Raw genomic sequence first — 57,671 nt, 5'->3', positions numbered from 1 at the left:
CAGTTCAGGTAGATAATGCCTGTAATGTCGATTTCGATCCCTCGTAAATCAATATTTTTAGAAGCCAGAATATCGAGTAGCTCACGAGTGAGCCCTAATCTGTCTTCACATGTCACTTCTAAACGCACTGATTATATCCCTAGTCTGAGGTGTCAGGAAAAGTTGACAGTAGTTTCCCCTATGCCTAGATCCTCGTCAAGCAAACCAACATCACTTGCTTCACATTCACACTATTTGATTGTTATGGCGGCGATTTTTTCAACGATCTGCTTTCTTATCGCCCCGAGCTTGACTCTCCTGTCTTGGTGCCACGGAGTTGGTCTCAGCAGCGCCATCGCTTTGATACCCAATCTTGCTGTCAGTATACCAACGCCCAGTCCCTGACCTGCTCTGGCCGATACTTTCCCAGCAAGATCCATCGACATCAAATCCATACTGGCGTCAACCGCAAGTTCACTGGCTCCTGCAGCCGCCATATTGATCAGGGTCGCTTTAAACAACTTTAGTCTCGACCAATAACCCAGCTCGACGCCATACACTCCAGCCACGTTATCTATCATTTTGAAGTTACGCCATGCCACCAGCAACATGTCTGCAATAGCCAGTGGGCTTATTGCCACTAAGGCGGCTGATTCCGTTGCATGCTGAGTGACGATTTTGGTTGCTTTCTTGTCTTGTTCACTCACCACCATCGCGTCATACATGTCGAGCACTTCGGCATCACTGTGGGAGTCATTGATACTATGTAGCCAACGGTCATAGCTCGGAGATTCAGCCCGGATACCACTTTGCTTAGCGATGTCTTCACAAAACGCTTTACCTTGCCCAACGCTGTTGGCTTCTATCAAGGCTTCACTCTGCTCTTGAATAGAAAAGTGATGACGTAACGTTTTAAGCTTCCACAGCTCCTTACCAATTGCCCCGATTCCTAACGCTGCCAAGGTCGACATAAAACCAGCCCAGCCAAGCGCTAGCCAATCAGAACTTTGAACAGACGTAATAATACTGTCAATTGCTTGCCAACCAACCAAGCCAGAAAACGCCGTAAGTAACCCGCTCGCTAACCATCGACGTCCTGATTTGGGTCGAATCACCAGTTCCAGCTTATCTTCAGCCTCGCTCTGTTTTTCTTCTGAGCTGATTGCCGTTGGTATAAAGGTTTCTTGTTCTTCAAACTGCATTTGGGAGGTCAAGTCTGGGTCGCTCCCCATAGGCTCTTGATCCAATGTTTGAGTGAAGACTTGCTTTTGCTTTAGCTTTGCATTTTGAGAATCGGTCATTTCAGCTTGTCTCCAATCAGGTATTCCAACGCTTTATCAATACGAATATGGGGCAGAGGATCATCTACCGAGCTAGGGAGTGGCCGGAAAGCAACAAATTCGAATCCTTCGTTTTGCCAGAAACTCTTCTGAGGCAGTTTTTTTGGAACTTCGCCAGGAAAGATTGTCAGTGGTTGTTCATCAAGATTTATGCCCTGAATTGCCGGAACCGATTCAGTACCACGATTGATGAAACCTGTTTTAGTTGCCTGAATAGACGCCATGGAGATACAACTCATTTCGATATTCTCATAAGACGCCGTTTGCCAAGCGGGATGTACCATCTGCTGCAATAAAGAAACTAGATTTGGATGCTGCTCTGGCGTCACATGATCGGCCTTAGTCGCCGCGAACAATATCTTATCGATTCTCGGGGCAAATAATCTCTTTAACATATTGCTTCTGCCATAGCGGAAGCTGTGCATGATCTGCTCAATTGCATGGCGCATATCATGGAAAGATTCGTAACCGGCGTTCAATGGTTGTAAGCAATCAACTAATACAATTTGACGGTCAAATGTCGAAAAGTGATGCTTGTAAAAGGCTTTCACAACCTTTTGCTGATACTCCTGATACCGCGCTTTTAGCATGGCTAAATTGGAGTCTTTGCTGGCTTTGGCCTCTTGTTCGAAACGACAAGGAAAAAACTGCAGCACGGGGGCTCCTTCAAGCTCACCTGGCAAAACAAATCTTCCTGGTTGCACCCAGTGCAATCCCGCATTTTTGCAATCATGCAAATACTGGGTATAGCTTTGAGCGATTTGTTCAAGCTGCTTCTCATCCAACTCGCCCGATAGATTGAGTTGGTCAAGTTGGTTTAACCAACCTTGCGCTAATTCTCCGCGTAGGCCTTTAAGCGCAGCAAATTGTGTTTGAGACCATTGATGGAAGTCCATGTCGAGTAATGGAAGATCGAGTAACCACTCACCTGGATAGTCAATAATATCAATGTGCAACGTTGAAGTACTGCCAAACAGTTTTTTCGTTTTACGAGTTGGTCGGTATTTGACCGCAAGACGAATCTCACTTACATCACGTGTCGGTTCAGGCCATTTTGGCCGTTCAGAAAATACGTGTTCCATAGCGTCATCATACGCAAATCGAGGTACCATCATGTTTGCTTGAGGCTCTCGTTTCGCGCCCACTAAGCGCTTATCACGAGCCGATGCCATTAACGGAAGGTTGTCATGAGTAGAAGTGTGCAGCAGCTGATTGACCAACGAGCTGATAAATGCAGTCTTACCCGCACGTGATAAGCCCGTTACGGCGACTCGCACATGGGAATCAACGCTTCGATTAATAAAATCATTCACTTCCTGAGTAATGCTCTTCATTGACAGTCTCTTTGTTTTGAACACATATCCATCCTAATCATTGTAATCTTAATGAAAGATGAATAAAAAACCTCTGATAATAATCAGAGGCTTAGTTATTTTCAGCGTAGATGGGAGGTACTTTTAGTCATCTTCTATCAACTTGTAGATCACGAATAAAGCTATTTCCAGTAAAACAAACAACGCGCAAGTAATGGTGACGTACTTCTGATCAAAGATGCTGATCCCATGCAGAATAAGATCGTAGCCGACAAATACACCGATCACTGCGGCAATAACCAGCTGTAGGATTTGAATAAATCGAGGCATGAATGCTCCTGAGGTTCTCCAACATAAAAAGCAGTATATAAAAAAAGGTGCATTATCTTCTGCACCTTTTATCAAATATCTGCTATGTAATTCAGCTATTTCTCATCAGCCTTAGGCTTGAGATTCCATTTCTTGGATTTTCACTTTCCAAGTATCCGGGCCGATTTGGTGTGCATTGGCACCATTCGAGTCAACCGCAACCGTGACAGGCATATCTTCGACTTCAAACTCGTAAATCGCTTCCATACCCAGGTCTTCAAATGCCACAACGCGTGCTTTTTTGATGGCTTTTGCAACAAGGTAAGCCGCACCACCAACTGCCATCAGATAAACCGCTTTGTGCTTTTTGATCGACTCAACCGTCGCTGGGCCACGCTCAGCTTTACCTATCATGCCCATAATGCCTGTTTCTTCCAGCATCATATCAGTGAACTTATCCATACGGGTGGACGTTGTTGGGCCAGCTGGCCCCACTGCCTCATCCCCCACGGCATCGACAGGACCGACGTAGTAGATAAACTTGCCTTTAAAATCGACGCCTTCTGGAAGGCCTTCACCATTTTGCAGCATAGTCTGAATACGCTTGTGCGCAGCATCACGGCCGGTCAGAATTTTTCCTGATAGTAGAACGGTTTCACCCGTTTTCCACTGCTCTACGTCTTGCTGAGTTACTTCGTCCAAGTTCACACGGCGTGTGTTTGCCCCCGCTTCCCAAGTGATATCCGGCCACTCTTCAAGTTTAGGTGGAGTGAGATCCGCAGGGCCTGAGCCATCGAGAGTAAAGTGTACGTGGCGTGTCGCCGCGCAGTTTGGAATCAAGCACACTGGCTTAGAAGCGGCGTGCGTTGGTGCTGTTTTGATCTTCACATCGACCACAGTTGTTAAACCGCCAAGGCCTTGTGCACCGATACCCAGTTTGTTGACACGATTGAAAATATCAAGACGTAACTCTTCTTCAGCATTTTCTGGACCACGTTCGATCAACTCTTGAATATCAATATGCTCCATCAGAGATTCTTTCGCCAATACCGCTGCTTTCTCGGCCGTCCCGCCAATACCTATACCCAACATTCCCGGTGGACACCAGCCTGCCCCCATGGTTGGCAGTGTTTTCTCAACCCATTCTGCAACGTCATCAGATGGGTTAAGCATCACCATCTTGGTTTTGTTCTCAGAGCCACCACCTTTTGCCGCAATCTGAATTTCAACTGTATTACCCGGAACCATATTGATATGAACAACCGCTGGCGTATTGTCCTTGGTATTGATTCGTTTACCTGCTGGGTCAAGCAGAACAGACGCACGTAGCGGGTTGTCTGGATTAGTGTATGCCTGACGGACGCCTTCATCGACCATCTGTTGCACCGTCATATCAGTAGAGTCCCACTGAACTGCCATACCGATATTCACAAAACAAGTGACGATTCCGGTGTCTTGACAGATAGGTCGATGACCTTCTGCCGACATTCGAGAGTTAATAAGAATCTGAGCAATAGCGTCTTTGGCCGCTTGGCTCTCTTCTTTGTGGTAGGCTTCTTCAAGGGCTTGAACAAAGTCTAGAGGGTGATAGTAAGAAATATACTGAAGTGCATCAGCGACACTGCTGATCACATCTTGCTTGCGAATTACCGTCATTGCATGCCTCGTTATAGTTATGCTTCCTTTAACACCGCCGTATAAACGCCAGTTTTATATTCTTGCTTGTCACCACAAGTTTAGAAGACTGACACTATCTTTTTATTATAAAACGTCACTGTAGCGGCGATAGTTGGCAATATGATACTCTTGGTTCTCCTCTCTTGCTATGCAGTGAACGATCTCTTTGTCACAAATTAAACAAATGAATAACAACACACCAAATTGCTTAGAAATCAAACCCATTAATTACCATGCTGAACTTTCAAAACAGCTTTTCAGCCATATTGAGGACAAGCCATGGGCGATGTTGTTACGTTCTGCATCCGAAAACCACATTGACAGCCGATTCGACATTTTGGTCGCTGATCCGCTGGTGACACTTACCACCTGTAGTGACATCACAAAGATAGTGAATCCTGAAGGACAATTTGAGTCTGACCAAGACCCTTTCATGCTTTTAGAGCAACAGCAGAGTCAATGGCTACCAAACCAAGAATACAAAGGTGAACTACCTTTCATTGGCGGTGCACTAGGGTACTTTGCCTACGATTTAGGCCGCAGAGTTGAAAAGCTACCACAAATGGCGGAGCACGACCTCTCGACCCCCGATATGGCCGTCGGCGTTTATGAATGGGCTGTAGTGATAGATCATAAAGATAAACAAGCATTCGTCGTTGGCGAAAATATCGAGCGCCATTACGATTGGCTTCTATCTCAATCATCTAAACAGTCGCCGCCATTTGCCCTCATCAGTCCTTGGCAGTCAAACATGACAAAACAAGGTTATCAAGAGCGCTTTGAACAAGTCCAAGAGTATTTACGCTCAGGAGACTGCTATCAAATTAACCTCGCCCAGCGTTTTAAGGCTGAGTATTCAGGGAGCGAGTGGCAAGCATATCAAAAACTGGAAGCGTATAACAAAGGACCATTTTCGGCTTTCGTTCGCACTGAACACAGTGCAATTCTTAGCGTCTCACCAGAGCGTTTTTTGCAAGTCCATGATCGCCTCATCGAAACAAAACCAATCAAAGGCACTCGGCCAAGGCATCAAGATGCTGAGTTGGATGCCGCTTCAGCGCAAGAACTCGCACTAGCAGAGAAAGATCAAGCAGAAAACCTTATGATTGTCGACTTGTTGAGAAACGATGTAGGACGTGTGGCGAAACCGGGGTCTGTTCATGTACCAAAACTGTTTGATATTGAAAGCTTTCCCGCAGTGCATCATCTTGTCAGTACAATACGAGCAGAATTAGATACTCAGTATTCACCTGCGGACTTGCTTCGTGCCAGCTTTCCCGGTGGTTCAATCACTGGGGCCCCTAAAGTTCGGGCCATGGAAATTATTGAAGAGTTGGAACCTCATCGGCGCAGTGCCTACTGTGGGAGCATTGGCTACATCAGCCGACATGGAGCCATGGATACTAGTATTACCATTCGTACGCTCATTGCAGAAAACCATCAAATATACGTTTGGGCTGGCGGCGGCTTAGTCGCGGATAGTGGTTGCGATGCGGAGTATCAGGAAACGTTAGACAAACTTTGCCGTATTCTTCCGATATTGGAGAGTTAAGCCCATTTTTCCAACATAAGCTTGAGATCTTTGGCGGTATACGGTTTGGTGAGAATATCATCCATACCACATTGGATGCATTTCTCGCGCTCTTCCAACGTTGTCCCAGCCGTTAAAGCAATAATTGGCAATTTAAATTCTTGCTCGCGCAAGTAGCTGGTCGCTTCAAAGCCGTCCATTTCTGGCATACGACAATCCATAAAGATAAGGTCATAACGGCTTCCTAATGCCGCTTGAATCGCTTCCACACCATTGTTGGCAATGTCAGGCGTGATCGACCATTTCTTCAACATTTGATTGATGATGACTTGATTCATTCTGATATCATCCACTACCAAAATAGATAGGCTTTCAAGTGGCTTAGCGTTGGTATGACTTTCGGCTTTGTTGGGTATTGACTCTTGCTCTGCAACTTTGAGGGGAATAGACACCTTAAACTCGGTACCCACCCCTTTTTGACTAGTAAAGCTAATCTCACCTTCCATTAAATCAATCAAGTTTTTGCAAATAGCTAACCCTAAACCTGTCCCTTCGAAGTGGCGTTTTGCGGTTCTGTCGGCTTGAACAAATGGATCAAAAAGAATCGGCTGCGCAGCCTCAGGGATACCTATTCCGGTATCTTTGACCGATACTTTTAAGCTATTTTCAGACCACAGAACTTCGACAGTTACAGAACCTACTGAGGTAAATTTGATGGCATTACCAATAAGGTTAATCAGAATTTGGCAAATACGGTCAAAGTCACCAATAAGTAGAGCAGGCACTTCTGAGGAGGAGTGAATGGAAAATTGCACCCCTTTTTCTTTCGCCTTATTAACGAACACTCCCTGAAGCATTTCATTGAGATCGACCCAAGCAAACGTCGACGGAATAAGATCCATCATACCCGCGCTCATTTTGCTGAAATCAAGAATGTCGTTAATGATGTGCCTTAAAAAATCACCGGTATGCGAAAGGTTAGTCAACAAAGTGCGTTGCTCGTCATCCAGAGAAGTGTCGGACAGTAATTCAGCACTACCCAGTAATCCATTGAGCGGTGTTCTCAACTCATGATTGATCATCGCAACAAATTCTTTCGTTGATCTCTCTGATTCCTCAGCCCTCGCTCTGGCTTCTTGGTTACTAGTTAACATGATTTGTCGGCTGATGGCACTGCAAAGTAAGTCCGCAACCAGGCGCATCTGACTCACAATGAACTCAGCGTCTATATCGTGGTCTTTTGTCAGAACAGACAGTTCCCCGACCACTTGATGATCGACTTCTAAGGGCAGTGACACTCTTTCGTCTTCCCAATAGGCATAGGGTTTGATCGCATCGATATGCTCTCGTTGCACACAACCAAAATGACTGTCGTGCACCGTTGATACGACATCTGGAACAATATACAAACCAGATTTGGTCAGCGCAGAGGAAGAGTCTAAGCGCTCGAGAAGACTCGAAAGCAAACCATCATCCAGTGTCCGGCTTAAAAAAGCACGACCAAAGTGAATTAATGTCTCGTTGATTTGCTCTTCAAAAGCCAGCTTGTGTAAGTCTTTATGCGTCTGCCTTTTTAACTGAGTAAGCACCAGTTTCAGGTGTTCATTGGCTTCATAAAGTTCAAGACTTTTCTGTTCCAATAACAGCTCTGCTTGCTTGCGCGCAGCAATCTCTCTGGCAAGTTTCCGCTCTAACGCAGACTGACTACTCATCTACATTTACCCTACGACCGTCACCTTGAACCTAACATCATTGCCACTTTTATTGTTGTTTTCCATGGCTATATGCAATGATTCATCAAAATGCTGGGCACATCCCTCAATTAAACCTAAGCAAACATGGGACATACATCGGGCGCTTTTGTAATCAAATACCATCTCAGTTTCCGTTTCCGAAATGAATTCAAAGCGTGGCGGGTTGGCGTCCTGATAAAGCTTTTTGACCTCAATATGAATATAATCTTCCACTAATCGGATAAATTGCAGTGAGTTTTTGCACCCCTGAAGACTACTTCGCTCGGGTAAAGATTGGTAAAGATTTTCAAAAACAGACTGACCAAATACGCGCTGTAATTCCTCCGCAGAAATACCAGTTTGCTTACTCAATTGAACAATCAATGCGACCAAAGCTTTATGGTCGTAACTGCCTACAGCCGTGTAAATTCCATCATCACCAACATCTGAAAGCAGTTGGTCAAGTGCATCAAGACCAAACTTCTCTTCGACTAAGTCCATAAATTCTGTGAAGATAATTCCTTTCATATATTGAGCTATCCTTGGTATATGATGGTCTTTCAAGCATGAATCATAAAGTTCAGTTTTTCAAATACACATACGGAGCTAACGTGTTGTCAGAACTCAATAAAAACCAATTAATTCAGAAGTTCCAGCTACAACAAACTGTCGACTACCACCATGAAGCGTTAAAGCGAGTTGCGCATATTAACCATGCCTCTTTACGTAAAGCCTCGGTACTTATAGGGTTTGTTGAAAGAGACGACGGCCTGAACATTATTTTCACTAAGCGAGCCAAACACTTAAAGCACCACCCTGGGCAAGTCAGCTTTCCAGGTGGAAAATATGAACACTGGGACAATTCACTAGCTGACACAGCATTGAGAGAGACTTATGAGGAAGTCGGCATTGCACAGCATGAAATCTCCATTTTTGGCCAAATGCCAGAGCTCATCACCATTAGTAAGTTTACAGTGACACCATTTCTTGCTTTTGTGTCCCCCAATTACCAAGCAACTATAGACACCAACGAGGTCGATGAAGTGTTCGAAGTCCCAGCGGAAATTGTCCTTGATAAACGACACTTGCACAGTGAGCGTTTCCAATTCCGGAATCATTCACATCGTGTATTTGGCTTATCCTATGAAAAGCACTTTATTTGGGGTATGACTGCGCAAATTATCCACGCGATGCAGAAGCATATCATGCACCAATATTAATAAATCTTAATATCAACCGACATTCACTCACATTAGTTAAACTATTCATCAATAAAGAAAACGTTTTCTTGCGACATACATAAAACATTATCGCAACAATATTAGTTTTTCTAATCTTAACAATTAGCATAAATCACCAGTAGCACATCATTTTCGTGAGCAAAAACCTGTTTTTGACATATCATATTATCACTCGTATCAATTCATGATTTAGATCTATTTTTCGTGCAAGATTTTTATGCAAAATTGCACCCGACTTATTTCCTGTTCCCAAAAATGAGTATCACAAAATGAATGTTACAAATTCGGCGGTTTCAGCCGCACAATCGTCTAGTAAGTTTACTTACAAGGACTTCACTTGGTGTCTATCACTTTTCGGTACTGCTGTAGGTGCTGGTGTACTATTCCTTCCAATCAAAGCAGGTGCTGGCGGCTTTTGGCCATTAGTTATCCTTGCTTTAATCGCCGCTCCAATGACTTGGTTCGCTCACAAATCTCTGGCTCGTTTCGTTCTTTCCGCGAAAAACCCTGAAGCAGATATCACTGATACAGTAGAAGAACACTTCGGTAAAGCTGGCGCAAACCTTATCACTTTTGCTTATTTCTTTGCTATTTACCCTATTGTTCTTATCTATGGTGTAGGTATTACAAACACAGTCGATTCTTTTCTCGTCAACCAAATGGGCATGGAATCCATTCCTCGCTGGTTGCTGTCTGGTGCACTGATTGCAGCCATGACTGCAGGCGTTGTATTCGGTAAAGAGCTGATGTTGAAAGCGACATCTGCGATGGTATACCCACTGGTATTCATCCTTCTTGCTCTGTCTTTCTACCTGATTCCTGACTGGAACAGCTCGATGGTTGAAGTCGCACCGGACTGGTCTGCAATGCCTTCTATCGTTTGGCTAGCCATCCCAATCATTGTTTTCTCTTTTAACCACAGCCCAATCATCTCTCAGTTCTCTAAAGAGCAACGTCGTGTATATGGTGAAAATGCTGTTCAAAAAACAGATGCTATCACCGGCGGCGCAGCTATGATGCTGATGGGCTTTGTGATGTTCTTCGTATTCTCTGTTGTACTGTCTCTATCTCCAGAGCAGCTAGCAATGGCGCAAGAGCAGAACATCTCTGTACTGTCTTACCTAGCAAACGTTCATGAGTCACCACTGATCTCTTACATGGGCCCACTTGTCGCATTCGCGGCAATTACATCTAGCTACTTTGGTCACTTCCTAGGAGCGCATGAAGGTCTTGTTGGCCTAGTTAAATCTCGCTCTGAAGCACCGAAGAGTAAGATTGAAAAAGCTTCTCTACTATTCATCGTTATCACCACTTGGATTGTGGCTATTGTTAACCCAAGTATCCTTGGCATGATCGAAACCATGGGCGCGCCAATGATTGCGGCCATCTTATTCTTAATGCCTGTATTCGCAATGCAGAAAGTCCCAGCAATGGCGAAGTACAAAACTTCTGCACCTGTACAGATTTTCACAACTATCTGTGGTCTTGCGGCAATTAGTTCTGTAATCTACGGAGCACTTTAATCACACTAGTGAATTAAGTGGTTAAACAAAAAATATAACGATAATAATAAGCCTCCCGCTCCCCCTTGGGAGGCTTTATTTTGAGGAAATCGATATGATTAGTGTTTTTGACATCTATAAAATCGGTGTTGGTCCTTCAAGTTCGCACACTGTAGGCCCAATGAAGGCGGGCAAAGAGTTTATTGATGATTTACGTTCAATGGGAAAATTGCGCGACATCACTAAAATCACCGTTGACGTTTATGGATCGCTATCACTGACAGGGAAAGGTCACCACACAGATATCGCTATTATTATGGGTCTTGCAGGCAACACCCCTGAGAAAGTCGATATTGATTCTATTCCGGGCTTTATCGCTCGTGTAGAAGAAACGGAGCGCCTACCTGTTGGCATGCACTGTCACACAGTATCGTTCCCGAAAGATGGTGGTATGAACTTCCATACTACTAACCTTGAGTTGCACGAAAATGGTATGCAGATCCACGCTTGGATCGACAACGAGAAAGTGTACTCAAAAACCTATTACTCAATCGGTGGTGGTTTCATCGTTGACGAAGAAAACTTCGGCAAAGAAGAAGAAAACCCGATTAAAGCACCTTACGAATTCACAACCGCTGAAGAGTTGGTAAACCAGTGTAAAGAAAGCGGCCTCTCCATCAGTACACTAGTGATGAAGAACCAGGCCGCACTGCACTCTGAAGAAGAGTCTCGCACTTACTTTGCTAACATCTGGAAAACCATGCGTGAGTGTATGGATCGCGGTATGAACACAGAAGGCATTCTGCCTGGTCCACTGCGCGTGCCTCGTCGTGCTGCGGCTCTTCGTCAGCAGTTGATGACTTCTGAGAAAACGACGAACGACCCAATGGCTGTTGTAGACTGGGTCAACATGTTTGCTTTCGCCGTCAATGAAGAAAACGCAGCAGGTGGCCGTGTGGTTACGGCTCCAACGAACGGTGCGTGTGGCATTATCCCAGCGGTATTGGCTTACTATGACAAGTTTATCCAAACCGTCACTGAGAAAGATTACATCCGCTACTTCGCCGCTTCTGGCGCGATTGGTGGCCTTTACAAGCGTAACGCGTCAATTTCAGGTGCGGAAGTTGGCTGTCAGGGTGAAGTTGGCGTTGCTTGTTCTATGGCTGCAGCAGGTCTTGCTGAGCTTATGGGTGGTAGCCCTGAGCAAGTCTGTATGGCTGCTGAAATCGCAATGGAGCACAACCTAGGCCTCACATGTGACCCTGTCGCAGGTCAGGTGCAGGTTCCATGTATCGAGCGTAACGGTATTGCTGCCGTGAAGTCGATCAACTCCTCTCGTATGGCTCTGCGTCGTTCATCGGCTCCGACTGTGTCTCTGGATAAGGTTATCGAAACCATGCTAGAAACCGGTAAAGACATGAACGCAAAATACCGCGAAACGTCTCAGGGTGGTTTAGCCGTTAAAGTTATTTGCTAATTTGCCTCTTTATCCAATTTCAAAGCCCGGTATTTCACCGGGCTTTTTCATTAAATAACCTGTGAGACCAGCAAGAAACTACCAAACAACAAAGAGAACATCAGCATTATAGCGCCTCCCTCAGCGGTGTATCGCGTCGTTGCGGTATTTGCCAATCTGACTTTATACACCATCGCCAGTGGCACAAATACAGCCAGAAACACCAAAATGATACCGGCATAACTCAGTACCGCCAAAAACTTATCAGCGGCCAATAGTGCACCGACAAGAGGCAAGATAAACGTCATCACATATGTCACTACGCGATTTTGTCCGAACATATCGCGGTTTTGGTTAAACAGAGACATCGCCACACCAAAAAATGACGTCAAAAGTGCAAGCCCAGTGAATACAGATAATATCGTACCGATCCAAGGTGAATGATATTCAAACGCAATAATAAGTTCTGAGACATTAGAGAACTCGCCTAATTGCTCTGGTTGTAAGTTACCCACAACCGCAAACAGCCAGCACAAGTAACAGATCAAAGGAATCACAGAACCAATAATCACCATGTTTCGCAATTGCTGATCTGTCGCTTCATGGTTGTAGGAAACAAGAGAAGGAATAACAACCATAAAGCCAAAGCTGGTAAACAGAACCGCACTAGTCTTGATCAACGCAACTTGATCATGATTCATCACCTGCATCAGATTTGTTAGGCGAAAATCCGGTAGCAGGAGTATTAAACTTAAACCCAAGCTGGCAATCATAATGAAAAACAGTGTGCGGTTGAGCTTGTCAATGACACCTGTACCGCAAGCGATAACCGCGCCAGCAATAAGCGTGAAGAGGATCTGAGTTTGGCTTGCAGAAAGCTCAATGCCAATCGCACGAGTCAGCTGACCGACAAGATCAGCAGCGCCAAGAATATAAGCCATTAATAGACAAATTAGCAGAGCGTATAGAAGCAAGTTTGTCACTAATTGCCCTACTTTTCCTAACGTTTGGCGAGCCACTGAGTTAAGACCAAGGCCACCGCCTGCCTTTAACGTCGCTTCAAGCAACAACAAAGCCGCATATGTGGTGCCGAAGCAAATAAAAACCATTAGTAAGGCTCCATACCACAAACCAAATTGTGCCAGAACCATAGGAATTGCGAGCATACCAGCACCGAGCGCGGTACCAGAAATAATCAGGGAACTACCAAGAAGTTTAGTATTCATATTTTCGTATCTATTTTGAAAGTGAAAAGATTGAGATGTGCGCGTGCCTAGCGCGAGGGCTAACAATCAAAAACAATACGAATAGCGAGCTTTAAAGAAGAAAACGCGTTGAAAAGAATGACGTAGAGAGGAAACATTGTTGAACGCTTGAGAGGCAAGAGAAAAGGTAACAGCAGTGTGTGGCGAACCTTCCGTAGGTTCGATGATCGGTGTGGTAATTTTGAAGATCATTTAGGTGTCCGATATTATGAGACAATCCCTTGAAACAAAAGCAGCAATCCTTCCGCTGCCTGCCCTTCAACATGAAGGGACTCGTCATCTTAATCATTGACAGCGGGATTGCAATGTCTTCAATAAAGAAATTTCGCTATTCACCTACTAGTACATTCATAGGCGAGTATTCATAGCGGAACTCATGACGATCAAAAAAGCGAAGCTTTGAGCTTCGCTTTTCACAATTTATATCGTCGCTTAATTGCCGGTGTAAATACAACCCGCAGTACAGGTTTCTTTGATTTCGACTTTGCTTAATAGTGGCAAAGTTGGTTTAAGTTTCTGCCAAATCCATTTCGCCAGCACTTCACTGGTCGGGTTTTCTAAACCTTCAATGTCATTGAGGTAATAGTGGTCAAGTTGATCATAGATAGGTTTAAACGCAGCTTTAATTTCTGCAAAGTCAACAACCCACCCAGTATGTGGATCGACTTCACCTTCTACGTAAAGACGAACTAAGAAAGAGTGGCCATGCAATCTACCGCACTTATGGCCTTCCGGCACGTTAGGAAGGTGGTGCGCCGCTTCAAACATAAACTCTTTGTATAATTCAGTTTTCATTTTGGATCTCGGGCATTACAAAAGACACGCAATACTAAGGAAATAGTATAGTAGTGACAAGGTTCCCCCCGCGATTAATAGAATTATTTATAAGAGCCTAGTTCTTCGACCTTTGTAGCACGTCGAAAAAATGTCGCCGCGTCAAAGATTTGGTTACATCAGTTCCACATCACATTTACATAAACCACACATTGTGTATGGTCACAATAAATCTCTCTATCGATTGAGTGAATATGCATATAAGTCATTATATTTGACGTCTATTCCAATTCTCACAATTAAGCATTTGAAATGAGTTCAACCATTACTACCAAATTGCTGGCAACCCTCGTCACGGTTTTCTCTCTGGTACTAGCCTCCTCCACCGCGTATCAGTACTGGCAACAGAAAGAGCTAATGAATTCCGTACTTAGCGAGCAGTTACATGATAAAGCCAGTAACTACTTTGACAGCCTCAATATGATGATGCTAACAGGCACTATGGCGCAAAAAGAAACTCTACGACAAAAAGCTCTTGCTCAAGACGGCATTGAGCAAGTCAAAGTACTCCGTGCTGAGGCTGTCAGTAAACTTTATGGCCCAGGCCAGCCAAGTCAGGCACCTGAAGACGAGATTGACCAAAGAGCTCTAAAGGGTGAACTGGTCATTGAACCGATTTCTGCCGAGTGGGGTAAAGGTTTAGTTGTCGCCTTACCGATGAAGGCAAGCGAAAACTATCGCGGAACAAACTGTGTCTCTTGTCACATGGCACCAGAAGGAGAAGTGCTCGGCGCGATTCGATTAGAATACAACTTATCTCACGTCAATAGCATGATCAGTCAGCGAACCATTATCGCCGTGACCATTATGGCAACCTTCGGCTTTATCGGCTTTTTGTTGACCCTGTTCTTGATCCGTAAATTCATTGTTCGCCCGATTCAAAAGACATCGCGCTACATGCAGAGCGTGAGTGAAAGTAAAGATTTATCCAAACGAATTAAACACGAGAACAAAGATGAGATTGGCCAGCTCGCTGTAGCAATCAACTCGTTTATGGACACGGTAAGCCATAGCTTGGAAAAAGTTCAGGAAACCTCACACCACCTAAACAGTTCAGCGGCAGGGCTTACCGACGTCGCTCAAGTGACCGATCAAGCCGCACATAATCAGCAAAACGAGACATCAGACGTTCAAGCCAACATCGAACAAATGCAATCTCAGCAAGTTCAGGTAGAACAGGCTACCGATGATGCTTCCGACTTGATCAAACATACCACCAGCATTGCTGAGCAAAGCGCTGGACAAGCGCACAGCGCCAGTACTGAAATCAAGAGTCTGGTAACCGATATAGAGCAAGTAAAAGTCAATATTGTCGAGCTCAACGATCAGACCGCTGAAGTATCCACCATTTTAGAAGTGATAAAGGGTATTGCAGAGCAAACCAATCTACTGGCACTCAATGCCGCTATTGAAGCAGCTCGCGCAGGCGAACAGGGCCGTGGCTTCGCCGTGGTCGCGGATGAGGTGCGCCAACTTGCCAGCCGAACATCCGACGCGACTGGAAGCATCGAAAACATTATCTCGCAATTCCAGAAAGACAGCCAAACTTCTCTGGCTTCCGTTGATACTGTATGCGAGACCGCTCATGAGCGCTCCAATGAGATTGAAGTGCTGTCTGTAGCAATGTCTGAAGTGGTAAGCGAAATGCAACAGGCACTCGCTCATGCGCAGAGTATTCAGCATCAAACCAGCAATACCACTCAGATTAGCCAACAAGTTCAACGTAAGGTCGAAATTATTACACAACACGCAGATAACACATCACAATCCGCTGCGAAAACACGTGATATCAGCATGAACCTAGAACAACTTTCTGAGCATTTGGAGTCTTTGATCAACCAGTTTACGCTTTCGCGGAAGAATTAAGTCGATTTGGACAATTTTTGCGCCACTATTCGCGAATAAAGGTTGAAGCATAATAATTGAAAGGTAATATGTTCCATTGAATAGATGAATTCAGTCCAACCCAATGTTTGCTCACTTTTTATTCGGTGAGTCTACAAAAAAACATTGGGTTGATTTTTTACTCAATGGAGAATATTTACAACATGACTTACGCGCCTGTATCAGACGTATTGAACGGTAAGCTAGCAGTTGACAGTGAAGTCACTGTCCGCGGCTGGATCCGTTCGCGTCGTGATTCCAAAGCTGGAATCTCTTTCCTTGCCATCTACGACGGCTCTTGTTTCGACCCGATTCAGGCCGTGGTCCCTAATAATCTAAATAATTACAACGATGAAGTCCTAAAGTTAACAACAGGCTGCTCTGTTGAAGTGACAGGTACTATCGTTGAATCTCCTGCGAAAGGTCAGGATTTTGAGCTTGCAGCCACTGACGTAAAAGTCGTTGGCTGGGTTGAAGATGCTGAGACTTACCCAATGGCGAAAACTCGCCACTCAATTGAATACCTACGTGAAGTGGCACACCTTCGTCCACGTACGAACGTTATTGGTGCAGTCGCACGTGTACGCAACTGCTTATCTCAAGCAATTCACCGTTTCTACCACGAGCAAGGTTACTTCTGGGTATCTGCGCCACTTATTACCGCTTCTGATGCAGAAGGTGCGGGTGAAATGTTCCGCGTATCGACGCTAGACATGGAAAACCTACCGCGCACAGAAGAAGGCAAAGTGGACTACAACGAAGACTTCTTCGGTAAAGAGACGTTCTTAACGGTATCTGGCCAGCTTAACGGCGAAGCTTACGCTTGTGCGCTAAGCAAAGTGTACACATTCGGCCCTACGTTCCGTGCAGAAAACTCAAACACCAGCCGCCACCTAGCGGAATTCTGGATGGTTGAACCTGAAGTTGCTTTCGCTGATCTTGAAGATATCGCGAAACTGTCTGAAGACATGCTGAAGTACGTATTTAAAGCAGTACTAGAAGAGCGTCGTGATGACCTTGAGTTCTTTGCACAACGCATCGACAAAGAAGCGATTACTCGCCTAGAGAAATTTGTTGAGTCTGATTTCGCTCAGGTTGATTACACTGATGCAATCCAGATTCTTCTAGACTCTGGCCGTGACTTCGAATTCCCAGTTGAATGGGGTATCGATATGTCTTCAGAGCACGAGCGTTATCTAGCGGAAGAACACTTCAAAGCACCGGTAATAGTTAAGAACTACCCGAAAGACATCAAAGCCTTCTACATGCGCCTAAACGAAGATGGCAAAACAGTAGCAGCAATGGATGTACTTGCACCGGGCATTGGTGAAATCATCGGCGGTTCTCAGCGTGAAGAGCGTCTGGACGTTCTAGACGCCCGCATGCGCGATATCGGTATCGACCCAGAGCACATGGATTGGTACCGTGACCTTCGTCGCTACGGCACGGTTCCTCACTCAGGTTTCGGCCTAGGCTTTGAGCGTCTGGTTTCTTACGTAACAGGTATGGGTAACGTACGTGATGTTATTCCATTCCCACGTACACCACGCTCAGCCAACTTCTAAATAAGAAGTGAATGAAATATCAAAAAAGCCTCCAAGGAGGCTTTTTAAATGAATAAACCTCCAATATGGAGGTTTATTTTTTTCACCTAAGACTGTTCTGCTTTCGAGGCATATTTAATACCAAACAGGCAAAGTCCAAACATCACAAACGGAATGGCGGCTGCAGTGTATTCCGTCCACACCAAATCAGCAAAAGACTTAGCAAGAATCAGGTGACCAAAAATCAATAAAAATGCGCTGAATATCGCGATGGCAATCAGTCGAAATTCATGCTTATAGCGTTGTTTTTCCATACTTTCCTCGCTAACTGTTTATATTTCTGGTGTATTTCATCACAGACCTCGTCAGTCAGCGCAGTACAGTTGAAGCGAAAAATAGCCAAACAGTAGCTAATCAGTGATCACCTTAGCAATTCCAATAATGGTCTGTTCCAACTCACTTGTCATCGGATAGGACGCGTTCAAACGCACACAGTTCTGAAACTTTTCCCTTGAGCTGAATAGTCCGCCATAAGCAATGGTAATTCCTTGCTTTTGCAACCTTTGGTACAACTGGTAAGTATCGACGTCCTCATTCAATTCTAGCCAAACAAAGTAACCGCCACTGGGCCGGCTGACCTTCGTTCCTTTGGGAAAATAACGCTCCACCACATTAATAAAAGCATGCTGTCTTGCTGCCAATTCCTTACGCAGTTTTCTTAGGTGATTATCTAAGCTTTCATACTGGAGATAATGCGCGATCCCCTCCTGAACAGGTACACTACCGGATAACGTTGAAACCAGCTGTAGCTTTTGTAAACGCTCGTTGTACTGACCATTAACTACCCACCCGACCCGATAACCAGGGCATAAGGATTTCGATAAAGAGCCACAGAGCAGCACCCTATCTTCTTGGTCCCAGTATTTGAGCGGCATCGGTTTGTGAACACCAAAATAGAGTTCGGAATAGACGTCATCTTCGACGATGGCGAGCTGATGTTGGTTCGCCAATTCAATGACCTTTTGCCTGTTAGCGGACGATATGCTCGCTCCGGTCGGATTGTGGAAGTTTGGCATCAACCAGCACGCCGTCACCTTATGTTTTTTAAGCGCTCGCTCAAACTTCTCCAAACATAACCCAGTTTCAGGATGAACAGGGACTTCAATAGCTTTCAGGTTTAATCGCTCAATTGCCTGAATGGCGCCATAGAACGCTGGGGCTTCAACGATGACAGTATCACCTGGCTGTGTTACCACCTGTAGCCCTAGATTCAGCGCTTCCATTGCGCCTGAAGTAATGACGATATCTGTATGAGAAACTGTTATTCCTTGCTTGAGGTAACGCTGCGCGATTTGACGACGCAGTGCCTCATTACCAGGCGGCATGTTATCAAACACACTGTTGAGCGGCATTTTGCGCCCCGCACTCGCCAGGTGACGATTCAGTGATTGAAGAGGAAATAATTGAGGGTCAGGAAAAGCCGAACCGAGAGCAATATCAGCTTTACTATTACTTTGTAAGAACTCATACAGCTTATCGTTAAATTCAGGTGCAACGACTTTGCTTTCTGGCTCAGGAGTTGGAACCCGTTCCATGATCGAGGTAACGAAATAACCTGACTGTGGTTTGGCGAGTAACCATCCTTGAGATTCAAGAAGTTGATACGCCTGAAGGACAGTTGAAGCGCTGACTGAGCAGTTACGACTGGTCATCCTGACTGAAGGCACTTTCTCTCCGGCTCGCCAGACACCATTCTCAATTTGTAACTTAAGCTGTTCAGCTAACTGTTGATAGCGATTCATACTTCCCTCACCTTTTCATTCAGGTGACAAAAGATAACACACATTTGATTCACACTGGCTTAAGCTAATTAAAACAAATTCGTTAATTTTTAACGCATTCCGTTTATTGATGGTAATCACATTAAATATTTACTTCTCTGTTACATTTAATCACGTATTAGTGATCAAACTAACCTTAACGTAAGGATTGATGATAATGAAGAAATACGATGAGTCGCATATCGAATATAAAGGTGAAAGCAATGGCGTTCATAGCTGGATAGCTCCACATGGTCAGCCGTACTATTGGCACCCAGATTGGCTACACATTGCCGAAGACGCAACAGGCTCACACCCCAAAAAAGATATTGATATTGAGCAAGGTGAAAAACCGACCCAAAAACACGCACTAAAAGCGATTATTTCGCATGTAAATGACTGGGCAGCGAAAAAGCTTAAATAATCGAAGCTAATAGCAAGTGCACTAAACAACAGCAGAGCCACATATCCGGACGCGGTTATGTGGCTTTCTTCTGAGTAGCGAGATGGCATTGGATATCCCTAAATTGGTATTACCACTACTACTAAAGTTGCAAAAATCTATCTAAACTCGAAATGAAACGATACTATCGCGGGTCATTTATACAGGATAGATATGAAACTTAATCCAAACAGATTAATTTCAACGCAAAAATAAGGGCTAGAAGATGGTTAACTCAAACTACAACGCGCCTCTCACACTAAAGCTGTATGCTATTGCAGCGATGGTTTTCGGCACTTATGGAGGTCGAGTCTGTCCTTTTCTTGAAACACTGACAACAAAAGAGATTTTGTTTCATGTTGGAGTCACCTTTGGCTCACTATTCTTAATCCGACATTTTTTGCTCAACAACCACTCTCTCCTTGCCGAACAACGTCAAGCAAGGCTTGATGCCACTCTATTCTTCATGGGTAGTGTTCCTCTGGCCTTGTTCTATAACACTCAATACGACTTCGCTCTCGATAGCAACCTTAAAGTCTTGTTCGGTATGACTCTCTTCGGGTTCTTTACGGGTTTACTTCTCCAACTCATTTCTAAGATCAAACAGTTCGAGCACTTGAGTCAGGAAGAACAATATCAGTTCGAACTTAGTGGTGAACGTCAATCAATGGTCAAGCAAATGATCATGATGATCTGTATGTTACTCGTGACTCTTACCACTATGTTAACGATGGTTGCGGTGAAAGATATATTCTGGTTACAACACAACCCAGAACGTGTCCTAGATGGCAGTGGCACTATCAGTATCATTAAAGAGTTTATTTACCTGTCATTGGTTCTTGGCGCGTACGTCGTCACAATTCTTGTGCTTTGGACCAAATTAATGCGCAAAGTTTTGCTCACTCAAGAATGTTCATTGCTGGAAGTTACGCAAGGCAATATTGCCAAGCGCTTGCCTATTTTTGAGCATAATGAATTAGGTTCGATGGCCTCACTCACCAATAAAATGCTCGATAGCCTGCAGGCGAGTCAGGATGAAGTAAAGACGACGCGTGATGTCGCAATTGTATCCCTCTCCGCTCTTGCCGAATCACGGGATAATGAGACAGGCGCCCATATTCTGCGTACGCAAGAATACATCCGTGCGCTGGCCAATTATTTAAGTCAGTTTGATAAGTACAAAGCACTTCTTACTCCAAACTATATAGAATTGTTGTACAAATCGGCACCGTTACACGATGTGGGTAAAGTGGGTATTCCAGACAATATTTTGCTCAAGCCTGGTAAACTCACAGATGAAGAGTTTACCATCATGAAACGTCACCCAGAAATTGGTGCAAAAGCATTGTCGATTGCAGAAAAGCACTTAGGCAGCAACTCTTTCTTACGTCTTGCTAAAGAAATCGCACTTACCCACCATGAAAAGTGGGACGGCGCAGGCTACCCTAAAGGCTTGAAAGGTGATCAAATCCCACTCTCAGGCCGTTTGATGGCACTTGCCGATGTTTATGATGCTCTCATCTCTGAGCGCGTTTACAAGAAAGCCTTCAGCCACGAAAAAGCCAAATCAATAATCCTAGAAGGAAAAGGCAGTCACTTCGATCCTGAGTTAGTTGATGCGTTTCTAACCATAGAGCAAGAATTTGTCGATATTGCAGATAAATACCGTAGTTTAGAAGCAGAAGAGAATGCGATGGCTTTGGAAGAACTTCAAGCCAGTGCGTCCGCTTAAATTTCTTCCAGCGACTTCACATTGATTCACAAAGTTCAACCACTTTTGACCTGCTTTTTATTGGCAAAATGCAGGTTAGGCAGCGAGCGCTAACAAAATGTGCTTATTTTATAATTTTCTTACTGGTTGATGTTGTCTCAGCGCGCGCAGATAAGGTATAAATAACCGAAATACTTATATCCTCCCTTCGATTAACATGGATGACAATTATGTTTGAAAAAGTAGTAGCTGCACCTGCCGATCCTATCCTTGGACTGACGGAAGAGTTTAAAAAAGACTCTCGCGCAGACAAAATTAACCTCGGCGTTGGTATCTACAAAAATGAACAAGGTGAAACACCTGTTCTAGCGACCGTAAAGAAAGCCGAAGCCGCCCTGATTGAAAGTGAAAAAACCAAATCATACCTGACCATCGAAGGGACTGCAGAGTATGGTCTAGCGGTACAAAAACTGCTATTTGGTGATGACTCGAACATTGTAACTAACAAGCTGGCAAAGACAGCACAGGCGCCGGGCGGTACAGGTGCTCTGCGTGTCGCAGGTGAATTCATCAAGCGTCAGCTTGGCAATGTAAAGATCTGGATCAGCAACCCTACTTGGGCCAACCACAACAGTGTATTCACTGCCGCTGGGATCGAAACTGCGCAATACAGCTACTACAATGCTGAGACAAAAGATAAAGATTTTGCGGCAATGCTCGCTGACCTTGAAAAAGCGTCTGAAGGTGACATCGTCCTTCTTCACGGCTGTTGCCATAACCCAACAGGTATTGATCCTACAGTTGAAGAGTGGGAAACATTAGCGAAACTGGTCGCGGACAAAAAACTTCTGCCTCTATTCGATTTTGCTTATCAAGGTTTTGCTAAAGGCGTTGAAGAAGATGCCGCTGGTTTACGTGTCTTCACTAAGTACAACAAGGAGATCTTAGTCGCGAGTTCGTTCTCAAAAAACTTTGGTCTTTACAATGAGCGTGTTGGTGCGTTTACCTTAGTTGCAGAATCAGAGCAGACGGCAAATACAGCATTCTCTCAGGTGAAAGCCATCATTCGCTCTATCTACTCTAACCCACCAGCACACGGTAGCGCAGTTGTGACGCACATTCTTAACAATGCTGAACTGCGCAATGAGTGGGAAGCGGAAGTAAAAGAAATGCGTGACCGCATTCAAGACATGCGCGAGCTGTTTGTCACTACTCTAAAAGAGCAAGGCGTTGACGCTGACTTTAGCTTCATTGAGCGTCAAAATGGTATGTTCTCCTTCTCTGGCCTTTCCAAAGATCAAGTGGCTCGCCTTAAAGATGAGTTCGGAATCTACATCGTGGGTTCAGGCCGTATCAGCGTAGCCGGTATGACTCGCTCAAATATGCTGCCACTGTGTAAAGCCATTGCAGCGGTTTTGTAAGCCTATTCTCTAATAGAAAGAGCCATCTGGCTCTTTCTATTACTACTGCCCTAAAGTAAATATCGTAGACTCACGCCACCTTCGTTAGTCGTTGTCGAGCCGTTATTGCGATGAGTATAAAAACCTCCAAGCATTAGCTTAGGTGAGATTTGATAATCGCCACGCATATTAAAGATATCTTCATCCAAGATATCACTTCGCCTTACTCCTCCAGTCACTGACAGTTCCCAAAGTTTGCTCAATTCATATTTAAGGGTTATATCGCCACCCCACATGAATTTACTGTCACTCGAGATTTTCTCATCTGTAACGTCATTCGTTTGAGTTGACCATATAAAGCCTGCTTTAGCACCTGCGACCAAGTCCCATTTATCCTCTAGCGAATACCTGAACGCTGCACCGGGCAGTAATGTGTAACGCTCAGTAGTGGTATCTTTCGGATGGATAAACCTCGCTTCATAATCCAGTGTCGCGAGAAACTGATCATCAAGAAGCATATTGCCACCGACGGCCAAAGAGGTCACATTGCTGTTGACCCCTAAATTCTCATCCAACGAGCCTGCACTCAAGTCTGCGTACAGAAAGTCATAATTAAGGTCGTGGGCCGTGTTTTGTCCAAAAGCGGATAAAGATGTAACCAAGAATATAGGAGCAAGCAGATAAGGCAGTTTTACTTCCATGAATACCTCTCTTAATACAGACAAATAAAGCCAGTCTATGGGAAAGAACGCATCCTCTATAACGAGAGATGGGCATCGTTCTGGATTAGAAAGTATAGAACAAGTTAACGCAAGTTATTGAGAGATATATAGGATTCTCTGAAGAGAATAAGGCCCGATACAGGGCCTTAAAGTGTAATGAACAGTTCGTCCTGCTGATCGCTTTCGATAGAGGTATTTGAGCGAGTTTCCAGGCTTTCAATTTGTTCTTGCTCTAGCTCATAGGGCATAACCACCTTGAGCTCTTCAATACCTTCACTGCGAGCAATCTGCATCAGTATGAGAATATTGGCCTCATCGCTACGACTTGCCGAGAGCGATTTCATCGCTTGATCCCACAAGCGGTCTTCGGCTGAGATTGCTTCTTTGATTGAACTTTTCCAGGCAAGGCTGAAAATAGGGGCAAACGTACTCATCGCTTCTAGGAAAGTCCATTTTTTGCTGCACGATGCGCCAAGAAAAGAAGTATAGTCAAAAACAACACTAGTCTTGCCCTGATGTTCCATATCAACCTCCTCTGGTAGGCAACACAGTGTTCTCAATATCCTCTATCCTTAGTCATATAGCAATAGGATATAAAACAATCGTCTTTTATACCCATTTTTTCGAGAAAAAAGCTATATCAAAACCAACCCGATAACAAAAGATGTACAAAATCGAGACATACACAATCTGTTGCGTAATATTTTAGAGACCAAATTTATCCCTACGGTTTGGATGATTATTCCTCTATCGAATATCTACGATTCGGCTCGCTTTCTTGTATTGAACTCGCCAACCGGGCCATCGCGGCAGTTCCCAACGTTTTGGGTCTCCCTTTCTCAATCCAGATTTATACACCACATACACCAGCTTCTTTTTCGGGTGATATTCAACACTTAGTTGTAAATCACCAATGAAAAGCTCAAACGGGTAAGTCGCTGCAAAATCTTCGTATTCCCAATAAGGTATTCCATCAAAAGGAAAGTCGTCAGCGCTGAACATTTCCAGCTCCGAGGCATCTGTCAGTTCTAATGCTTCAAGTTGTTCTATAAACCAAGTATCAAAAGTGAGTGGTTCATGGCATGCCTGAGAAAGCGTCTTATCTAGCGCTTGATAGAGTTTCCAATGTTCGATCTCCTGATGACGCTGTTTCGCAAAACCGGGCAGTAATTCCTCATGTTTTACCGCTTCAAGCAGCGGCTTGATCGCAAACTCTCCCTCAGCTTGCGTTTTCTTTGAAGCCACCTTACGTCCTGCGTAAATCAAATTGAGCTCGACATGAGGGATATCATCAACATTCACTACATCACCTTCCATCCACTCTCCGACTCCAAGTGCTTCAAACAGTGCAAGATTGACTGGCATAGCTACGGTTACGAGGTTTAAAGTCTGCTTAACGCCTCGCCCTGGTAGGCTGTGAGTATCCAACACCAGCGCTGCATCGACATTACTGGGTAGCCGACTCGCTCGTCCTAGTATGACTTCCATATGTCCGTTGCCCAATGCCTCTTTGCGCTTTTCCCGTCTAACGAACAAAAGCTCAGGATGCAAAGCAGCGATGGCCTCTACCAATTCATGGTGCGCATAACGAGATGCCACGCCAAGTTGCGGCAATTCGAACACCACTCGCATCTGTTCAGACAAAGCTTTGGCTTCTTTCAGAACATCCGATTCAACGTTCACTCCCGGTAGACGTTCACCTCGCAAAGTCCGAATCGCGACCTCAGCATCACAACCCAATGGCTCTTCTTTATCGAGTTGCTCTAACGCTTCTGTATTTGACGACAACCGATACAAAGCCGCGGGGGTAGCGAGAACCGACGTAAGATCCACCATGGCTTCCTGCAATTTTCGGGTTGGCATACGCGTAACCAGATCCGCATACAGAGCGTCTATAGGTAAAGGGTATATTCGTTGACCATGAGATGTAGCAAGGCCGGAATCGTCAATCGCCCCCATGTTTTTCAATATGGTCATCGCCTGCTCAAATGACTTGTCAGGCAGTGGTTCCAAGAAATTTAGATCCGCCAATGATTGACCACAACAGGCCGATGCCAGCATTGCTTCAGTCAATGTTTCACGATGAAGCTCTGGCGGTGTCACATCCGCTAAAGCGGCATGCTCACCATATAAACGAATACACACGCCATCCATAACTCGACCTGCGCGGCCACTGCGCTGCCTAGCGCTGGCTTTAGAAATATGCTTCAAGCTCAGCGTGGTCTTACCGTTTCTCTGTTCTGTACGGCGCTCTAAGCCGGAATCAATCACCGCCACGACATTAGGTATCGTCAGTGAGGTTTCCGCCACGTTAGTCGCAAGCACGATTTTCTTTAGGCTTTGTTGGTTTAAGGCAATTTCTCTTTGCTGTTCAGTAACTGAGGCATGCAGTGGAACCACAATCACATCATTTATGTGTGACAGCGCACCTTGACACTGAGCTATCTCTTTTCGTCCGGGCAAAAAAACCAGAATATCTCCATCAACATCGAGTAGAGCCTCCACCTCGGTTTTGACTTTTTGTTCCAAGTTTCGGCCATCGGGCAACTGACGAGAGTCACCCGCTCTATGGGCAACTGCAACTTCAAAATTACGTCCTTTGGCCTGCAATCTTTCAGCACCCACATAGCGGGCAAGTTTATCACCTTCGATTGTCGCTGAAGTAATAACCAAACGGTGCTGGTCGAGTTTGCTTAGCAGAGCAACCAGCAAATCGGTATCCCAACGACGCTCATGAAACTCATCAATAATAATCGTTTGATAGCCACTCAACCGATTTTCTGAATACCAACGCAGTGCAACTCCGGGGGTGACAAAGACGATTTGTGTCTCTTCATCACATCGGTTTTCAAGTTTGATTGAGTAACCAACTGATCGACCAAGTGGCTCCTTTTTTTGTTCCGCAAGAAACTGCGCTAGCGAGGTACAAGCGATACGTCTCGGTTCAATCACCAGCACTCTCCCCTTCTCTGCTGACCAAAGCGGTAATCGGGTTGATTTGCCCGAGCCAGTTTCGGCTTCTACTATCATATGGTGAGTAGAAAGCAGGTTCAGAAAGTCGGGTTTGAGAATATCTATAGGTAGGCTGGACATCGTTAGCATCGAGATCGTGGAAAAGGCGGAAAGTATATAACTAATCTGTGCCAGAATGCATGAATATTCGGTTTACAATATGGTCACTAATCCCTATCATTTTCTGGTTCCCGTTCCTTAAGACCCTACGACAAGGCAAGTGATGAATAACGATAAACGCCCTTTATATATCCCTTTCGCTGGTCCAGCGCTTCTTAGTACGCCTCTTCTCAATAAAGGCAGCGCATTCTCAGCAGAAGAAAGAGCTTCTTTCAATCTCGAAGGTTTGTTACCAGAAACAACTGAAACCATTCAGGAACAAGTGGAACGTGCTTACCAACAGTATCGCAACTTTGAAAGCGATATGGATAAACACATCTACCTACGTAACATTCAGGATACCAACGAAACTTTATTCTACCGCTTAGTGCAGAACCACGTTTCAGAAATGATGCCGATCATCTATACACCAACGGTAGGTGCGGCCTGTGAGAACTTTTCAAATATCTATCGTCGTGGTCGTGGTCTATTCGTCTCTTATGCAAACCGTGACCGCATTGATGATCTTCTTAACAACGCCTCAAACCATAACGTAAAAGTGATTGTTGTTACCGATGGTGAGCGTATTCTTGGCTTAGGTGATCAGGGCATCGGTGGTATGGGTATCCCTATCGGTAAACTTGCACTGTACACCGCCTGTGGTGGTATCAGCCCAGCTTACACACTACCTATTGTACTGGATGTTGGTACGAATAACCCTCAGCGTCTTGCTGACCCAATGTATATGGGCTGGCGTCATCCACGTATTACTGGCTCTGAATACGATGCATTCGTCGAAGAGTTTATTCAAGCGGTGCAGCGTCGCTGGCCAGATGCGCTGATTCAATTTGAAGATTTCGCACAGAAAAATGCAATGCCTTTGCTTGAACGTTACAAAGATCGCATCTGTTGTTTCAATGATGATATTCAAGGTACGGCTGCTGTCACTGTTGGCTCTCTACTGGCAGCTTGTCAGGCAGCGGGCACGCAGCTTTCTGAACAGCGCGTGACGTTCCTTGGTGCAGGCTCTGCGGGCTGTGGTATTGCAGAAGCTATCATCGCTCAAATGGTATCGGAAGGGATTTCTGACGAGCAAGCGCGTTCACAAGTTTACATGGTGGATCGTTGGGGTCTGCTACAGGAAGGCATGCCAAACCTACTTGATTTCCAACAGCGTCTGGTACAAAAGCACAGTAACACCGGCGACTGGGAAGCGGAAGGCAATGGCTACTCACTACTCGACGTTATGCGCAATGCCAAGCCTACCGTTCTGATTGGCGTTTCTGGTGCTCCAGGTTTGTTCAGTGAAGAAGTGATCAAAGAGATGCACAAACACTGTTCTCGCCCAATTGTATTCCCTCTGTCAAACCCAACCAGTCGAGTTGAAGCAACGCCTCATGACATTATTCGCTGGACTAACGGTGAGGCTCTCGTTGCCACTGGCAGCCCATTTGACCCAGTCGTACACGATGGTAAAACTTACCCAATTGCACAATGTAATAACAGCTACATCTTCCCGGGTATCGGCTTAGGCGTACTTGCTGTACAAGCAAAACGTGTTACTGACGAAATGCTCATGGAATCCAGCCGTGCTCTCGCTACGTGTTCTCCGCTGGCGATTAATGGTCAAGGTGCGCTGCTGCCTCCTCTCGAAGCTATCCACTCAGTGTCGAAGAAGATTGCTTTCGCAGTAGCAAAGAAAGCGATTGCACAGGGCGTAGCGCTTGAAATTACTGACGAGGCACTAGAAGAAGCGATTGAAAATCACTTCTGGCAACCGGTTTACCGTCGTTACAAGCGTACTTCATTCTAATTACTATATTGACTCAGCCCCTACTAATAGGGGCTTTTTTGTTTATGATGATTTTTGAATTCCTTTCCCCTGCGGGAAAATATCTCTTACCTTATCTAACTGAAATTTCAACAGCGCTGATCGCTTGTTTTCTTGTGATGGCTGGTGGCGAAGTCAACACTTTGCTCAGAAGAACGCTGCGAAACCACAACTTTGTACTCAGAACCGTCGTATTTGTCTTGATTAACGCTTTTGGTTACGGCTTAATCATTGTTAAAGCCACCCCTTACCTCGCTCGGACATTACGTGATATGGACGCTGGCATCATGTTTTCTATTGTTATTGTCAGCTTTATATTAATTGGTTCATGGGCACAACGGAATCGACAAATTTAGTGCGAAGACTCTTTCACAGACCAAAACCCTCTGATCATTATTTAGCCTACGCGCTAAAGGGGCTTCGCTGTATCCTTCTCTTGCTGATCTGTGCGGCTATCTCTCTCTTTTTGATAGACCGTTGGGTCTCCTATCAGACCAAAGATCAGCTCTATACTAGTTCAGAGCAAGTCGGTAATTTTGATGTCGCCGTCGTCTTGGGCACCAGTAAGTATCTTGGAAAAATCCTTAACGATTACTATACCAATCGCATTAGTGCAGCGATCGAGCTATACCAGAATGAGAAAGTCGATAACTTCTTGTTAAGCGGCGACAATGCCCACCGGTCTTATAATGAACCTTGGACAATGAAGCGTGATTTGCTCAAAGCGGAAGTTCCTGAGAATCATATATACCTAGATTACGCAGGCTTTCGCACTCTTGACTCTGTGGTTCGAGCAAAGGAAATTTTTGATACCGATAATTTTTTGATCATCACTCAGAAGTTTCATTGCGAGCGAGCGCTATTTATTGCCAACTTCCATAATATCAATGCCAAATGTTTTGCGGTTCCCGGCCCTTCGGCACATTCTGGTTATCAGATCCGATTACGAGAAGTGTTTGCCAGAGCCAAAGCCGTATTGGATCTTTACATCACACGAGCCAAGCCCAAATTCTTGGGGCCAAAAGAACCGATTCATCCCAGCGAAGCAGAGCCACTAAATATTGAAGACAGCGTAGTTGAAGGCACCGAATAGCCTATCGAAACGGGCTGACTTCACCCCCAACTATATCGTTTATCTTCATAAAGCCACATCAGCCAAGTAGCAATATGGTCGATAACGATTCTCTGCTACACTAACCGCTGAGTTAAACAGCTCAAATACAACATTTACCCATATAAGAGCTGTCAATATAAAATGAGTAATGTCATGTCTTTAATCGCAAAAGGTACGCTAAGTAAGATGCGTGCTTCTTTAGATGGTGAAGTACACTATCATCTTCCAGTCGGTGATGAACTCGTCGACCTTCAGCCTTTCATAGGCCAGAAAATAACTCTAAACCATACCGGTAACATCTTTTGTTGCTCTTGTGGTAAGAAAACCAAAAAAAGCTACTCACAGGGCCACTGTTTCGTGTGCATGAAAAAGCTCGCGAGCTGCGATATGTGCATTATGAAACCGGAAACGTGTCACTATGATCAAGGCACATGTCGCGAGCCGCAATGGGGCGAAGATAACTGCATGGTTGACCATTTCGTCTATCTTTCGAATACATCAAGCCTCAAAGTCGGAATTACTCGCCATACACAGATCCCGACACGTTGGATTGATCAAGGTGCCACCCAAGGCCTTCCAATATTCAAAGTGAAAACTCGCCATATCTCAGGCCTGATTGAAATTGAGTTGGCAAAACACATTGCAGATAAAACCAACTGGCGAACTTTGCTCAAAGAAAATGGCGAGCCAATGCCACTTGAAGAGAAGTTTGCAGAGCTATTGCCGTTGGTTGAGGACAAAATCGCTGAGATAAAACATCAGTTCGGTGATGATGCGATTGAGATACTCAACGCTGATATCACGTCCATCAGCTACCCAGTTCTGCAGCACCCGACAAAAATCACATCGCATAACTTTGATAAGAACCCTGAAGTGGCAGGCACTTTACAGGGTATTAAAGGTCAATATATGATTTTTGATACTGGTGTGATTAATATCCGCAAGTTCACGTCTTACGAAGTTGAAGTCAGCGTATAACACCTGGTTCATTAACTCCTATTAAAAAAGCCCTTTCATTAAAAATGAAAGGGCTTTTTGTAACAAGGCGACTTATTGGTCTAGCGGGCTAAGTATGTATTTGTAATGCTCTGCACCTTGACCAAATGACTCTATAGCACGAACTCGCACGTCATCTAACGTAATCGCTTTTGCTACCTCTCTTGATTGAGTGAAGGCTTCTTCACCAAAATCATTCACCAAAGTTAAAGCACGGAACCAAGCAACGTCTGAGGGGTAGTTAATCGTGTCTTCAAGGTACACATCCAACTGCTCCTTCGCAATCGCTAGCTCCTCTTGGGTCACAGAAGTGATCAGATTCTGAATGACCTTATCAATGGCTTGTTCTACCTTAGGTAGATCTTCTGCTGCAACTTGAGCTTCAATAGTCCAATCCGTTGCCGGCTCATTATTGTCAGTAGAAAAGTAACTGTCGGGGGCATAATCTAAGCTCAGCTCTTCACGTACGTAAGCATCTAGACGTCTGGCTAAAATACGCTGAACAACCTTATCTACCAACGTAAGTTTTGCATCTTGAGCCCTTGCGGATTGATTAATAGAGCGCAGTCTGTAACGGCTATTTTGCTCATTATTGATCGCTAGGTTAATTTTGCTATCGGGGCGAGCATTATAACGCACTTGATAAGGCGGCATCTTCGCAGCTTCCAGAGGAATTGTCGAAATATAGTTCTTCACACCATAAGCAATCTGCGATGATTCAACCCCAGCCACAATCACCAGCTTACTATTGCGAGCCTTTCTAAATAGCTCGTCATAAGCTTGTTGCACTTGATCGACCGTCACGCTTTCAAAATCATGGGCATAAGTAGGAAAATACACACTTTGAGCAGCAAAAGTATTCGTTTCAATCGCGTCATACCATTGACCGAGCGGAGATTTGAGATAAGACATGAGTTCATCCGCATACTCCTGCTTTAACACTTCGATCTGCTGTTCACTAAACTTAGGGTATGCCATCACGTTATAAAGAAGTTTGAGTACCTCATTAACTTGGTCTTTAGGAGCACTGATTTCAAAACCATGTTCAGTGCCATTAATGTAACTCTGAACATCAATATCATTTTTGCGGATATACGCTTTGAGCTGAGTACCATTAAACTGAGCAACACCACTCTTTATGAGGGTTGCCAAAAGTAATTGAGATGCTGGTACAAGATCTCGCTCCAGAACGGCTTTCCCACCCGAAGACATATAAACAATATGAGCAAAATCAGTGCCGTTATCGGGGTCAAATAGTACGTCAATACCATTATCCAAGGACCAAGTCACCTCTCCATTGCTTTGTTCTATGGCATCAGGTAAAGGCTTCTCTGACTCCACTTCAACCAATCCATTCATATCCGTACTTATGTGATTACTGGCCACACCAGGCATTCCATACATGCTTTTCCACTCAGGCAGACTTTGCTTCACTTGCTCAATCGATTCCACGGGGTCAGTACCGACGAACATATCATATGAAGAAGATAGCATATTTCGTACATGTTGATTGATGTAGTCAATATCCGCTAAACGCAGCAGTTGATCGAGACTGCGCTTGTAATCTGCTAATGACTGAGAAGGTTCTCCCTCCGCCAATTGGGTTGTTCTGTCTTCAGCGAAGTCTTCGCTTCCACGCCGAAACCACTCATCGTCCGCGTGTTCACGACTACTTTTATATTCAGCCATAACTACCTTCAATTCTTCTTGGCTAACACCATGATCCCTGAGCGACGCCAAAGTTTCAAAAAACAAAGGCTGAACGGCATTTCGATCTTGAGGGGAGAATGAGATAGACGCATCGTATACGCGCTCTTGCACACTCGCATAAATACTAGAATCCCAGCCGCGTAAAGGTAAAGCATGTTCGGTGTATACTGCATCTAATCGATGTGATATCAAGCGAGCAACAATTTTGTCTTTCCAATACTCGATAAGATCATTTCTTGTGAGAAGCAAATTTTTCCCCAGATAGAAAGTCATCCCTACCACCGATGGCTCATCAATACTAACTTGAGTAACAAAGTCACCTCTGTTGATCGCAGCTTTTGCTCGAACAGGTGGTGGTAAGTCATTCGTTGGCTGCCAGTCTGCAAACATTTTTTGGATTAACCCTTTCGCATCTTCACGCTTAATATCTCCGACAATGATTAATTCACTGGATTGTGGCTGATACCAAGTGTCATAAAACGCTTTCAGTGATTGAGAAGTTGCGCTTTGGATAGTCTCTGGTGTACCAATCGCGTCCTTTCCCTCATAAGGTGTCCCTTTCACGCTGTTTTCATACGCCTTGTCGTAGAAAGACAAATGCTCAGGCACCCCTCGGCGATATTCTGCCAGAACGACTCCTTTCTCGCGCTCAACCTCCTCAGGGGCGAATGTCACACGATTTGCAACGTCTCTTAGCCAAAGTATTGCTTTGTCGAGTTCATCTTGGTTCGGTAAACTTAGTGTGTAGACTGTTTCCTCGTACGAAGTATAAGCGTTAATATCGTGACCGCTTGCTCCCGTCTTCTCCATCAGTTCAATGACTTCATTTGGCGTAAAATTTTCACTACCATTAAATGCCATATGCTCGACAAAGTGAGCGTATCCAAGTTGGTCAGGCGTTTCTTCCAATGAGCCAACATGGACAAATAACCGAAGAGATATTGCTTCTGTATCAATTGGGTAAATATGGTATCTGAACCCGTTATCTAACTGACCTGACGTCCAGTTAGTATCTTGCTGAATAGGTATATTCGTACTTTGCTGAGCACAACCGGCTAACAGCAAGACAAACATAATTAAGACTTTCTTCATAATCGATATGCTTCTGTTTATATTCAGCCGAAATATAACTGTTAACATATCAATGTCGATAGTCTATTCAATAAGAATTAGTCCTTCACGATCAAAAAAGACCCTCAGTGAGGGCCTTATTTATAGCTTAAAAGCAGAAAAAGTCTTTCGCTATTCATTGTCCTAAGATATGTTTCAGCTCATCAAACAATACATCGACTTCTTCTAATGTGTTGTAGTGCATGAAACCAATTCGAACCACACCACCTGATTTTTCAAGATCGAGCTGACGGGCCAAGCCAAGCGCATAAAAATGTCCGTTCCAAACACAGATATTACGCTGACCCAGCTTCTGAGCAATCTCCTCAGGGGAATGGTCATCAAAGGTCAGTGCGAAAGTTGGCGTTCTCAACTCACTGTTGGCTTCATTGCGTCCCCACAACCTCACTCCTTTTAGCTCTGCTAAACGTGTAAGGAAACGTTCACTGATCGCGGACTCGTGTTGATTAAACTGTTGGAAAGAGTCGACCAAACGGCGGCGAAGATCATCACCATCCTTACCCCATTGAGCCAGATACTTGACAGCGGCAATGACCCCCGCAAGACCTTCAAAGTTCTGAGTGCCCGTCTCAAATCGACCCGGACCTGTATTGGTGGCAGGCTCGACTTTGTATGGCTGTAAAGACTGTAACCACTTAGGCGCGATATATGCAATCCCAACATGGGGGCCAAAGAATTTATACGCAGAGCAAGCCAAGAAATCACAACCTAGCTGTTGTACGTCAACCAAGTGGTGCGGAGCGTAATGTACAGCATCGACATATACCATAGCTCCCACACTGTGTGCGGCTTCAACTACACGTTTCACGTCCACAATTGAGCCTGTGGTATTAGATGCGTAAGTCAGCGCGACAAGTTTAGTCTTAGGAGTGATCAGCGATAGCAAATGCTCTAAGTCTAGTGAACAATCTTGCTCATTCACTCGAGCCTGATAGACTTTCACTTGCTTATCATCCGCCGCTTGCTGCCAACTCGACACGTTGGAGTAGTGATCGAGAGAGGTAACGATGACTTCATCTCCTGCTCGCCAACCGCGACTAATTGCCCGGCTAAGCTGGAACGTCAAAGAGGTCATGTTGGCACCAAAGACGATGTTATCGCTCGATTCTGCATTGAGTAACGCTTGTGCAGATTCTCTCGCTTGTTTCATCAAGTCAGTGGTATGGGCACTGGAAAAATAGTGACCACCAAGATTCGAATTAAAAAAGCCCAGATACGCGGTCATCGCCTCTAGCACACTATTTGGCACCTGTGATCCACCCGGGCCATCAAGAAACATCACCGGCAGGTCATTGTGACTTTGCTGTAAGGCGCGAAACTGCGCGCGTACCAAGTTAGGAGTGAAGTTCATTCACGGCTTCCTTCGCGGTTAGTACAAATACGTCCATATACCCTTCTTCACCCTCAATCACAGAGCGAATTGGCGTTGCGTTATGCCACAATTTATTGTCGGCCAACATGGCAACTTCACCGTTTTGAAGCACTTTGCGGAAAAAAGGTGCTTCGTTGAAACTGCTGTATAGCATCACATCGCCACCTTCGATGTTATGGCGACCCATTCCGACAAGCGCAATATGGTCGAAGCCATCTTGATGCACGCCTTCAGGAGCTACCTGCGTCTCATCAAAAATGGCAGAGATGCGCATTTGGTGAATTTCAATTTCCTGACCATCTATCAACTTATTAGCATCGACAAACAGCTGACAGATCTCGCGCATCCCTTCACTTTGAAGGGTCGTCGCTTCAATAGGCTCAAATTGACGCACGACATTGCCTTGAAACCGGTTGATATCATCGGTTTGCATGAACTCATTTTTCTGAAGATCAATAACCTGACCATCTTTAAACTGGATGACTGAGTAACGACGCAAACGGTATTGACCGTCTGCATGCTCGGTATTAGGTAGTTTGGTAAAAGACGGCGCCAACTGTGCAAACGCAGAGTCACTTAACTGAGTGAGCTGCAAAGTTGTTTCGCGGTTATGTAACATCATCATCTCCTTAATGAATGTTCATATGGGAATCTTTGGTTAACATCTTGTTCACAACTATTATTTGCGCATTTATATTGCAATATCAACAAATATCAGCAGTTAAAACCAGCAAAAATTATAATTTAGAGTGTAACACCAAAAATAAAATTAATTACAGTTAAATGAACCATTTTAAGGGTTTGACGAGTCAAAAATTCAGATGACTTATCTGTTAACAGCAATATAAATCTTTCAGCTCAATTAGTTAAGGTGCTCTTTTGTCGTTGCAAGCGTCATCGTTTGCGTTCTAATCTATAACCATTTATTACATTTCGACGACTTGCTAACGCTTTCAATACCCCAAACTATTCCATACAATCGAATGAAATTGATAAGCGTCACCGCTAATGGAGCACAAATGAGCGACGTAAAACACAGTAAGTTACTTATCCTTGGTTCTGGTCCTGCGGGCTACACTGCTGCAGTATACGCTGCGCGCGCAAATCTAAACCCAGTATTGGTGACTGGTATGCAACAAGGTGGTCAATTAACGACAACAACCGAAGTTGAAAACTGGCCGGGTGATCCTGAAGGCTTGACTGGGCCAGCTCTCATGGAACGTATGAAAGAACATGCCGAGCGTTTTGAAACCGAGATCGTTTTTGATCATATCAACCAAGTCGACTTCAGCCAGCGCCCTTTTCGTCTGAAAGGCGACAGTGGTGAATATACATGTGATGCTTTGATTATCTCGACTGGTGCCTCAGCGAAGTACCTTGGCCTTGAATCCGAGGAAGCGTTCAAAGGGCGTGGCGTATCAGCATGTGCAACCTGTGATGGTTTCTTCTACCGTAATCAAAAAGTCGCGGTGGTTGGCGGCGGCAACACGGCTGTTGAAGAAGCGCTTTACCTCTCTAACATTGCTTCAGAAGTACATCTGATTCACCGTCGTGACAGCTTCCGTGCTGAAAAGATTTTGGTTAAACGCTTAATGGACAAAGTCGAAAGCGGCAACATCATTCTCCATACGGATCGCACTTTGGAAGAAATCACAGGCGACGACATGGGTGTGACGGGCGTTCGCATTAAAGACACCAAGTCAGACTCTATCGAAGAATTGGAAGTGATGGGTGCTTTCATCGCAATTGGCCATCAACCCAATACAGGCATTTTTGAAGGTCAGTTAGAGATGAAAGATGGCTATATTCTTGTCCAATCTGGCCTTGAAGGTAATGCGACACAAACCAGCGTCCCAGGCGTCTTTGCTGCGGGTGATGTCATGGATCACAACTATCGCCAAGCAATCACTTCCGCCGGAACCGGTTGTATGGCAGCCCTTGATGCTGAACGTTTTCTGGATGCTCTAGCAGACCGTAAATAATATTTTTCATTTTTGACTCAAATCCTTAAAGCCTCGTGGTATTCCCACGAGGCTTTCTTTTGTATAATCGCGAACCTCAACTCGCATAATAATTATCATTAAGCCTTCACGATGGACAAAAAGAAACAGCGCAGCTTGAATAAATGGCTCAAGCAGCAAAGTAAGTTAGCAAAACGCTGGCTGATGATTGCTGTTGGCCTCGGCGTACTTTCAAGCGTATTTTTGTTAGCTCAAGCAGCCTTGCTCGCCACCATTCTGCATCAATTGATCATAGAACAGGTCGACAAATATCAACTTGTGCCTTATTTCATTGGTTTAGCCGCCGTCATTGGTGTTCGAGCGCTGTGTTCATGGGGCCGAGAGATCGCAGGTTATCGCTGCGGCGCGCAAATTCGTGTTTATATACGCCAGCTTATTCTCAACAAGCTAAGAGAGTTAGGCCCAGCTTATATCAAAGGTAAACCTGCTGGTTCGTGGGCAACATTGTTGCTTGAACAAGTAGAAGATATGCATGATTTCTTTGCGCGTTATCTGCCTCAAATGTCTCTCTCTGTGCTTGTTCCCTTCGTGATACTTATTGTCGTCTTCCCAGTGAACTGGGCAGCCGGTCTTATCTTCCTGCTCACTGCTCCATTAGTGCCAATGTTTATGGCCCTAGTCGGTATGAAAGCCGCCGACGCCAACCGCAAGAACTTCAAAGCATTACAGCGTTTATCTGGTCACTTTTATGACCGCTTACAGTCGATGACAACGATCCGTCTTTTTGACCGAACCAAAGCAGAAACGGAAGTCATGCGTGGGGCTTCTGAAGTATTCCGAACTCGCACAATGGACGTCTTGAAAATTGCATTTCTGTCTTCCGCCGTTCTGGAATTTTTTACCTCTATTTCCATTGCACTGACCGCCGTTTACTTCGGTTTCGCCTTTATCGGTGAACTTAACTTTGGCGACTATGGTGCGGGGGTAACCTTGATGGCCGGCCTGTTTATTCTGGTGCTGGCTCCTGAGTTTTATCAACCACTGCGTGATTTAGGTACTTTCTATCACGCTAAGCAACAAGCGGTTGGAGCTGCTGAAAGCATTGTTGAGTTCCTTGATACTGATGTCAGTGCCGTTCGTTCAGGTGACAAAACGCTCAGCGCGAATGACGCTATTTCCATCCAAGCAAAAGATTTTGAGGTGTTCTCACCAGAAGGCATTAAATTGCTTGGTCCTGTGAGTTTTGAACTCTCGACGGCTCAAACGACAGCTTTAGTTGGCCCAAGTGGCGCCGGCAAAACCAGCTTAATCAATGCGATACTCGGATTTCTCCCATATCAGGGATCACTCATCATCAATGGCATCGAGAGAACAGAGCTGAATCTCGAAAACTGGCGAGAAAAAATCAGTTGGGTTGGCCAAAACCCGTTGCTATTGCATGGCTCTATCCGTGACAACATCACGTTGGGCAAGGACAACGTATCGGATGACGCTATTCAAACTGCATTACAAGAGTCTTTCTCCGCAGAATTCGTTGAGCAACACGGCCTCGATTACGCCGTATCCGACCGCTCTGGCGGCCTTTCCGTTGGGCAAGCTCAACGATTAGCACTCGCAAGAGCGATGGTACAGGACGGAAAATTCTGGCTTCTGGATGAGCCAACCGCTAGCTTGGATGCTCGTAGTGAGCGCTTAGTCATGCAGGGTTTAGCTGGTCAGATCGAAGGTAAAACAACGCTGATGGTCACCCACCAGCTCAGCCCTTTACAGAACGTTGCACAGATTCTGGTCATGGAAAACGGTGCGATTATTCAAAGTGGTCACTACAACGAACTCTCTAGCCAAGAGGGGTTATTCCAAAATATGCTTCAGGCGAATAATACTTTAAACCAAGCCAATAAGGGGAATCTCGATGCATGATTTAGTTCCCTATCTAAAACTGTATAAAAAGCACTGGTTCGGCCTATCTCTGGGAATGCTGTTGGCCTTCCTGACTCTATTTGCTTCTATTGGCTTACTGACTTTGTCCGGTTGGTTCTTATCTGCAGCCGCAGTGGCCGGGTTAACTATCGCCCGAGAAACCTTCAACTACATGCTGCCAGGGGCTTTTGTCCGCGGCTTTGCCATGGGACGCACCGCTGGTCGATGGGGTGAGCGCGTTGTTAGCCATAACGCTACCTTCAAGCTACTGACCGATCTGCGTATTTTCTTCTTCTCCAAACTCGCACCATTAATTCCGGGTCGAGTATCAAACCTGCGTGATGCAGACTTACTCAACCGCCTAGTTGCCGACATCGACGCGATGGACCACGTCTATCTTCGCCTTGTCAGCCCTATGGTCGTCGGCACACTTGGCATCCTAGGTTTAACTGCTCTGATTTGCTGGTTTGACATGGAGCTCGGCTTAACGCTTGGCGCCATTCTTATGGCTTTACTGCTCATCTGGCCGGTGCTGTTCTACAAATTAGGTAAAACCAATGGCGCAGAGCTGACACAGAACAAATCCGACCTGCGTATCGCAACATTGGATTGGTTACAAGGCTATAGCGAGCTCACTCTGTTTGGAGCGGAAGAACGTTACCGTAATGCGATTTTAAATGTGCAAGAACGCTTACTGAAGAATCAGTATTTTAATGCTCACTTTGCAGGTTTAGCACAAGCATTGCTGATGCTGGCTAACGGTTGGACAATTGTTCTGATGCTATGGCTTGCGGCAGATGGAGTGGGCGGTAATATGCCTGATCCTATGGTTGCCTTAGTGGTATTCGCTACAATGGCCAGTGTCGAGCTTCTCATGCCAATTGCTGGCGCTTTTCAACATTTGGGTCAAACACTGACTTCAGCACGGCGATTAAACGACATCATCTTGTCCGAGCCTGATGTTCAGTTCCCAGAGCAAAATACAGAGCACGACGACACCTATTCAATTGAGTATGAGAATGTCACTTTCCGTTATCCTGATGGCGACTCAAATACACTGCAAGACATTAGCCTGCAAATCCCTGCCAAGCACCGCATCGCAGTGGTAGGCCAAACCGGTTCTGGTAAATCGACATTAATGCAGCTACTGAACCGCTACTGGGACACCCAGCAAGGCGACATTAAAATTGCGGGCCAATCCATTCGTCATTGGAGTGAAAGCCAGCTACGCCAAGCCATCAGCGTGGTCAGCCAGCGAGTTGATATATTAAACGGTACTTTGCGTGATAATTTATTGATGGCTTCTCCAGATGCTAACGATGAACAGTTAGCTGAAACGTTATCTAAAGTCGGCCTAAACAAGTTATTGGATGAGCAAGGTTTAGATACATGGTTAGGTGACGGTGGTCGCCAACTGTCCGGTGGGGAAAAGCGCCGTATCGGTATTGCGCGTGCTTTACTACACAATGGCCCTATCCTATTACTTGACGAGCCTACCGAAGGTTTGGATAAGCAGACAGAACGACAGATCATGAAACTGTTCGAGCAGCACTTTGAAAACAAAACGGTTGTTTTCATTACTCACCGCTTAGTGGATCTCCACAGAATGGATGCCATTTGCCTAATTGAGCAAGGCCAGATTGTCGAGCATGGTAGCCATCAAGCGCTGCTTGAAAAGCAAGGGCGATATTTCGCACTTAATCAAACACTATGATCCACAAGGGCGATAGACATCGCCCTTTTTACGCTGAATAGCGATAATTATCTTGATATCAAACGAGAGGGAAATGGGCGGGTCAAGATTTCTGGTAGCGCAGTGATTGCGCTTAAAGGTACGCTATTTATCTGATTGGAGGTACAAAAAAGCAGCCGTATGGCTGCTTTTTGAAATAGATTGATTAGCGCTAACGCTGCTTATTACGAGCACCTTGCTCACCCGCACCTTTGCGCGGTTTACGGCGAGCTGGATTGTTACTACGTCCACCACCGTTGTTCATTCGTTCTTCATGACGCTTAACTGCGCGACGAATTTTCTGGCTACGAGAACGCTCACGCTTACGTGACGTATTGGCTTTGTTTTCGTCAAGCATGGTCTCTTTTTCAGGACGCAGCTCTACCAATTCACGCAAGTAGTTCACCTCTTTGAGGTCAAGCTCCATCCATCCGCCACGAGGCAGTTTCTTATCAAGGAAGATATCACCGTAACGAACACGCTTCAGGCGGCTAACCGTACAGTCCTGAGATTCCCACAAACGACGCACTTCGCGATTACGGCCTTCGTTGATCACAACGTAGAAAGTGTGGTTCATACCATCACCACCTGCGTAAACAACATCTTCAAAGCGCGCTAAACCATCTTCCAGCTCAACACCACTGACGAGGTTACGGACTTTCTTCTCATCCACTTCACCAAATACACGCACTAGGTACTCACGCTCTACCTGACGACTTGGATGCATGAGACGGTTAGCAAGCTCACCATCAGTAGTAAATAACAGCAAGCCTGACGTATTCGCATCTAGGCGACCAACAGAGATCCAACGCGAACCACGGATTTTTGGTAGACGGTCAAATACAGTACGACGACCTTCAGGATCATGACGAGTACACAGCTCACCTTCCGGCTTGTAGTAAGCTAGCACACGGCACACAACTTCTTCCTGCGCCTTCGCAGAAACAGTGTGACCGTCAATACGTACTACAGCATTCTCGTCTTCTAGTCGTTCACCAAGCTTAGCCACAACACCATTTACACTTACACGACCCGCTTTAATTAAGGCTTCTAGCTCGCGTCGTGAGCCATGGCCTGCTCGCGCTAATACTTTCTGTAATTTTTCGTTCATTCATCTACCTTTGTGTCGTCTTCTCAGACGTCGATTCTATTTTGCGACCTAAATTCGCGGCCGCATATTATCGCAAATCCTTGGAAAAAACGCATGCTTTATTTTCGATTTTGACAGCAATAACAATAGCCAATAATAAGAGTAATCGTAAGATTTTATAACCTTTATACACCTTATTAACCTAGCTCTTTATTGACGAGAATGAACAGAGCCTATCGCCTTAGCTTTTGGTTCAATATCCCCCCAACGCTGATCTTCTAACACCTCTAGCCAAGGTGTTAACTGTTCTGCAGGCTTCGGCCGACTAATAAAATAGCCCTGCGCATAATCACAGCCATTGTTTATTAACCAATCCAGAGAGGCCTGATCCTCCACACCTTCCGCGACCGTTTTCAACCCAAACCTTTTAGCCAGTTTGATTGTCGATTGTGCAATCGTCTGATCTTGCTGGTCGTCAGCGACATTTAGGATGAAGGATTTATCAATTTTGAGTTCTGTAGCAGGTAAATGTTTGAGCTGAGATAACGATGAGTAACCTGTTCCGTAGTCATCAATCGAAATTGACAGACCTCGTCGGGACATTCGGCTCAGTAGCGATAATGCGTATTCAGGATCCTCTGCAAGAGCGCTTTCGGTGATCTCTATCGTAACCTCAGCTTCACTGCAACCAAACTGAGAGAGGAAACGAGCGACTTTAACATCAAAGTCTTTCTGTTTAAGGTTAACCGCTGAAACATTGATCGCGACGCCAAGCTCATACCCCGCCTCTCTCCAAGTTTGAAGCTGCCGCAATGCATTACCTATCACCCAGTCCGTTAGAGCATCGATTTGCCCTGTTGTTTCTGCAATTTCAATAAACTCATCAGGAGGAATCATGCCCAGCTCTGGATGTACCCAGCGCACAAGCGCTTCGACTTTATCGATTCGTGATGTGTGTAGATTTAATTTGGGTTGAAAGTGAAGAACCAACTGCTCATTCCGAATCGCTTCTGTCAATTCATGGATTAGACGCACTCGATTAATTGCACTCTCCGCCATGCTAGAAGCAAACTCTAAGCTGGGTTGCTTTATTTTCATTGCCTGTTGTAAAGCAATCCCTGCATTATGAAGCAGTTGTCGCGCCGTTTCACCATGTTTGGGATAACGACAATAACCAGAAACAGTGTGCACCGTCACTGAAATACGTCGCAAAGTAAACACTCCCGATAAACACTGCAAAACTACATCGACACTTTGTTCATCACTTTGAAGCTTGCTACAGGTCGTTAATAAAGCAAATTCAGATGAGTCAAGCTGGTAAAACTGAGCTTGTTCATCCAAAGTCAACAAACGACTCGCAGCCGCCACCTGCAATTCTTCCCCCGTATCCAGACCTAGGCTGTAATTAAGTTCTTCAAACTCCAGGACTCGAAATCGAATTAGCATAAAGCCATCGCATTGGTTCTGAATCAAATGGGCAATATCTTCAAATAACTTTTTCTTATTCGGCATTTGTGTCAAATCAGAGTGATAAGCACGGAAATTAAGCTCTGCTTCACGATCATTAACCGCCTGATTCATTAAATTGAACTCATGAGCCAATACACCTAACTCATCTTTGCGTTTAACCACCAACTCGTTACTTGCCTGACCCTTAGCGATTTGTTGTGCCTTTTTCACTAGCTCCTGCAAAGGTTTCGCAAGGCTTTTTGACAAGAAATACGCAGCAAGAACCGAACAGCCAAACGTACCCAATACGATCAGCACAACTTGGAACCAACGGCTTTGAAGTGTGGCGAATAGATCCGATCTGGAGAGGTAAAGTGCAGCGATCAGGTCTTTTTCTTCTTTAAAGCCAATCGCTACCTCAGTCGCTATAGTATTGGCATCCGTTTGCTGGGGCTTAGAAGAAACACCACTCTCTTTACCTTCAATACTACTAGCAAGCAGTGACCATTGACCACTTTCCTGATAGCCGATATCAACATTCATACCGGTTAACAGTGCTAACCTTTGGGCCAATATCTGATCGATAGCGAAGCCAAAACCTATCCATGCAACGGTTTCTGCACCACTTTGTACTGGAACCAAAACTAATTGGAACACAGCGCCCTGATAATCATAAAGGATGGGGCGGTCTTCATCTGGGGCAGCAGTTTCAGCCATCGTCAGCATATTGTTTTCCGTATCGGCAAGTGTCCGATTACTGCTTCTGTCATAAACCAATTTGCCAATAAAATTACCATCGGCAGTAAGACCGATCGCCAAATCAGCGGATATCCGTTGACGGTGATTGTTTAACGCCACCAAAAAGCTGCGTTCATCCTCTCTCAGCGCCTGTTTAAGGCCAAAGTCTTTTGCCACAGTTTGTGCAAATGCGCTCAGATTCCGCGTACGTTGTTCAAACTGATTTTCAAACACCACCTTTGCTGTACTTAGGTGTATTTGGGCTCGTTCAGCTCTCTCTTTTTCATTCGATTGAACGATGGAGTAAAACAGAACACACTGTACAGTGACTAATACCGCCAGGAATGAAAGCAGAATTTGTGTCTGAATACTTTTGAATTGACTCATTTGTATGACCCGTAAGATCTGTAAAAATCAATCGTCTGAGTATTTTTCTGTTTGGGTATTGGTGACATCTTTTTCGTCAGCGACAAGGTCAACTCTTTCTCTTGACTAAGCTGGGCATACAGTTCCTCATTCATCTGAGGGTGCCATGCAATAACTTTTACATTTTCCAATTCATCCGGTAAGGTCATTCTTACCACTCCAGATTTACCTGTGATGGTAAAATACGGCGTGTCCACAACCTTGATATAGCCGCTCATCCAATCATGAATATTACACCCCATCGCTATGACTCCTTCACTGGGGAAGGACTTCTCTACCCCTGCTTCCGAGGAACGAATAACGAAAGAAAAATCCAGTGGACCAGTAATTGAGTATATATGGTGAGAAATGTTGTCTTTATTGGTAAACAACACTGGCTGGTTTACTTTAACTACTGAAATATAAGGCTTAAATGCACGCTTATCTTGCGAGATCTCAGTCACTAAAGTTTCTTTTACTGAGGAAGATTGCTTCGGTAAATTGGACGCCGTGACATAGACCACTGCATCTTTAACAGGTTTACCATTATTTTGGACAACACGAATTTCAACCGGAGCAGCGAAGCAGACAAGGCTGAAAAAGGAGAGAACAAAGATCAAGTGACGCATATTGCATATCTGATTAGTGAGACTTAACAATCAGCATAGCAGTCAGTGGGAAGTTTTGCGGGTAAAGAGAGCATAAGCATCAATGTCTTATGCTCTTTGGGAGCCAGCAAAATTGGCTGTTACTTGAAAGGCGCAGGATCTCCAGAGCCTAAACGAGCAATAACAGGTTCATCATCACTGAAGTCAACCACTGTTGTTGGTTGCTCACCAAGGTAGCCACCGTTGAGAATACAATCGACAGCATGCTCCAGTTGGTCGCGAATCTCTTCTGGATCAGACTCTGTAATGTCGTTACCCGGAAGAATAAGAGACGTCGACATCAGTGGCTCACCGAGCGCTTCGAGAAGATCGAGTGCGATGCGGTTATCGGGGACGCGGATACCAATCGTTTTACGCTTCGAGTTCATTAAGCGACGAGGAACTTCTTTGGTGCCTTTGAAAATGAAAGTGTACGGCCCAGGCGTGTTGTTCTTTAGTAAACGAAATGCCGTATTGTCGACACGGGCATACAAAGACAATTCGGACAAATCACGACAAAGTAGCGTGAAGTTGTGCTTCTCATCCAATCGGCGAATCTTACAGATTCGTTCTAATGCTTGTTTATTTTCTAATTGGCAACCCAGTGCGTAACCTGAATCTGTTGGGTAAATAACCACACCACCATTACGAATGATTGCTACAGCCTGATTAATCAAGCGAGCCTGCGGGTTTTCTGGGTGAACGTAAAAAAACTGGCTCATTGTCATTCCTCATCATCGAGTCTCTCGACTCTATATATCTTAACGTATTGATTTAATAGCAATCTTATAAACTAATCAGTCCAATTATTGACCATCAGCTTGCGAAGGCTCAATACCCCAATCTTTCCATACAGGTTCAACACCTGCAGGTAGCCATAGATTTCTGCCCAACTCCATCCAAGGAGATGGATAATGGAAATCGCTGCCTTGAGACGCTAATAGTTTGTATTGTATAGCATAATTAGCCAAGTTGCGTCTTTCTTGTTGACCTTGTTGTGGTTGAGCCACCTCCATCGCATCACCACCCGCTTCAACAAATGCTGTAATCAGTCGTTTTATCCACTTAGCGGTTAAGTTGTAACGTCCCGGATGAGCTAGAACGGCCTGCCCACCTGCACTATGAATAGCCGATACCGCTTCTTCCATTGAACACCAACTGGGCGGCACATAACCAGGGTTATTGCGAGTTAGATATTTTTTAAATACCTGCTGCATGGTTTTCGCGTAACCGTTATCAACCAACCATTTAGCAAAATGAGCACGGGTGATGGGCGCATCCCCCGCAATAGCTTGAACCTCTTCCAGTACGCCCTCTCTGGTTGCCTTAGCCAAACGATGCGCCATCATTTCAGCTCGACCTTCTCGATGCTTTTTCTGCTGCTCGATGAGCTTGCCAAGTTGCTCAGATTGCGGATCTAAATTCAACCCAACGATATGGATATCCTTGTTCTGCCATACCGTTGAGATTTCGATACCGTTAATGATCTTAATTGGCAGCTGGTTTGCTTCTACGTACTGATGCGCTTGCTCTAAACCATCGACCGTATCATGATCAGTGATCGCGAGGACATCAATGTTGAAACCGAGAGCTCTGTCTATCAATTCGTTGGCAGGTAATCGTCCGTCAGAGGCGGTTGTGTGGCTGTGTAAATCAATTCTCATAAATGTGTTTTTTTAGTTGACTTTTTACCTCTGCACTAGTTAACTAGTACACAAATACGAAGTACCTGAATAAAGGCTCACTATGTTACAAGAATTTAACCAAAACCAAAAAGCGAATCTTGCATCTGACACTCTACGTGACAGTTCTGCAAACCTTGCTTGGTGGCGCACTTGGACAAGTTCTTGGTGGGCTAACGTGTACTTTTAATTGAATAGATTAATGTTACCAAGCCCGCTACTAAAGCGGGCTTTTTGTTTTGTCGGATACAAAGCACTCAACTGATCAAACATTCATCAATTACTGCAAAATCCACATTGGGTGAATGTTTTCTTTGTGCGACTATGTACGACAGGAAGTAAGAAAGAATACAAATGAAAAGGAGGTCTTGTGAACAAGGCCATTGAAATCAAAAAGCTAGGAAATCTTGAAGTCATTCAAGCGTCTGCACCTTACGCACAGGACCCAACTCGTCTGTTTCATTCCTTGTGTGAGAATAAAACTGACAGCCTATTATTAGAGTCTGCGGAAATTGACTCTAAGCAAAACCTCAAAAGCTTGCTGATCGTAGATTCTGCCGTTCGCATCGTTTGCAACGGTCACATCGTTACCATGCAAGCACTGACGAATAACGGCAAACACCTGCTTTCTCATTTGACTCACAACATTCACAACAATGTGACTCATTCTTTTGATGGCACGACGCTGATACTTAAGCTCGAAGCACCTTGCGACACATTAGATGAAGATTCTCGCTTACGCGAAGCTTCATCCTTTGACGCCCTGCGCCTAGTTCAACACAGCTTTGACCTCAGTGAACAGCAAAAGCATGCGCTTTTCCTTGGTGGCTTATTTGCTTACGATATGGTGGCTAATTTTGAACCTTTAGGTGATGCCGAAGCCACTAATAAATGTCCAGATTATGTGTTCTATGTCGCTGAAACACTGCTCATTGTTGACCACCAACGCGAGTCCTGTGACCTACAAGCTACTTTATTTGCAAACGAAGAAGAAAAAGCAACGTTAGAAGCTCGTATCGAAAGCATTCAATCTCAATGCTCCAACCTTAAACATTTACCACTGGCAACGAAACTGCCCAACATCACCCCTCAACCAAGTGTGAGTGATGCCGATTTCTGTCAGATCGTTCGCGATCTAAAACAATATGTGGTTAAAGGCGATATCTTTCAGGTTGTTCCGTCACGTCGCTTTACTCTGCCTTGCCCCTCACCTCTTGCAGCATATAAAGAGCTCAAGCAAAGTAACCCAAGCCCTTATATGTTCTATATGCAAGATGAACTCTTCACACTATTCGGAGCTTCACCAGAAAGTGCTCTGAAATATGAGACTGAGACTAATCAGGTCGAGATCTACCCTATTGCTGGTACACGTCGTCGTGGCAAGCGTCCTGATGGTGCTATAGATTTTGACCTCGACAGCCGTATTGAGCTTGAGCTACGTACCGACATGAAAGAAAACGCCGAACACATGATGCTAGTCGATCTCGCGCGTAACGACGTTGCTCGTATTTCTCAGGCTGGCTCTCGTCATGTGGCCGATTTACTTAAAGTCGACCGCTACAGCCATGTTATGCATCTGGTGTCTCGTGTGGTTGGTCAACTTCGCGAAGATCTCGATGCTCTTCACGCCTACCAAGCCTGTATGAATATGGGGACGCTTACCGGGGCACCTAAAATCCGTGCGATGCAACTGATTCGCGATGTCGAAGGCGCTCGCCGTGGTAGCTATGGTGGAGCGGTAGGTTACCTAACAGGTGAAGGAACACTCGATACCTGCATCGTCATTCGCTCTGCTTACGTGGAAGATGGTATTGCACAAGTTCAGGCAGGTGCTGGGGTGGTATTTGATTCAGAACCACAAGCCGAAGCAGATGAAACTCGTGGTAAGGCGCAAGCCGTTATCTCTGCAATTCAGTCAGCACATAAGGAGTCGTAGAGATGGCTAACATTGTATTTATCGATAACTTTGACTCGTTTACTTATAACTTAGTGGATCAGTTTCGCTCACTCGGACACTACGTCAAAATCTACCGTAACCACATTGCCGCGGAAACGATTGAAAGTGCGGTCAACGAGCTAGACAATCCGGTAGTGTTATTGTCTCCCGGCCCAGGGGCTCCTTCTGAAGCTGGGTCAATGCCAGAAGTCATTCAACGTCTCAAAGGTAAAGTGCCGATGATTGGCATCTGCCTAGGTCATCAGGCTATTGTTGAAGCTTATGGAGGCACCGTAGCCGGTGCAGGGAAAATCGTTCACGGCAAAGTGTCGATGATGGAGCATCAGCACCATGCCACCTATTCAGACTTACCTTCACCACTTGCCATTGCGCGTTACCATTCATTGGTGGCGACAGAAGTACCACCTTCTCTTACCGTGACCGCCGAAGTTGACGGGCTGGTGATGTCGGTAGTACAAGAACAAGATAAGATTTGCGGATTCCAGTTCCATCCAGAATCGATTATGACTACCTACGGTGCAACCCTATTGGCGAACGCCATCGAATGGGCTCTTGGTCATTCAGAACAAACGTCAGCACAGCAGCAATAAGGAAGAGAAAATGGAAACGATCATTAATAAACTTTATGAGCAGCAGTCACTGACTCAAGATGAAAGCCAGCAACTCTTTGATGTTATTATTCGTGGTGAACTCGACCCTATCCTGATGGCTTCTGCGCTAACTGCCCTGAAGATCAAAGGGGAAACACCGGATGAAATCGCTGGAGCGGCTAAGGCCTTACTTGCTAACGCAAACCCATTCCCACGTCCAGATTATGATTTCGCAGACATCGTTGGCACTGGTGGCGACGGGCATAACACCATCAACATTTCAACTACAGCCGCCTTTGTTGCCGCTGCCTGTGGTTTGAAAGTAGCCAAACACGGCAACCGCAGTGTATCAAGTAAATCAGGCTCTTCTGATCTGCTTGATTCATTTGGTATCAACCTCGCCATGAGCGCAGAGGATACACGCTCTGCTGTTGATAGCCTAGGAGTGGCTTTTTTGTTTGCGCCGCAATACCACAGTGGTGTTCGCCACGCTATGCCTGTTCGTCAGACCATGAAAACCCGCACAATTTTTAACATCTTAGGCCCGCTGATTAACCCTGCTCGTCCAAACATCGAGCTTATGGGCGTTTACAGCGAAGAGTTAGTCCGTCCTATCGCTGAAACCATGCTTAAGATGGGCATGAAGCGCGCTGCAGTCGTTCATGGCAGTGGTTTAGACGAAGTCGCTATCCATGGCAGCACCACTGTTGCAGAAATCAAAGATGGGCAAATTACTGAATACACTTTGACTCCAGAAGACTTTGGCCTAACAGCGCATCCGCTTGAAGCAATTAAAGGCGGTGATCCTGAAGAGAACAAAGCCATTATTACCAATATCCTCACTGGTAAAGGCACTGATGCGCAGCTGGGTGCGGTAGCGGTTAACGTTGCGCTTCTGATGCGTTTATTTGGTCATGAAGATCTCAAGGCCAACACTCAGCAAGCTATTGAGACTATGAACTCTGGTAAAGCGTTTGAGCTGGTTAATCAGCTAGCAGCTCACGCCTAAGTACCTTAAGGAAGGAACAAAAGATGACTCAGACGCAAGATAAACTTTCAGAGCATGTGTCCCTAAAAGAAGCGCAAATGGCAGAAGTATTGGCAAAAATCGTTCGTGATAAGTACATCTGGGTGGAAGAACGTAAAGCCTCTCAACCTTTGGAGCAGTTTAAAGACGCGCTAACTCCGTCTGATCGTAGCTTCTATGACGCTGTAAGCAGTAAAAAAACTGCCTTCATCACAGAATGTAAGAAGGCGTCTCCGTCCAAGGGACTGATTCGTGACGACTTTGATCTCGATTACATTGCGTCCGTGTACAATAATCACGCTGATGCGATTTCAGTACTCACCGATGAAAAGTACTTTCAAGGAAACTTCGATTTCCTGCCACAAGTGAGAAAGCAAACATCTCAACCGATTCTGTGTAAAGACTTTATGGTGGATACTTATCAGGTTTATCTAGCTCGCCATTATTCTGCTGACGCAATTCTGCTGATGCTATCGGTACTTGATGACGCCGAGTATAAAGCACTGGAAGAAGTAGCTCACTCACTCAACATGGGCATTCTAACCGAAGTCAGTAATGAGGAAGAGTTACACCGCGCAGTAAAACTTGGCGCTAAAGTTATTGGTATTAATAACCGCAACTTACGTGACCTAACAACAGATTTGAACCGCACCAAAGAGCTGGCACCAACAATACGTGAGCTGGCACCAGAGGCGACCATCATTTCGGAGTCAGGCATCTACACACACCAGCAAGTTAGAGATCTTGCAGATTTTGCTGATGGTTTCCTAATCGGTAGCTCATTGATGGCAGAAGACAACTTAGAGCTGGCAGTACGAAAAGTCACACTAGGTGAAAATAAAGTTTGTGGTCTGACACACCCAGATGATGCTGCGAAAGCTTACCAAGCAGGAGCAGTATTTGGCGGACTGATTTTTGTCTCTAAGTCGAAGCGTTGCGTGGATTTAGAAACCGCTCGCCTAACCATGTCTGGTGCTCCTTTGAAATATGTGGGCGTATTCCAGAACCACGATGTCGACACCGTGATTAGTATTGCGCAAGAGCTTGGTCTAAGTGCAATACAACTGCATGGAGATGAAGATCAGGACTATGTCGATACACTCCATACTCAGTTGGGTGAACAAGTTGAAATCTGGAAAGCCTACGGTGTAACAGACTGCTTACCAGAACTGCTAGACACTCCAGTCAGCCGCCACTTACTCGATACAAAAGTAGGCTCGCAAACAGGTGGCACTGGCTTGGTCTTCGACTGGTCATTACTCAGTGACACATCAAAAGTCATGCTGGCAGGTGGCATATCTCCTTTCAACGCGCAAAAAGCGGCCCAACAAGGCTGTCTAGGTCTGGATTTAAACTCAGGCGTTGAAGTTTCACCCGGCAAGAAAGATGCAGAGAAGCTGCAACAGGCATTTGATGCGATTCGCAGCTACTAAATAGATTTATTAAAGATCAATTACTCATAATTAAAGAAATTTTTTGGTGTGCTAGAGAGCAATGCCAAACTGAATTGAAGGAATAAAACCATGGCAAAACTTGATGCCTACTTCGGCGAATACGGTGGTCAGTATGTACCGCAAATTCTCGTTCCTGCACTGGAACAGCTAGAACAAGCGTTTATCGATGCGCAAGAAGACCCAGAGTTTCGCAGCGAGTTTATGACCCTGCTGCAAGAATACGCAGGTCGCCCAACGGCGCTAACACTGACTCGCAATCTGACCAAAGGTACAAAAACCAAACTGTACCTCAAGCGCGAAGATTTATTGCACGGCGGTGCACACAAGACTAACCAAGTGCTAGGTCAGGCACTGTTGGCTAAGCGTATGGGCAAAAATGAAATCATTGCTGAGACTGGCGCAGGTCAGCACGGCGTAGCAACTGCACTCGCTTGTGCATTGCTCGGTCTGAAATGTCGCGTGTACATGGGAGCAAAAGACGTAGAACGTCAAAGCCCGAATGTGTTCCGTATGAAACTTATGGGCGCGGAAGTCATTCCTGTTCACTCGGGTTCTGCAACTCTGAAAGATGCATGTAACGAAGCACTGCGCGACTGGTCAGCAAGCTACGAAGAAGCTCACTATTTGCTGGGTACCGCTGCTGGCCCTCATCCATTCCCAACCATAGTGCGTGATTTCCAACGAATGATTGGCGAAGAAACAAAAAACCAGATTCTGGCTCGTGAAGGGCGCCTTCCTGATGCAGTCATCGCTTGTGTGGGTGGTGGCTCAAATGCAATCGGTATGTTTGCTGACTTTATTGAAGAGGAAACGGTTCGCCTGATCGGTGTTGAACCTGCAGGTAAAGGTATCGATACCGACCAGCATGGCGCCCCTCTTAAGCACGGTAAAACCGGCATCTTCTTTGGTATGAAAGCGCCACTGATGCAAGACGTAAACGGGCAAGTTGAAGAATCTTACTCTGTTTCTGCGGGCCTTGATTTCCCTTCAGTTGGACCTCAACACGCTCACTTAAATGCAATTGGCCGCGCGGAATACGACAACGTAACCGATGATGAGGCTTTGGAAGCATTCCAAGAACTTGCCCGCAGTGAAGGTATTATCCCTGCACTAGAGTCATCTCACGCACTAGCTCATGCACTACGTATGGCTCGTGAGAACCCAGACAAAGAACAACTTCTCGTCGTAAACCTATCAGGTCGTGGTGACAAAGACATCTTCACTGTTCACGCCATTCTAGAAGAAAAAGGAGTTATCTAATGAGCCGTTATGAGTCTATGTTTGAGCGCCTGAACGAGAAAAACCAAGGTGCATTTGTTCCTTTCGTAACCGTGTGCGATCCAAACCCGGAGCAGTCCCTGAAAATTATGGAGACACTGGTTGAAGCGGGTGCCGATGCACTTGAACTGGGTATTCCGTTTTCGGATCCACTTGCGGATGGCCCTACTATTCAAGGAGCGAACATTCGCGCACTGGATTCGGGAGCAACCCCAGATATCTGCTTTGATTTGATTGGAAAAATCCGCGCCAAATACCCAGAACTCCCAATCGGCCTTCTGATGTACGCAAACCTAGTTTATGCGCGCGGGATTGATAGTTTTTACCAGCGTTGTGCGAATGTAGGTATCGATTCTGTGTTGATTGCTGACGTACCAACCAATGAAAGCCAAGAGTTTGTTGAGGCGGCTAAGAAGCACGGTATTGAACCTATCTTTATCGCACCGCCAACGGCATCAGAAGAGACACTAAAATCAGTTGCTGAACTAGGTGGTGGCTATACATACCTACTCTCTCGTGCTGGTGTAACCGGTGCAGAAACAAAGGCCAACATGCCAGTTGGAGACTTGTTAGAAAAACTCAATAAATACGACGCACCGCCATCGCTTCTCGGTTTTGGTATATCTCAGCCCGATCAGGTTAAACAAGCGATTGAGTCTGGTGCCGCAGGGGCAATTTCAGGCTCTGCTATCGTCAAAATCATCGAATCACACGTTGAGTCTCCGCAAGAAATGTTAAATCAGCTGGCTAGTTTTGTTTCACCGATGAAGGCAGCAACACAAAAGTAAAGTGCTAGCCATCTAAACCTATATGAGATCGGTTTTTTAATAACTTAAGACACCGATCTTTTTTTTAACATCTATTCTTTTTATCCACGCCTTCATTTGAATTAAAAAAACCAATATTTAGATAACAACTCATCCCCCAATCGAATGGCAAACGTTTGCTATCGGTCAAAAAGTTATCACCCATCAAGGAAAATGATTTTAATCGACCCAATTAACTTGGGCGCTTATTGCTAAATGTAAAAATAAAGTGTAAAAAGCGAAGCGAAATTACTGTCTAAATTATAAATTTGATTTAGATATTAATTCTGGAATTTTAAAATTTGTTAGCACAGAGGTTATGGAAGTGTTAAAAGAAAAGAGTTTACTAAACAACATCGGCGTTCAAGTTGTGATCGCCATGATTGTGGGTACTGCCGCGGGTGCCTTCATGGGAGACAGCGCTACGGTCTTCGCTCCACTAGGTGCGATTTTTATTAACCTAATCAAAATGCTGGTTATTCCATTGGTCGCTGTCGCGCTAATTTCGGGCGCAGCGGGCTTAGGTAATAGTCAGTCAGCGGGTAAAGTTGGTTTAGTAACTTTAGGTTACTTCGGTCTAACATCTGCACTCGCTGTTGCACTTGCTCTATTTATGGGTGAAGTCTTCAAACCAGGTATGGGTATCGATGTCTCTGGCGTTGAGGGCATGTTCTCATCTGAATACGCTTCTAAAGGTGACCTACCTTCTTTCTGGGCAACCATTACTGGTATGATCCCAACTAACGTTTTCCAGTCACTGAATGAAGCCAACATCCTACAGATCCTAGTTTTCTGCATGTTTTTCGGGATCGCTATTTCTAAGCAAGCGAAAGAACGCCGTGACCCAATCATTAACGGCGTAAACTGCATTGTTGATGCCATGGTTTGGATGATCAACAAGGTTATGATCATTGCGCCACTGGGTGTATTTGGCCTAATGGCAGAAGCGGTCGGCACTTTCGGCTTTGGCGCCTTAATGGTGGTATTCAAACTGTTTGTTGTCTACATCGCTGCAATTCTTATCTTTGGTTTCGTGGCCTACCCTCTTATGGTGCACATCTTCACTAAGACCTCTGCGAAGAAATTCCTGACAGCAATGAAGAAACCTCAAGCCGTGGCCTTATCTACCGCTTCATCAATGGCGACTCTGCCTGTCACGATGGATACCTGTGAGCATGAGCTGGGTGTAAGAAACTCGACAGCGTCTTTCGTTCTCCCTCTGGGCGCAACAATCAATATGTCAGGTAACGCGATTTACTACGGTTTAGTCGCAATCTTCTTCGCGCAACTGTTCAACATCGATCTTGGTATGGGCGCGTACATTGCCATCATTATTACCTCGACACTTGGTGCAGTAGGTCAAGCTGGAGTACCTGGTCCTTCGTTCCTAGTTGTTGCCGTTCTTCTGGCAGCAGGTATCCCTATCGAAGGCCTACCTCTACTGTTCGCTCTTGATCGTATCTTCGATATGATCCGTACTGCATTGAACATCACAGGTGACGCCGCTTGTGCTGTGATTGTTGACTCACTGATTGAAGAAGAAGCGAAAGAAGCTGAGCTCCAAAAACAGCAAGCTTAAGCGCTGATTTCAGGTAACAAAAAGCCCGGCTAGTAACTAGCCGGGCTTTTTCGTGATATGTCTATTACAAGAAGTGGAATGTCGCGTTTAGCGAGAAGTTCTTCACATCGTCTTCTTTCATATTGAATACGCTGTAGCTTGCCCCTAAAGAAAGAGGCCCCATGACGAAGTATTCCGCACCCACACCGTACATTACGTCGATCTCATCTTCTTTGAAGCCACCATCAGCTTTAAGATCGTATGAATGCAGGCCGCCTTTCGCGTATACATGCAGTGGGCCAAAATCAAGGCTTGGTTTCGCAGCAAAGTAAATTGAAGAACCAGTTAGGTTCGTTTTTATACCAGAGTAATCAACACGATCATAATCGCCCAAGTCTTGGTAACCCGCTTCAAGGCCGATGAATGGCAAAATACCGGTACCAACATGAACGTTGTATGAGGTTGTAGATTCACCACCTAAGTCTGCTTGACCTACACTTGCACTACCGTAGATCCATGAGTCCGCTGATGCTGTTGCTGATGCACCTAATAAAGCTAGTGCGAGTAGTGTCTTTTTCATATTTAACCTTCTTTCTTTTCCCTTTGCAGAGGCTGCCACGGCAATCCTCTGCCAGTATAAGTCAAAATATTGTTATATTTAAGTTTAATGCAATTTATATACCTAGCATTGGTCAATCGCGTTCTTTACGCGTTTGTCCGATACCGGATATGGCGTGCCCAGCTGCTGAGCAAAATAGCTAACGCGCAGTTCTTCAAGCATCCAACGCACTTCTTTGACGTTATCTGGTACAGCCATTCCTTTAGGAATTTTGTTGAGCAATTCTTTGTAGTCGTTAGTAACGGCCTCAATCCTCAGCATATGCAAACGGTCCTTATTAGGATCGATTGGCAACTTCTCCATACGACGCTCAATCGCTTTCATGTAACGCAAAATATCTGGAAGGCGTCTCCAACCACATTCTGTCGCAAACCCTTTAAAGATAAGCCCCTCAATTTGCGCCTTAATATCAGATAAAGCAAAAGCCATCGAGAAGTCTATCTTGCCCTTTAACTTCTTATTAATACTGAATGCGGTTGTCAGAATTGTCTCTACTTGTTTCGCAATCTCCACCACAGTATCACCGAGTTCGGCTCGAACATGCTCTTTAAGCTGCTCAAATTCCTCCGGTTGCCAAACTATTCCGCCTTTTTCTTCGATCAGTTTATCCACACCACAAGCAATACAGTCATCAATCAGGTCAAGGACTTTCCCATAAGGGTTAAAATATAGACCGAGTTTAGACTTATTTGGCAAGTTACTGTGCAGATATTTGATCGGAGATGGTACGTTCAGCAATATCAATCGACGTTGGCCAGCCCGCATCGCAGAGGCCTGTTCTTGCTCCGTCTCGTAGAGTTTGATTTCAACACTGTCTTTGCTATCAACAATCGCTGGATAAGCTTTGACGTCATAGCCGCCGCGCTTTTGCTGATAAACTTTTGGCAACTCACCAAAACTCCAAGTATGAAGCCCTTGTTGCTCAATATCGTCATCGGCGACTTTAGAGAGTGTTTCCTGGACTTTGTCTTTTAGGCTCTCTTTTAGCTCATGCAGATCGCGATTTTCTTTGAGTTTACGGTTTCTATGGTCCACTGCGCGGAAGGTAACCTTCAAGTGATCAGGTACTTGCTCCATATTCCAATCTTCGCGTAACACTTCCACGCCAGTCATACGGCGAAGCTCTTTTTCTAAAGCATCAAGTAAAGGGGCTTCCATTGGCGTGGCACGAGCTAAAAATGCATCGGCGTAGTTGGGGGCAGGTACGAAGTTTTTACGAATCGTCTTTGGCAGTGATTTGATCAGGCTAACGACCAATTCATGGCGCAGCCCAGGAATTTGCCAGTCAAAACCTGCTTGTTCTACTTGGTTTAAAATAGGCAGAGGTAGGTGCACCGTGACACCGTCGTTATCTTCTCCCGGTTCAAATTGGTAGCTCAACTTGAGTTTAAGGCCATTCTGATGCCAGAAGTTAGGGTAATCCAAATCCGTAACATGGCTAGCGTCACCTTTGAAAAGCATTTCTTTTTCAAAGTTCAGCAGCTCACTGTTTTCTTTAGACGCGTTCTTCCACCAAGTATCAAAATGACGCCCTGAAACAACTTCCGTCCCCACTCGTTGGTCATAAAAATCAAACAGCTCATCATCATCAACCAGAATGTCGCGGCGACGGGACTTGTGTTCCAGCTCTTCCACTTCTTGAAGCAACTTACGATTTTGCTTAAAGAAAGCGTGTTTGGTTTCCCATTCACCTTCTACCAAAGCACTGCGAATAAAGATCTCACGGCTCACAGTTGCATCGATAGGGCCATAATTCACTAGGCGTTTAGGCACGATTGGCACGCCATAAA

The 57,671-nt window shown here is 45.1% G+C and carries 48 protein-coding genes and 1 other annotated feature (2 of these 49 cut by a window edge); of the genes, 24 read left to right on the top strand and 24 right to left on the bottom strand.

The window, feature by feature from the left end:
* From tyrR to L1D23_RS16645, 5 genes are all read right to left on the bottom strand, one after another.
* On the bottom strand, positions 1-128 hold the beginning of the coding sequence (tyrR, locus tag L1D23_RS16665; protein ID WP_239836580.1) for a transcriptional regulator TyrR. 1,417 nt of this gene lie to the left of the window's left edge; 128 of the gene's 1,545 nt are visible here — the first part of the coding sequence; it begins with the start codon at positions 126-128; its stop codon lies beyond the left edge, outside the window.
* Positions 129-230: 102 nt separating this feature from the next.
* Positions 231-1,280: a TIGR01620 family protein gene (locus L1D23_RS16660; protein WP_239868483.1), complete on the bottom strand. Its 1,050-nt coding sequence runs from the start codon at positions 1,278-1,280 to the stop codon at positions 231-233.
* The gene (locus L1D23_RS16655; RefSeq protein WP_239868480.1) at positions 1,277-2,653 is read right to left on the bottom strand and encodes a YcjX family protein; all 1,377 of its coding nucleotides are present in this window, start codon (positions 2,651-2,653) and stop codon (positions 1,277-1,279) included. The genes L1D23_RS16660 and L1D23_RS16655 overlap by 4 nt, the downstream gene beginning before the upstream one ends.
* Before the next feature lie 123 nt (positions 2,654-2,776).
* Complete coding sequence (locus L1D23_RS16650; RefSeq protein ID WP_239868477.1) at positions 2,777-2,962, bottom strand: hypothetical protein; 186 nt, start codon at positions 2,960-2,962, stop codon at positions 2,777-2,779.
* A gap of 111 nt (positions 2,963-3,073) precedes the next feature.
* The gene (locus L1D23_RS16645; protein WP_239836585.1) at positions 3,074-4,597 is read right to left on the bottom strand and encodes a fumarate hydratase; all 1,524 of its coding nucleotides are present in this window, start codon (positions 4,595-4,597) and stop codon (positions 3,074-3,076) included.
* A 187-nt stretch (positions 4,598-4,784) separates the two neighbouring features.
* On the opposite strand from L1D23_RS16645, the gene pabB reads away from it, so the two are divergent.
* Positions 4,785-6,170, top strand: coding sequence for an aminodeoxychorismate synthase component I (gene pabB / locus L1D23_RS16640; RefSeq protein ID WP_239868475.1), 1,386 nt, complete (start codon positions 4,785-4,787; stop codon positions 6,168-6,170).
* Here pabB and L1D23_RS16635 read toward each other — a convergent pair.
* Both L1D23_RS16635 and L1D23_RS16630 read right to left on the bottom strand, forming a co-directional pair.
* Positions 6,167-7,861 (bottom strand): ATP-binding protein, encoded by a 1,695-nt coding sequence (locus L1D23_RS16635; protein ID WP_239868473.1) that lies wholly within the window; start codon positions 7,859-7,861, stop codon positions 6,167-6,169. The genes pabB and L1D23_RS16635 overlap by 4 nt on opposite strands.
* Before the next feature lie 6 nt (positions 7,862-7,867).
* Positions 7,868-8,410, bottom strand: coding sequence for a heme NO-binding domain-containing protein (locus L1D23_RS16630; protein WP_239836588.1), 543 nt, complete (start codon positions 8,408-8,410; stop codon positions 7,868-7,870).
* 38 nt (positions 8,411-8,448) lie between these two features.
* Between L1D23_RS16630 and L1D23_RS16625 the strand changes: the two genes are divergently transcribed.
* The 3 genes from L1D23_RS16625 (at position 8,449) to L1D23_RS16615 (ending at position 12,102) form a co-directional block, all read left to right on the top strand.
* Positions 8,449-9,102, top strand: a complete 654-nt coding sequence (locus L1D23_RS16625) for a CoA pyrophosphatase (RefSeq protein ID WP_239868472.1) — start codon at positions 8,449-8,451, stop codon at positions 9,100-9,102.
* Between the two features lie 290 nt (positions 9,103-9,392).
* On the top strand, positions 9,393-10,646 hold the full coding sequence (locus L1D23_RS16620; protein ID WP_239868469.1) for an aromatic amino acid transport family protein: 1,254 nt from the start codon (positions 9,393-9,395) through the stop codon (positions 10,644-10,646).
* A gap of 94 nt (positions 10,647-10,740) precedes the next feature.
* A complete protein-coding gene (locus tag L1D23_RS16615) occupies positions 10,741-12,102 on the top strand; it encodes an L-serine ammonia-lyase (protein ID WP_019276100.1) in 1,362 nt (453 codons plus the stop codon).
* Positions 12,103-12,152: 50 nt separating this feature from the next.
* Here the strand turns inward: L1D23_RS16615 and L1D23_RS16610 are convergent, their stop codons facing one another.
* Together L1D23_RS16610 and queD are read right to left on the bottom strand one after the other, a co-directional pair.
* Positions 12,153-13,307 carry an aromatic amino acid transport family protein gene (locus L1D23_RS16610; RefSeq protein WP_239868466.1) on the bottom strand — a complete coding sequence of 385 codons (1,155 nt, stop codon included), beginning with the start codon at positions 13,305-13,307 and terminating at the stop codon, positions 12,153-12,155.
* Positions 13,308-13,778: 471 nt separating this feature from the next.
* Entirely contained in the window at positions 13,779-14,141 is a 363-nt protein-coding gene (gene queD, locus L1D23_RS16605; protein ID WP_239836593.1) for a 6-carboxytetrahydropterin synthase QueD, read from the bottom strand.
* 291 nt (positions 14,142-14,432) lie between these two features.
* On the opposite strand from queD, the gene L1D23_RS16600 reads away from it, so the two are divergent.
* Together L1D23_RS16600 and asnS are read left to right on the top strand one after the other, a co-directional pair.
* Positions 14,433-16,046 (top strand): methyl-accepting chemotaxis protein, encoded by a 1,614-nt coding sequence (locus tag L1D23_RS16600; protein ID WP_239868463.1) that lies wholly within the window; start codon positions 14,433-14,435, stop codon positions 16,044-16,046.
* A gap of 182 nt (positions 16,047-16,228) precedes the next feature.
* Positions 16,229-17,629, top strand: a complete 1,401-nt coding sequence (asnS, locus tag L1D23_RS16595; protein WP_239836595.1) for an asparagine--tRNA ligase — start codon at positions 16,229-16,231, stop codon at positions 17,627-17,629.
* A gap of 86 nt (positions 17,630-17,715) precedes the next feature.
* On the opposite strand, the gene L1D23_RS16590 is transcribed toward asnS, so the two are convergent.
* Together L1D23_RS16590 and L1D23_RS16585 are read right to left on the bottom strand one after the other, a co-directional pair.
* Positions 17,716-17,922, bottom strand: coding sequence for a hypothetical protein (locus tag L1D23_RS16590; protein ID WP_239836596.1), 207 nt, complete (start codon positions 17,920-17,922; stop codon positions 17,716-17,718).
* Positions 17,923-18,018: 96 nt separating this feature from the next.
* Positions 18,019-19,410 (bottom strand): PLP-dependent aminotransferase family protein, encoded by a 1,392-nt coding sequence (locus tag L1D23_RS16585; RefSeq protein ID WP_239868460.1) that lies wholly within the window; start codon positions 19,408-19,410, stop codon positions 18,019-18,021.
* A 196-nt stretch (positions 19,411-19,606) separates the two neighbouring features.
* On the opposite strand from L1D23_RS16585, the gene L1D23_RS16580 reads away from it, so the two are divergent.
* From L1D23_RS16580 to L1D23_RS16570, 3 genes are all read left to right on the top strand, one after another.
* Entirely contained in the window at positions 19,607-19,852 is a 246-nt protein-coding gene (locus L1D23_RS16580; protein WP_239836598.1) for a hypothetical protein, read from the top strand.
* A gap of 244 nt (positions 19,853-20,096) precedes the next feature.
* Positions 20,097-21,602, top strand: a complete 1,506-nt coding sequence (locus tag L1D23_RS16575) for an HD domain-containing phosphohydrolase (RefSeq protein ID WP_239868456.1) — start codon at positions 20,097-20,099, stop codon at positions 21,600-21,602.
* A gap of 209 nt (positions 21,603-21,811) precedes the next feature.
* On the top strand, positions 21,812-23,002 hold the full coding sequence (locus tag L1D23_RS16570) for an amino acid aminotransferase (protein ID WP_239868454.1): 1,191 nt from the start codon (positions 21,812-21,814) through the stop codon (positions 23,000-23,002).
* 50 nt (positions 23,003-23,052) lie between these two features.
* Here L1D23_RS16570 and L1D23_RS16565 read toward each other — a convergent pair whose 3' ends face one another.
* The 3 genes from L1D23_RS16565 to L1D23_RS16555 all read right to left on the bottom strand — a co-directional run bounded on the left by L1D23_RS16565 (position 23,053) and on the right by L1D23_RS16555 (position 26,796).
* Complete coding sequence (locus tag L1D23_RS16565; protein WP_239868452.1) at positions 23,053-23,682, bottom strand: transporter; 630 nt, start codon at positions 23,680-23,682, stop codon at positions 23,053-23,055.
* A gap of 167 nt (positions 23,683-23,849) precedes the next feature.
* Positions 23,850-24,227: a transporter gene (locus L1D23_RS16560; protein WP_239836602.1), complete on the bottom strand. Its 378-nt coding sequence runs from the start codon at positions 24,225-24,227 to the stop codon at positions 23,850-23,852.
* 223 nt (positions 24,228-24,450) lie between these two features.
* Positions 24,451-26,796 carry a DEAD/DEAH box helicase gene (locus tag L1D23_RS16555; protein WP_239868575.1) on the bottom strand — a complete coding sequence of 782 codons (2,346 nt, stop codon included), beginning with the start codon at positions 26,794-26,796 and terminating at the stop codon, positions 24,451-24,453.
* Positions 26,797-26,938: 142 nt separating this feature from the next.
* Between L1D23_RS16555 and L1D23_RS16550 the strand changes: the two genes are divergently transcribed.
* The 4 genes from L1D23_RS16550 to L1D23_RS16535 all read left to right on the top strand — a co-directional run bounded on the left by L1D23_RS16550 (position 26,939) and on the right by L1D23_RS16535 (position 30,737).
* On the top strand, positions 26,939-28,627 hold the full coding sequence (locus L1D23_RS16550) for an NAD-dependent malic enzyme (RefSeq protein WP_239868450.1): 1,689 nt from the start codon (positions 26,939-26,941) through the stop codon (positions 28,625-28,627).
* 44 nt (positions 28,628-28,671) lie between these two features.
* Complete coding sequence (locus tag L1D23_RS16545; RefSeq protein ID WP_239836604.1) at positions 28,672-29,001, top strand: DUF3392 domain-containing protein; 330 nt, start codon at positions 28,672-28,674, stop codon at positions 28,999-29,001.
* On the top strand, positions 29,001-29,738 hold the full coding sequence (locus tag L1D23_RS16540; protein WP_239868445.1) for an ElyC/SanA/YdcF family protein: 738 nt from the start codon (positions 29,001-29,003) through the stop codon (positions 29,736-29,738). The genes L1D23_RS16545 and L1D23_RS16540 overlap by 1 nt, the downstream gene beginning before the upstream one ends.
* A gap of 174 nt (positions 29,739-29,912) precedes the next feature.
* Complete coding sequence (locus L1D23_RS16535) at positions 29,913-30,737, top strand: DUF2797 domain-containing protein (protein ID WP_239868442.1); 825 nt, start codon at positions 29,913-29,915, stop codon at positions 30,735-30,737.
* A 72-nt stretch (positions 30,738-30,809) separates the two neighbouring features.
* Here L1D23_RS16535 and L1D23_RS16530 read toward each other — a convergent pair whose 3' ends face one another.
* The 3 genes from L1D23_RS16530 to L1D23_RS16520 form a co-directional block, all read right to left on the bottom strand.
* Complete coding sequence (locus L1D23_RS16530) at positions 30,810-33,557, bottom strand: M16 family metallopeptidase (protein WP_239868438.1); 2,748 nt, start codon at positions 33,555-33,557, stop codon at positions 30,810-30,812.
* 154 nt (positions 33,558-33,711) lie between these two features.
* On the bottom strand, positions 33,712-34,947 hold the full coding sequence (locus L1D23_RS16525; protein WP_239868435.1) for a cysteine desulfurase-like protein: 1,236 nt from the start codon (positions 34,945-34,947) through the stop codon (positions 33,712-33,714).
* A complete protein-coding gene (locus L1D23_RS16520; protein WP_239836902.1) occupies positions 34,931-35,587 on the bottom strand; it encodes a 2OG-Fe dioxygenase family protein in 657 nt (218 codons plus the stop codon). Before L1D23_RS16520 ends, L1D23_RS16525 begins: the two co-directional genes overlap by 17 nt.
* A 400-nt stretch (positions 35,588-35,987) precedes the next feature.
* On the opposite strand from L1D23_RS16520, the gene trxB reads away from it, so the two are divergent.
* The 3 genes from trxB to cydC all read left to right on the top strand — a co-directional run bounded on the left by trxB (position 35,988) and on the right by cydC (position 40,563).
* Positions 35,988-36,950: a thioredoxin-disulfide reductase gene (gene trxB, locus L1D23_RS16515; protein WP_239868432.1), complete on the top strand. Its 963-nt coding sequence runs from the start codon at positions 35,988-35,990 to the stop codon at positions 36,948-36,950.
* Positions 36,951-37,061: 111 nt separating this feature from the next.
* The gene (gene cydD, locus L1D23_RS16510) at positions 37,062-38,849 is read left to right on the top strand and encodes a cysteine/glutathione ABC transporter permease/ATP-binding protein CydD (protein WP_239868428.1); all 1,788 of its coding nucleotides are present in this window, start codon (positions 37,062-37,064) and stop codon (positions 38,847-38,849) included.
* Positions 38,842-40,563 (top strand): cysteine/glutathione ABC transporter ATP-binding protein/permease CydC, encoded by a 1,722-nt coding sequence (gene cydC / locus L1D23_RS16505; RefSeq protein WP_239868425.1) that lies wholly within the window; start codon positions 38,842-38,844, stop codon positions 40,561-40,563. Before cydD ends, cydC begins: the two co-directional genes overlap by 8 nt.
* A gap of 190 nt (positions 40,564-40,753) precedes the next feature.
* On the opposite strand, the gene rluB is transcribed toward cydC, so the two are convergent.
* The 5 genes from rluB to L1D23_RS16480 all read right to left on the bottom strand — a co-directional run bounded on the left by rluB (position 40,754) and on the right by L1D23_RS16480 (position 46,574).
* Entirely contained in the window at positions 40,754-41,692 is a 939-nt protein-coding gene (rluB, locus tag L1D23_RS16500) for a 23S rRNA pseudouridine(2605) synthase RluB (RefSeq protein WP_239836613.1), read from the bottom strand.
* A 189-nt stretch (positions 41,693-41,881) separates the two neighbouring features.
* The gene (locus L1D23_RS16495) at positions 41,882-44,245 is read right to left on the bottom strand and encodes an EAL domain-containing protein (protein ID WP_239868422.1); all 2,364 of its coding nucleotides are present in this window, start codon (positions 44,243-44,245) and stop codon (positions 41,882-41,884) included.
* A complete protein-coding gene (locus L1D23_RS16490; RefSeq protein ID WP_239868419.1) occupies positions 44,242-44,892 on the bottom strand; it encodes a hypothetical protein in 651 nt (216 codons plus the stop codon). Before L1D23_RS16490 ends, L1D23_RS16495 begins: the two co-directional genes overlap by 4 nt.
* Before the next feature lie 119 nt (positions 44,893-45,011).
* Positions 45,012-45,632: an L-threonylcarbamoyladenylate synthase gene (locus L1D23_RS16485; protein WP_239868416.1), complete on the bottom strand. Its 621-nt coding sequence runs from the start codon at positions 45,630-45,632 to the stop codon at positions 45,012-45,014.
* An 84-nt stretch (positions 45,633-45,716) separates the two neighbouring features.
* Complete coding sequence (locus L1D23_RS16480) at positions 45,717-46,574, bottom strand: PHP domain-containing protein (RefSeq protein ID WP_239868413.1); 858 nt, start codon at positions 46,572-46,574, stop codon at positions 45,717-45,719.
* An 82-nt stretch (positions 46,575-46,656) separates the two neighbouring features.
* Between L1D23_RS16480 and L1D23_RS16475 the strand changes: the two genes are divergently transcribed.
* From L1D23_RS16475 to L1D23_RS16440, 8 genes are all read left to right on the top strand, one after another.
* Positions 46,657-46,782, top strand: coding sequence for a Trp operon leader peptide (locus tag L1D23_RS16475; protein WP_239836618.1), 126 nt, complete (start codon positions 46,657-46,659; stop codon positions 46,780-46,782).
* Positions 46,729-46,831 (top strand) — a sequence feature (Trp leader region). It overlaps the preceding gene by 54 nt.
* A 131-nt stretch (positions 46,832-46,962) precedes the next feature.
* A complete protein-coding gene (locus L1D23_RS16470; protein ID WP_239868410.1) occupies positions 46,963-48,528 on the top strand; it encodes an anthranilate synthase component 1 in 1,566 nt (521 codons plus the stop codon).
* A gap of 2 nt (positions 48,529-48,530) precedes the next feature.
* Positions 48,531-49,139 carry an aminodeoxychorismate/anthranilate synthase component II gene (locus tag L1D23_RS16465; RefSeq protein ID WP_239868407.1) on the top strand — a complete coding sequence of 203 codons (609 nt, stop codon included), beginning with the start codon at positions 48,531-48,533 and terminating at the stop codon, positions 49,137-49,139.
* Between the two features lie 10 nt (positions 49,140-49,149).
* The gene (gene trpD, locus L1D23_RS16460; protein ID WP_239868404.1) at positions 49,150-50,148 is read left to right on the top strand and encodes an anthranilate phosphoribosyltransferase; all 999 of its coding nucleotides are present in this window, start codon (positions 49,150-49,152) and stop codon (positions 50,146-50,148) included.
* A 23-nt stretch (positions 50,149-50,171) separates the two neighbouring features.
* Positions 50,172-51,599 (top strand): bifunctional indole-3-glycerol-phosphate synthase TrpC/phosphoribosylanthranilate isomerase TrpF, encoded by a 1,428-nt coding sequence (gene trpCF, locus L1D23_RS16455; RefSeq protein ID WP_239868401.1) that lies wholly within the window; start codon positions 50,172-50,174, stop codon positions 51,597-51,599.
* Between the two features lie 90 nt (positions 51,600-51,689).
* Positions 51,690-52,880, top strand: coding sequence for a tryptophan synthase subunit beta (trpB, locus tag L1D23_RS16450; protein WP_006958942.1), 1,191 nt, complete (start codon positions 51,690-51,692; stop codon positions 52,878-52,880).
* Positions 52,880-53,686: a tryptophan synthase subunit alpha gene (gene trpA, locus L1D23_RS16445; protein WP_239868398.1), complete on the top strand. Its 807-nt coding sequence runs from the start codon at positions 52,880-52,882 to the stop codon at positions 53,684-53,686. Before trpB ends, trpA begins: the two co-directional genes overlap by 1 nt.
* 337 nt (positions 53,687-54,023) lie before the next feature.
* Positions 54,024-55,283 carry a dicarboxylate/amino acid:cation symporter gene (locus L1D23_RS16440; RefSeq protein WP_239868395.1) on the top strand — a complete coding sequence of 420 codons (1,260 nt, stop codon included), beginning with the start codon at positions 54,024-54,026 and terminating at the stop codon, positions 55,281-55,283.
* 64 nt (positions 55,284-55,347) lie between these two features.
* Here the strand turns inward: L1D23_RS16440 and L1D23_RS16435 are convergent, their stop codons facing one another.
* Positions 55,348-55,842 carry an outer membrane beta-barrel protein gene (locus L1D23_RS16435; RefSeq protein WP_239868392.1) on the bottom strand — a complete coding sequence of 165 codons (495 nt, stop codon included), beginning with the start codon at positions 55,840-55,842 and terminating at the stop codon, positions 55,348-55,350.
* Between the two features lie 102 nt (positions 55,843-55,944).
* Positions 55,945-57,671, bottom strand: the 3' portion of a protein-coding gene (hrpA, locus tag L1D23_RS16430; RefSeq protein WP_239868389.1) for an ATP-dependent RNA helicase HrpA. It continues 2,203 nt past the right edge of the window; only the last 1,727 of its 3,930 coding nucleotides appear in the window; the start codon falls outside the window, past its right edge; the stop codon is at positions 55,945-55,947.

The sequence above is a fragment of the Vibrio sp. Isolate24 genome (genome assembly GCF_022398215.1).
Taxonomy (GTDB): Bacteria; Pseudomonadota; Gammaproteobacteria; order Enterobacterales; family Vibrionaceae; genus Vibrio; species Vibrio coralliilyticus_A.
The sequence above is the reverse complement of the archived record's forward strand: the minus strand, read 5'-3'. Positions and strand labels throughout refer to the sequence as shown.

Excerpts from the sequence above, each read along its gene's own strand:
- L1D23_RS16590 (WP_239836596.1), bottom strand. The coding sequence starts at position 17,922 with ATGGAAAAACAACGCTATAAGCATGAATTTCGACTGATTGCCATCGCG.
- L1D23_RS16440 (WP_239868395.1), top strand. The coding sequence starts at position 54,024 with ATGGAAGTGTTAAAAGAAAAGAGTTTACTAAACAACATCGGCGTTCAA.
- L1D23_RS16660 (WP_239868483.1), bottom strand. The coding sequence starts at position 1,280 with ATGACCGATTCTCAAAATGCAAAGCTAAAGCAAAAGCAAGTCTTCACT.
- L1D23_RS16620 (WP_239868469.1), top strand. The coding sequence starts at position 9,393 with ATGAATGTTACAAATTCGGCGGTTTCAGCCGCACAATCGTCTAGTAAG.
- L1D23_RS16530 (WP_239868438.1), bottom strand. The coding sequence starts at position 33,557 with ATGAAGAAAGTCTTAATTATGTTTGTCTTGCTGTTAGCCGGTTGTGCT.
- trpB (WP_006958942.1), top strand. The coding sequence starts at position 51,690 with ATGGCAAAACTTGATGCCTACTTCGGCGAATACGGTGGTCAGTATGTA.
- queD (WP_239836593.1), bottom strand. The coding sequence starts at position 14,141 with ATGAAAACTGAATTATACAAAGAGTTTATGTTTGAAGCGGCGCACCAC.
- L1D23_RS16465 (WP_239868407.1), top strand. The coding sequence starts at position 48,531 with ATGGCTAACATTGTATTTATCGATAACTTTGACTCGTTTACTTATAAC.
- trpA (WP_239868398.1), top strand. The coding sequence starts at position 52,880 with ATGAGCCGTTATGAGTCTATGTTTGAGCGCCTGAACGAGAAAAACCAA.
- L1D23_RS16495 (WP_239868422.1), bottom strand. The coding sequence starts at position 44,245 with ATGAGTCAATTCAAAAGTATTCAGACACAAATTCTGCTTTCATTCCTG.
- L1D23_RS16630 (WP_239836588.1), bottom strand. The coding sequence starts at position 8,410 with ATGAAAGGAATTATCTTCACAGAATTTATGGACTTAGTCGAAGAGAAG.
- L1D23_RS16625 (WP_239868472.1), top strand. The coding sequence starts at position 8,449 with ATGAATCATAAAGTTCAGTTTTTCAAATACACATACGGAGCTAACGTG.
- L1D23_RS16615 (WP_019276100.1), top strand. The coding sequence starts at position 10,741 with ATGATTAGTGTTTTTGACATCTATAAAATCGGTGTTGGTCCTTCAAGT.
- L1D23_RS16570 (WP_239868454.1), top strand. The coding sequence starts at position 21,812 with ATGTTTGAAAAAGTAGTAGCTGCACCTGCCGATCCTATCCTTGGACTG.
- L1D23_RS16545 (WP_239836604.1), top strand. The coding sequence starts at position 28,672 with ATGATGATTTTTGAATTCCTTTCCCCTGCGGGAAAATATCTCTTACCT.
- trpD (WP_239868404.1), top strand. The coding sequence starts at position 49,150 with ATGGAAACGATCATTAATAAACTTTATGAGCAGCAGTCACTGACTCAA.
- trxB (WP_239868432.1), top strand. The coding sequence starts at position 35,988 with ATGAGCGACGTAAAACACAGTAAGTTACTTATCCTTGGTTCTGGTCCT.
- L1D23_RS16475 (WP_239836618.1), top strand. The coding sequence starts at position 46,657 with ATGTTACAAGAATTTAACCAAAACCAAAAAGCGAATCTTGCATCTGAC.
- L1D23_RS16560 (WP_239836602.1), bottom strand. The coding sequence starts at position 24,227 with ATGGAACATCAGGGCAAGACTAGTGTTGTTTTTGACTATACTTCTTTT.
- L1D23_RS16525 (WP_239868435.1), bottom strand. The coding sequence starts at position 34,947 with ATGAACTTCACTCCTAACTTGGTACGCGCGCAGTTTCGCGCCTTACAG.
- L1D23_RS16535 (WP_239868442.1), top strand. The coding sequence starts at position 29,913 with ATGTCTTTAATCGCAAAAGGTACGCTAAGTAAGATGCGTGCTTCTTTA.
- L1D23_RS16485 (WP_239868416.1), bottom strand. The coding sequence starts at position 45,632 with ATGAGCCAGTTTTTTTACGTTCACCCAGAAAACCCGCAGGCTCGCTTG.
- L1D23_RS16585 (WP_239868460.1), bottom strand. The coding sequence starts at position 19,410 with ATGAATCGCTATCAACAGTTAGCTGAACAGCTTAAGTTACAAATTGAG.
- L1D23_RS16580 (WP_239836598.1), top strand. The coding sequence starts at position 19,607 with ATGAAGAAATACGATGAGTCGCATATCGAATATAAAGGTGAAAGCAAT.
- cydD (WP_239868428.1), top strand. The coding sequence starts at position 37,062 with ATGGACAAAAAGAAACAGCGCAGCTTGAATAAATGGCTCAAGCAGCAA.
- L1D23_RS16650 (WP_239868477.1), bottom strand. The coding sequence starts at position 2,962 with ATGCCTCGATTTATTCAAATCCTACAGCTGGTTATTGCCGCAGTGATC.
- L1D23_RS16655 (WP_239868480.1), bottom strand. The coding sequence starts at position 2,653 with ATGAAGAGCATTACTCAGGAAGTGAATGATTTTATTAATCGAAGCGTT.
- asnS (WP_239836595.1), top strand. The coding sequence starts at position 16,229 with ATGACTTACGCGCCTGTATCAGACGTATTGAACGGTAAGCTAGCAGTT.
- L1D23_RS16645 (WP_239836585.1), bottom strand. The coding sequence starts at position 4,597 with ATGACGGTAATTCGCAAGCAAGATGTGATCAGCAGTGTCGCTGATGCA.
- L1D23_RS16600 (WP_239868463.1), top strand. The coding sequence starts at position 14,433 with ATGAGTTCAACCATTACTACCAAATTGCTGGCAACCCTCGTCACGGTT.
- L1D23_RS16555 (WP_239868575.1), bottom strand. The coding sequence starts at position 26,796 with ATGTCCAGCCTACCTATAGATATTCTCAAACCCGACTTTCTGAACCTG.
- L1D23_RS16480 (WP_239868413.1), bottom strand. The coding sequence starts at position 46,574 with ATGAGAATTGATTTACACAGCCACACAACCGCCTCTGACGGACGATTA.
- L1D23_RS16610 (WP_239868466.1), bottom strand. The coding sequence starts at position 13,307 with ATGAATACTAAACTTCTTGGTAGTTCCCTGATTATTTCTGGTACCGCG.
- rluB (WP_239836613.1), bottom strand. The coding sequence starts at position 41,692 with ATGAACGAAAAATTACAGAAAGTATTAGCGCGAGCAGGCCATGGCTCA.
- L1D23_RS16520 (WP_239836902.1), bottom strand. The coding sequence starts at position 35,587 with ATGTTACATAACCGCGAAACAACTTTGCAGCTCACTCAGTTAAGTGAC.
- L1D23_RS16635 (WP_239868473.1), bottom strand. The coding sequence starts at position 7,861 with ATGAGTAGTCAGTCTGCGTTAGAGCGGAAACTTGCCAGAGAGATTGCT.
- trpCF (WP_239868401.1), top strand. The coding sequence starts at position 50,172 with ATGACTCAGACGCAAGATAAACTTTCAGAGCATGTGTCCCTAAAAGAA.
- L1D23_RS16565 (WP_239868452.1), bottom strand. The coding sequence starts at position 23,682 with ATGGAAGTAAAACTGCCTTATCTGCTTGCTCCTATATTCTTGGTTACA.
- L1D23_RS16490 (WP_239868419.1), bottom strand. The coding sequence starts at position 44,892 with ATGCGTCACTTGATCTTTGTTCTCTCCTTTTTCAGCCTTGTCTGCTTC.
- L1D23_RS16550 (WP_239868450.1), top strand. The coding sequence starts at position 26,939 with ATGAATAACGATAAACGCCCTTTATATATCCCTTTCGCTGGTCCAGCG.
- L1D23_RS16575 (WP_239868456.1), top strand. The coding sequence starts at position 20,097 with ATGGTTAACTCAAACTACAACGCGCCTCTCACACTAAAGCTGTATGCT.
- cydC (WP_239868425.1), top strand. The coding sequence starts at position 38,842 with ATGCATGATTTAGTTCCCTATCTAAAACTGTATAAAAAGCACTGGTTC.
- L1D23_RS16435 (WP_239868392.1), bottom strand. The coding sequence starts at position 55,842 with ATGAAAAAGACACTACTCGCACTAGCTTTATTAGGTGCATCAGCAACA.